Genomic DNA, 57,671 nt, shown 5'->3' on the forward strand with positions numbered 1-57,671 from the left:
AGAAAAATTATTAGAACTTGATTATGTACAGAATGAATTAAATAATTGGCCTGAATAAAGGAAGGTTGATCTTTAATGAAAATATTAGTAACAGGTTCAGAAGGTTTTGTTGGTAAAAACTTAAGAGCTGAATTAAAAAATAGAGGTTATGAAGATATATTCTCTTATGATAGAGAAACAGATGAAAAACTTTTAGATAAATATACTAAAGAATGTGATTTTGTTTATCATCTGGCTGGTGTTAACCGTCCAAGAAATGATGAAGAATTTATGAAAGGTAATTATGGTTTTACTTCTAAAGTTTTAAATTTATTAAAAAAACATAATAATCAGGCTCCAGTATTAATAACTTCTTCCATCCAGGCTGAATTAGATAATCCCTATGGTAGAAGTAAAAAAGCTGGAGAAGAAGTTATTTTTGAATATGGAAGAGAAACAGGGGCAGAAGTATATGTGTATCGGCTTCCCAATCTCTTTGGTAAATGGTCAAGGCCAAACTATAATTCAGTAGTAGCTACTTTTTGTCATAATATAGCTAATGATTTAGAAATTGAAGTCCATGATCCTGAGGTAGAATTAACTTTAGCCTATATTGATGATGTAGTCGAGCAGTTTATTAATGCTTTAGATGATCAAGTAGTTAAAGAAGATAAATACTGCAAAGTACCAGTAACTCATGATGTTAAACTTGGTAAATTAGCAGAATTAATAAAAAGCTTTAAAGAAAGCAGAGAAAATCTTTATTTACCTGATATGGGAGATGAATTCACTAAAAAATTATATAGTATGTATTTAAGTTATCTACCAGAAGATAATTTTTCTTATGATTTAACAATGCATCAGGATGAAAGAGGTTCCTTTACAGAAATGCTGAGAACTGAAGATAGTGGTCAGGTCTCTATTAATGTATCTAAGCCAGGTATAACTAAAGGTAATCACTGGCATCATACTAAAAATGAAAAATTCTTAGTAGTCAGCGGCCAGGGGATAATCAGATTCAGAGATATTTATTCTGAGGAAGTAATCGAATATAAGGTAAGTGGAGAAAAATTAGAAGTAGTAGATATACCAACAGGCTATACCCACAATATAGAAAACACTGGTGATACAAATATGGTAACAGTAATGTGGGCTAATGAATGTTATGATCCAGATAATCCTGATACATACTTTTTGGAGGTTTAATTAAATGGATAAGTTAAAAGTAATGACTATTATAGGTACCAGACCTGAGATTATACGTTTATCTGAAGTTATAAAAGCCTGTGATAGATATTTTAATCATCACTTAGTACATACAGGTCAGAATTATGATTATGAATTAAATGAGGTCTTTTTTGAAGAACTGGGAATAAGAGAACCGGATCATTTTTTAGAAGCTGTAGGAGATCATTTAGGAGATACTATAGGGAATATAATTTCAAAGTCATATAAGCTTTTAACTGAAGAAATGCCGGATGCTCTTTTGATCTTAGGTGATACAAACTCAGCTCTCTGTTCTATAGCAGCTAAAAGATTAAAAATACCTATTTTTCATATGGAAGCTGGTAATAGATGTTTTGATCAGAATGTACCGGAAGAAATAAATAGAAAGATTGTAGATCATATTTCTGATATTAATCTACCTTATACAGAACATAGTCGCAGATATCTTTTATCAGAAGGTATCAGAAAAGAACATATTTTTGTGACCGGTTCTCCAATGACTGAAGTAATAAAAAAACATAAAGAAAAAATAGAAGACAGTAATGTCTTAGAAGAATTAGATCTTGAAAAAGATAATTATTTTCTTGTTTCTGCTCACCGAGAAGAAAATGTAGATAATGAAGAAAACTTTTTATCTTTAATGAATGCCCTAAATGATATTGCAGAAAAATATCAGATGCCGATTGTTTATTCCACTCATCCCAGAAGTAAAAAAAGAATTGAAGAAAGAGGATTTGAATTTCATCCTTTAGTTAAAAAGCTTAAACCTTTTGGCTTCTTTGATTATAATAAGCTGCAGTTAAATTCTTTCTGCACTTTATCTGATAGTGGAACTCTTTCTGAGGAATCAGCTATTTTAGGTTTTCCAGGAGTTTTAATCAGAACTTCTACAGAAAGACCGGAAGTTTTAGATAAAGGTACAGTTGTAATTGGTGGTATAACTGAAAAAGATATAGTTCAGGCTGTGGATTTAAGCAGAAACATGAAAAAGAATGATGAAAAAACTTATTTAGCTGATGATTATCAAGATGATAATGTTTCAGTTAAGGTAGTTAAACTTATTCAGAGTTATGCTAAAATTATTGATGATGTTGTCTGGAGAAAAAACAATCAGTGATTATTACTAATTAGTTACATTAAGGAGAAAATATTTGTTAAATCAAATCAAGACTTTAAGGAATAAAATAATAAATATACCGAGACAAGCAAAAGCAACCATTATTTTTATATTGGCTTCTTTAATAACAAGAGGGTTAAGTATAATATCCACACCAATTTTCACAAGAATAATGAGTACTTTTGAAATAGGAGAAGTTAATATTTTTAATTCTTGGAATAATCTTATTTATTTAATAGTTGGTTTGTCACTAAGTTCAGGATCTTTTAATATAGCCATGAAAGAGTTTGATGATAGAGATGGATATATTTCTTCAATTTTAGGTTTGTCTTCAATTTCTGCTATATTGTTTATAATAATTTATTTTTTGTTTGAAGATACCTTTCTTAATTTTATAGATATTTCAAATTTTCTAGTGTATATTATTTTATTAAATGTTTTATTAAAACCATCCATGAATTTTTGGATGATGAGACAAAGATATGAATATAAATATAAAAAAATGTCAATAATGACTATAATTTCTTCCATATTGAGTGTTGGTCTTGGTGTTTTTTGTGTAATTTATGCATCTAAAAATACTAATCTTTCATTAGCAAATGTTAGAGTTCTTTCAATGAATATAATACCATTAATTATTTCAATTTATTTATTCATAACTTTAATCATTCGAGGGAAAGAAATTATAAATATTAAATATTGGAAATTCGCTTTAAAGTTAAGTATACCATTAATATTTCATTCTATATCAAAACAAATATTAGATGTGTCAGATCGAATTATGATACAGCATTTCGATGGTTTAGATAAAGTTGGTATTTATAGTATAATTTATACATTGAGCTCTGTCTCTCTTTTAGTTTGGTCTGCAATTAATAGATCAATTATCCCTTATTTGTTTGATGTTTTATCAGAAAAAATCAAAAAAAATAAACTGAAAAAAATTGTAAACACTTTAATTTCATTTTATGCTATTACATGCTTTTTATTAATTCTCTTTGCTCCAGAACTGATTAGTATTTTAGCAACAGATGTTTATCTTGATGCTATTTATCTGGTTCCGCCAATAGCAACAGGGATCTTTTTTACAGCTTTGTATAATATATATGCTAATATATTATTGTTTTATAAAAAAACTAAAATGATTATGTTTACTTCAATAAGTGCTGCTTTAATTAATGTGATATTAAATTTTTTGTTTATACCTAAATTTGGGTATATAACTGCAGCTTATACTACTCTTTTTACATTTGTGATTTTGTCCATTATGAATTATTATTTGTCAAAAATCATTCATAATGGAGAAAAAATTTATGATGATAATTTTTTATTCGGCATAAGTATAGTCTTGATTAGTGTATCTATGCCGGTAATACTTTTATATGATTATAATGTTTTAAGATATATCATAATTTTTATTACTTTATTATTAATAATAATTAAAAGAAATGATTTATTGAATATAATAAAGGAATTAATTAGTGATAATTATGATGAAACATTATAATTGTTTTTAATAAGGAGGTATCTTTTTATAAAGATTTTAATTATATCTGGTAATCCTATTAATGATAATTCTTCTACTAACCTATATAAAAAAAGAATATTAAAGGAACTTTCTAAAGAAAATGAGTTAACTGTTATAACATATAGTTATAATAAAAAAGATATTAGATATACAGAAAGTGATATTGAATATATAGAATATGGTTATAAAAACCTCAAAAATCAATTTATTAATTATATTATGAAAAAAATCAAAAATAATCAAAGCAAAAATGAAAAATCTAAAAAAAATATGCAAAAAGGAAAAAAAGAAAACAAGATTAATTTTTTTAAAAGTGATAAAAAGAAAATATATGGGTCTTTAACTTATTGGATTCGTAAAGTAGTTAAATCAATAAATTTAAATGATTATGATTTAATAATGTCCGTGTCTTATCCGCCAGTTAGTCATAAATTAGCTTATGATCTATTTAAGAACTATGATAATAATATAGATTGGATTCAAATATGGTTTGAACCATGGGATTTAAAATTAACAAATGAATTATCTAACAAAATAAAAGCAGAAGAGAATAAGTTTTTTGAATTGGCAGACCATATTTTTTATATGAATCCTCTTTTTTATGAAAAAAAAACAAATGAATTTAAACAATATGCAAATAAAATTCATTTATTAGATTTGCCAATTAATATTGATGAGAAATCAAAGAGAACAAATTTATCTAAAAGAAAATCTGTAGGATATTTTGGGAGTTATTTTACATATAACAGAAATATAATACCACTATATGAAGCTATGAAAGATTTAGTTAAGTTTGATAATTATATTATTGGTAATTCAAATATCGACTTAAAAAATGAGGATAATTTATTAATTAAAGACCGTATTCCTTATGCTGAACTTAAAAGATATGAACAACAGGTTTCAATATTGGTGGTTATATCAAATCACAAAATTTATAGTAACTTAATTCCTGGTAAAATATACGAATATTCCTCTACATATAAAAATATTTTATTTATTTTAGATGGTGAAGAAAAATCTAAAGAAAGAATCAAAAAATATTTTTCTGATTTTAATAGATTTACTTTTTGTGAAAACAATAAAAAGTCAATAAAAAATGAATTAAAAAAAATTGCTAATAATTATTATGATAGAGATATAATTAATAAACCTATAAAGAGGTTTGATGTAAAAAATATTGTTGGTGAAATAACAAAATATTTCTAAGATTTAATAATGTTATTAAATCTTAAACTAAAGCAATAATTTTTCTTGGTAAAAGGAGATGAAGAATTTGAAGTCATTAGTAACTGGTGTAGCTGGATTTATAGGTTCAACTTTAACAGAAAAATTGCTTAAAAAAGGTCATGAAGTAATCGGAGTAGATTGTTTTATAGATTACTATGACCGCTCATTAAAAGAAAATAACATGAGGTCATTTATAGATCATAAAAACTTTACTTTAATTGAAGAAAACATAAATGAACTTGATTTAAAAGAATTGCTTAAAGATTTAGATTATATATTTCATCAAGCAGCTCAGGCAGGAGTGAGATCAAGCTGGGGAGAGAACTTTGAGATTTATACTCATAACAATATAATGGGTACGCAGCGATTATTAGAAGCAGTTAAAGAAATTGATATTAAAAAATTTGTCTATGCTTCTTCATCATCAGTCTATGGTGATACAGATCAATTGCCAATGAAAGAAACAAATAGATTACAGCCAGTTTCTCCTTATGGAGTATCTAAGCTTGCAGGCGAAAACTTGTGCTATTTATATTATAAGAACTTTAATGTGCCAACAGTATCCTTAAGGTATTTTACTGTATTTGGAGAAAGACAGAGACCGGATATGGCTTTTCATATTTTTATAAAAGCAATTTTACAGGATAAAAAGATAACTATTTTTGGTGATGGTAAACAGTCGAGAAACTTTACCCATGTGCAGGATATAGTTAAAGCCAATATTTTAGCAGCAGAAAGTGATGTTGAAGGAGAGATCTTTAATATTGGTGGTGATGGAAAAAGAGTAGTTTTAAATGAGGCAATTGATCTAATTGAAGAGATTATAGGTGAGAAAGCTAATAGAGAGTATCAGAATGTTGTTAAAGGTGATGTAAAACATACCTCTGCGGACACATCTAAAGCTATGGAAATGCTTGGGTATGAACCTGAAGTTGAATTTGAAGATGGTCTAAAAAGAGAGGTTGAATTTTTGAAGGACTTATATGGATCTAAAGTGTTTTTATAATGAAGAAAAATAATGATATTATTGTTTATACAGCTATCGCAAATAATTATGATGATTTAATTGATCCTAAATTTATTTCTAGTAATATAGATTATTACTGTTTTACAGATGATATGAGTATGAAATCAGAAGTGTGGAACTTAATAGAGTTTCCTTTAGATGACTTAAATTCAACATATAAAAATCGTATAGTTAAAATGTTGCCACATAAATATTTTTCTGAATACAAGTATAGTGTCTATATCGATGGGAGTATAGATATTCTTGGTGATATAGAAAAATTAGTAAATGAATATTTAGTTGAAGGAGAATATAAACTTGCTGTTCCCAAACACCCTGAACGAGATTGTCTTTATGAAGAAGCAAAAGCGTGTATAAATCTTAAAAAAGATAATGTAGAAATTATAAAAAAACAAATTAGTAAATATAAAGAAGAAAATTTTCCTAAGGGGTTTGGTCTAACTGAAAATGGTATTATCTTCAGACAACATAATGATCCAGAAGTTATAAATCTTATGCAAGATTGGTGGGATGAATTCAATAAATTTAGTCAGCGAGATCAGTTGAGTTTTCTTTATGTGATTTGGAAGAATAATTTTAATTATTTATCAATGAACATTAATTCTCGAGTCGAAAATAAATATTTTAGAATAAGAGGACATAAAAAAGATGGAATTAGAAGAATTTGGCAATTGATAAAAATCCATAGAGATAAAAACAAATTTAATAAGGCTTTATATAATTTGTTGAAGAATATTAAAAACAAATTAGATAAATACAGAATTGATTGAGGTGGGAAATAATGCCAAAAAAAACTAAGGGAATAATACTTGCTGGTGGATCTGGAACAAGATTATATCCATTAACATTAGTAACAAGCAAACAACTATTGCCGGTATATGATAAACCAATGATATATTATCCATTATCAATTCTTATGTTAGCAGGTATTCAAGAAATTTTAATTATTTCTACTCCAGAAGCTCTTCCTCGTTTTGAAGAATTATTAGGAGATGGAAGCCAGTTTGGTATAGAATTAAGTTATATAGTTCAGCCATCACCAGATGGTTTAGCTCAAGCTTTTGTTATTGGAGAAGAATTTATTGGTGATGATAATGTTGCTATGATTTTAGGAGATAACATTTTTTATGGTAATCATTTAACTTCTTTACTTAAAGAAGCTGTTAATAATGGAGATAGAGCTACTGTTTTTGGCTACTATGTTGATGATCCTGAGCGTTTCGGTATAGTTGATTTTGATGAAGAAGGTCAGGTTACTTCAATAGAAGAAAAACCTGATAATCCAAAGTCTAATTATGCAGTAACAGGTTTATATTTTTATGATAATAGGGTTGTTGAATATGCTAAAAATTTAGAACCAAGTGATCGGGGAGAACTTGAGATAACTGATCTAAATAAAATATATTTAGAAGAAGGAGATCTTGATGTTCAACTCTTAGGTAGAGGTTTTGCCTGGTTAGATACAGGTAAGATGGATACTCTTTTAGAGGCGGCAGAATTTGTGAGAACAATAGAACATCGTCAAGGAATTAAAATATCTGCTTTAGAAGAAATTGCCTATAGGAATAACTGGATAGATAAAGCAACTTTATTAGAATCAGCTGAGAAGTATGGTAATTCTCCTTATGGACAGTTTCTTAAAAAAGTAGCTGAAGGTAAAATAAGATATTAATTAAGAGGTGCAGTATGGAATTAATAAAAACGGAGATTGAGGATTTATACATAATAGAGACTAAAGTTTTTGAAGATAATAGAGGCTGGTTTACAGAAAGTTATTCAGCTAAAAAATTTAAGGATAATGGTTTTGATGTAGAATTTATTCAGGATAATCATTCTTTATCAAAAGAAAAAGAGGTTTTAAGAGGACTTCATTTTCAACTTGAACCTAGAGCACAGACTAAATTAGTTAGATGTACCAGAGGTAGTATTTATGATGTAGCAGTTGACTTAAGAGAAGGTTCATCTACATATAAAAAGTGGTTTGGAGTAGAATTAAGTGCTGAAAACAAAAAGCAGTTCTTAATACCAAAAGGTTTTGCGCATGGGTTTTTAACTTTAAGTGATAATTCTGAAGTGCAGTATAAGGTTGATGAATATTATGCTCCTGAATATGACAGAAGTATAAGATTTGATGATCCTGAAATAAATGTTAATTGGGAAATAGATAATCCTACTTTATCAGAAAAGGATAAGAATGCACCTTTATTAAGGGATAGTGATTGCAACTTTAAATATTAAATTAAGTGAGGTTTAAATAAATGAATATTTTAGTGACTGGTGGAGCTGGTTTTATAGGCAGCAACTTTATATTTTATATGCTTGAGAAACATCCTGAATATAGAATTCTCTGTCTTGACGCTTTAACATATGCTGGTAATTTAAAAACTTTAGAACCGGTAATGGATAATGATAATTTTAGATTTGTTAAAGGTGATATTAGAGATAGAGAATTTATATTTAATTTTTTTGGAAAAGAAGATTTTGATATGGTAGTTAATTTCGCTGCTGAATCTCATGTTGATCGCTCTATTGAAGATCCTGGAGTCTTTTTAGAAACAAATATTATAGGAACTCAGATTTTAATGGATGCCTGCAGAGAATATGGAATTCAAAGATTTCATCAGGTATCAACAGATGAGGTTTATGGTGACCTGCCATTGGATAAGCCCGAGTTAATGTTTACTGAGGATACACCAATTAAAACATCTTCTCCTTATTCAGCTTCTAAAGCTTCAGCTGACTTGTTAGTAGAAGCCTATAATAGAACTTTTGGACTTCCAGTAACTATTTCAAGATGTTCTAATAACTATGGACCCTATCAATTTCCAGAGAAGCTAATACCTTTAATGATTTCTAAAGCTCTTGCTGAAGAAGAACTACCTGTTTATGGTAAGGGGGAAAATGTTCGAGACTGGTTATATGTTGAAGACCACTGCAGAGCTATTGACTTAATCTTACATAAAGGTAAAGATGGCGAAGTGTATAATATTGGTGGACATAATGAAAGAAGTAATTTAGAAGTAGTTAAAACTATTCTAGTTGAACTTGATAAACCAGAATCTTTAATTTCTTTTGTTGAAGATAGAGCCGGTCATGATTTAAGATATGCTATTGATCCTACTAAAATAAGTGAAGAACTTGGCTGGAAACCTACCATTTTATTTGATGAAGGCATCAAAAAAACAGTTAAATGGTATCTTGATAATAAGAAATGGTGGGAAAATATTCTTAGTGGTGACTATCAGGATTATTATCAAAGAATGTATAAAGATGAGCAGGTGAATAGCTAATGAGAGTTTTAGTTACTGGTGCTGATGGTCAGCTTGGTTATGATGTTGTTAAAAAATTAAAAGGATTAGATACGGAGCATATTGGTGTGGATAAAGAAGATTTTGATTTAACAAATGAAACAGAAACTAAAGAATTTATTTTAGATTATCAACCAGATGAAATTATCCACTGTGCAGCTTATACTGATGTTGATCAGGCTGAAGTAGAAAAAGAGTTATGTTATAAGGTTAATGTTGAAGGCACTAGATATGTAGCTGAAGCAGCTAAAGAATTAGATGCAAAAATGCTTTATATAAGTACTGATTATGTCTTTGATGGTCAGGGTGAAGAACCTTTTGAAGTAACTGATGAGCCTAATCCCATTAATTATTATGGTGAAACAAAATATCAGGGAGAGCAAGAAGTACAGAAATCATTAGATAAATACTTTATTGTTAGAACTTCCTGGGTTTTTGGAGAGCATGGAGATAATTTTGTTAAAACAATGCTTAAATTAGGCAAAGAAAGAGATGAAATATCAGTTGTTGCTGACCAATATGGTTCACCCACTTATACTGGTGATTTAGCCGAACTTATTATTGAGATGATAAGAACTGATAAATATGGTATTTACCATGCAACTAATGAAGGCTTTTGTAGTTGGTTTGAATTTGCTAAAGAGATATTTAATGTTGCAGATATTGATGTCAAAGTTAGGCCTGTTAGTAGTTATAAGTTTGAGACTAAAGCAGAGAGACCTAGAAATTCTAAATTATCTAAAGTAGCTTTATTTGATAATGGGTTCAAAAAACTGATTCAATATAAAGAAAGTATAAGAATATATTATAAAGTTTCAAATGATAATATATTATAAATTCATTTTTTAAGTGCGAAAGTAGGTTTTTAAATGAATAAAAAGATTCTATATGTTGGTGGATTTGAATTACCTGATAAAAATGCTGCAGCACATAGAGTAATTGCAAATGGAAAAATATTTAACAAATTGGGTTATGAAGTAGATTTTTTAGGGATTACTCAGAACAATAAAGTTGATGAATTTTGGAAATGCAAAGGAAAATACCAAGGATTTAATTATTGGACTATTCCGTATCCTACAAATAATTCAGATTGGCTAAATTATGTTACTTCTATTAAAAAACTAAAAAAAATTATTAAAAAAAACAATAAAAAATATAGTCACATTATAATATATAATTTTCCTGCAATTGCTTCTATAAAATTAATAAATTATTGCAAAAAAAAAGATATAAAGTTAATTGCTGATTGTACAGAATGGTATGGATTGAATAGATATAATTTGCGTAGGATTTTAAAGTTTTTGGATTCAGAATTGAGAATGAGGTTAATTAATAAAAAAGTGGATGGTGTAATTTGCATCAGTGGTTTTTTAGCTGATTATTATGATAATATAACCAATAAAATAATTTTACCTCCATTAGTAGATACTAATAATAAAAAATGGAATATAAATGTTAATAATAATAATAACAAATTAAGTTTTATATATGCTGGGTCACCAGGAAGTAATAAAGATAGAATTAATTTAGTAATTGAGAGTCTTATCAATGTCTATAATAAAAAGTCAAATATAGAATTTAATTTAGTAGGTTTAGATGAAAATGAATATTTGGAAATTTATCCAGAACATAAAACTGAAATAAAAGACATAAAAAAGTTTACTAATTTTTATGGTCGGATATCTCATGAAAAAGTAATTACATTAACAAAAAAATCAGATTTCACAATATTTTTTAGAGAAAAAAACAAAGCCAATATGGCTGGTTTTCCAACTAAATTTGTAGAATCCTTTACTTGTGGAACTCCAGTTATTACTAATAAAACTAGTGATTTAAAGAAATATTTAAAAGAAGGAAAAAATGGGTTTTGGATAGATGTGAGTAATAAGAAAAAAATTAATAAAAAACTTCTTAAAATCACTAATTTATCCTCAGAAAAAATTGAATTTATGTCAAATTACACTAAGGGAAATAATTATTTTGACTATAAGAACAAAGTGAATTTATTAGAAAAATTTTTGAATCAAATATCAAATTGATTGTTATTTATTTTAAAGAGGATGGTTATATAATGTTCAAAAATAAAACACTATTAATAACAGGTGGTACAGGTTCATTTGGTAATGCAGTTTTAAAAAGATTTTTAGATACAGATATTAAAGAAATAAGAATTTTTTCTCGTGATGAAAAAAAACAGAATGATATGCGTAAAAAATATAGAAATGATAAAATAAAGTTCTTTATTGGTAATGTTAGAGATGAGAACAGCTTAAGAGATGCTATGCATGGAGTAGATTATATTTTTCATGCTGCAGCTTTAAAACAGGTTCCTTCCTGTGAATTCTTTCCAGTCGAAGCTGTTAAAACAAATATCTTAGGGACCAATAATGTGCTTAATGCTGCTGTAGCCAGTGGAGTAGAAAAAGTTATCTGTTTATCTACAGATAAAGCAGCTTATCCAATTAATGCGATGGGAATATCTAAGGCTATGATGGAAAAAGTATTTGTAGCTAAATCACAAAAATTATCTACAGAAGAAACAGTTATCTGTGGAACCCGCTATGGTAATGTAATGGCTTCTCGTGGTTCAGTTATTCCATTGTTTATCAAACAGATAAAAGATGGTGATCCAATTACTGTAACTAATCCAGATATGACAAGATTTTTAATGAAACTGGAGGAAGCAGTTGAATTAGTGCTTTTTGCTTATGAGAATGCTGAGGCAGGAGATATAATGGTTCAAAAAGCTCCGGCCTGTACAATAGGAGATTTAGCACAGGCAATTAAGGAACTATTTAATGTTGAGAATGAAATCAAAATAATCGGTACCAGACATGGAGAAAAGTTATTTGAAACTTTACTTACTAAAGAAGAATATTTAGTAGCAGAAGATCTTGGTGGTTTCTTTAGAGTACCAGCTGATACCAGAGATTTAAATTATGATAAGTATTTTGTAGAAGGAGAAGAAGAACTCTCCGGTAATAAAGAATATAATTCTCACAATACAAAAAGATTAACTGTAGAAGAAATAAAAGATAAATTATTAGAACTTGATTATGTACAGAATGAATTAAATAATTGGCCTGAATAAAGGAAGGTTGATCTTTAATGAAAATATTAGTAACAGGTTCAGAAGGATTCGTAGGTAAAAACTTAAGAGCTGAATTAAAAAATAGAGGTTATGAAGATATATTCTCTTATGATAGAGACTCAGATGAAAAATTATTAGATAAATATACTAAAGAATGTGATTTTGTTTATCATCTGGCCGGTGTTAACCGTCCAGAAAATGATGAAGAATTTATGAAGGGTAATTATGGTTTTACTTCTAAAGTTTTAAATCTATTAAAAGAACATAATAATCAGGCTCCAGTTTTAATAACTTCTTCCATTCAGGCTGAATTAGATAATCCCTATGGTAGAAGTAAAAAAGCTGGTGAAGAAGTTATCTTTGAATATGGCAGAGAAACAGGAGCAGAAGTCTATGTTTATCGCTTGCCTAACCTCTTTGGAAAGTGGTCAAGACCAAACTATAATTCAGTAGTAGCTACTTTCTGTCATAATATAGCTAATGATTTAGAAATTGAAGTTCATGATCCGGAAGTAGAATTAACTCTAGCCTATATTGATGATGTAGTAGAGCAGTTTATTAATTTTTTAGATGATCAAGTAGTTAAAGAAGATAAATACTGTAAAGTACCGGTAACTCATGATGTTAAACTTGGTAAATTAGCAGAATTAATAAAAAGTTTTAAAGAAAGCCGAGAAAATCTTTATCTACCTGATATGGGTGATGAATTCACTAAAAAATTATATAGCATGTATTTAAGTTATCTACCAGAAGATAACTTTTCTTATGATTTAACAATGCATCAGGATGAAAGAGGTTTTTTTACAGAAATGCTGAGAACTGAAGATAGTGGTCAGGTCTCTATTAATGTATCCAAACCAGGTATAACTAAAGGAAACCACTGGCATCATACTAAAAATGAAAAGTTTTTAGTAGTCAGCGGTCAGGGAATAATTAGATTCAGAGATATTTATTCTGAGGAAGTAATAGAATATGAGGTAAGTGAAGATAAATTAGAAGTAGTAGATATCCCAACTGGTTATACCCACAATATAGAAAATACTGGTGATACAAATATGGTAACAGTAATGTGGGCAAATGAATCTTATGATCCAGATAATCCTGATACATACTTTTTGGAGGTTTAATTAAATGGATAAGTTAAAAGTAATGACTATTATCGGTACCAGACCTGAGATAATCCGTTTATCTGAGGTTATAAAAGCCTGTGATAGATATTTTAATCATCACTTAGTACATACAGGTCAGAATTATGATTATGAGCTAAATGAGGTCTTTTTTGAAGAACTAGGAATCAGAGAACCAGATCATTTTTTAGAAGCTGTAGGAGATCATTTAGGAGACACTATAGGAAATATAATCTCAAAATCTTATGAGCTTTTAGCTGAAGAAATGCCAGATGCCTTACTTATCTTGGGTGATACAAACTCTGCTCTCTGCTCTATAGCAGCTAAAAGATTAAAAATACCAATTTTCCATATGGAAGCTGGGAATAGATGTTTTGATCAGAATGTGCCTGAAGAAATTAATAGAAAGATTGTAGATCATATTTCAGATATTAATCTACCATACACAGAACACAGCCGCAGATATTTGTTATCAGAAGGTATCAGAAAAGAACATATTTTTGTAACCGGTTCACCAATGACTGAAGTAATAAAAAAACACAAAACAGAAATAGAGAACAGTAATGTCTTAGAAGAACTAGATCTTGAAAAAGATAATTATTTTTTAGTTTCTGCTCATCGGGAAGAAAATGTAGATAATGAAGAAAACTTTTTATCTTTGATGAATGCCTTAAATGATATTGCAGAAAAATATCAGATGTCAATTGTTTATTCAACTCATCCCAGAAGTAAAAAAAGAATTGAAGAAAGAGGATTTAAATTTCATCCTTTAGTCAAACAGCTTAAACCTTTTGGTTTCTTTGATTATAATAAGTTGCAGTTAAATTCTTTCTGTACTCTATCTGACAGTGGAACTCTTTCTGAAGAATCAGCTATTTTAGGTTTTCCAGGTGTTTTAATTAGAACTTCTACAGAAAGACCGGAGGTTTTAGATAAAGGTACAGTTGTAATTGGTGGTATAACTGAAAAAGATATAGTTCAGGCTGTTGATTTAAGCAGAAACATGAAAAAGAATGATGAACAAACTTATTTAGCTGATGATTATCAGGATGATAATGTATCAGTTAAGGTAGTTAAACTTATTCAAAGTTATGCTAAAATCATTGATGATATTGTTTGGAGGAAATAGTAATGAACAAATTTTTTTTTATCGCTGTAAACTATAATGAAGCAGACCATACTATTAAATATATAGATAGTGTCAATAAAATTTTAACTGAAGAGAATGATTTGATCAGAATAATAATTGTTGATAATAATTCTGATGATTCTGATTTTAGTAAAATCAAAAAATATGCAAGTAGTTTTAAAAATGTAGAATTAGTTAGACTAGATAAAAATCTAGGTTATTTTTCTGGTTTAAATGAGGGAATTAAGTTAGTCAATAAAAAAGATAAAAGCTATTTAGTTATCGGTAATAACGATCTAATATTTGATAAAAAGTTTTTGCATAATTTTAAAATGATTGATTTTAATAATAAAACTTTTGTTATTGCACCAAATATAATTACAAGAGATGGTAAACATCAAAATCCTCATGTTATTAATAAAGTTTCTTTTATTAATAGACTAAAAGCTAAAATTTATTTTTCAAACTATTATATTGGTCAGTTTTTTAAATTTATAAATAGTTTTTTAAAAAAATGGATATTTAACTCAAATAAGAGTGATCAAATTAATAAGAAAATGACAATAAAAAGAGGAATAGGAGCATGTTATTTATTAACTCCATTCTTTTTCGAGCACTATGAATTGCTTGATGATAGAGTTTTTATGTGGGGAGAAGAAGCATTATTGTCTAATCAAGTAGAAAAAGCTGGTGGGCGAACATTATATGTCCCCTCTTTGTTAGTGTATCATCATGAAAATGCGAGTGTAAAAAAAATTAGTTCTAGAAAAAAATATAAAATGGTAAAAGAATCATATAAAATATATAAGAAATATTTATAAAGTGGGTTTTAAATTATGATATATGCATTTTCTATAAGTTTGATAGTATTTAATGTTTTAATATCTTTATTAAAAATCAAAAACAAGAAAATCCAATTATTTTTTAAATCTATAATTTTATTTTTCATGTGGATATTATATTGGGGTAATTATACTTCTGCAGATTATGATAATTATAAATGGTTATATAAAAGTTTAGCAACAAGTTCTGAATGGATAATAGGTAATCAACCAGGGTTTGCAATATTTATGAAGATAGGTTCTATTTTAAATTTAGATTATAACCAATTTTTATTAGTTGTTTCATTTATTAGTTTTTGGTTAATTATTTTTACAGTCGAAAAATATTCTCATGAATCAAATATAGTTTATGTATTTTATTTTATTTCTCCATTTATATTAGATGTAGTTCAAGTAAAACATTTTTTATCAATGTCTATTATTATTTATTCTTTAAAATATTTAGAAAAAAGAAATTTAAAAAATGATATAAAATTCGTAATTATGATATTTTTGGCTATGTCAATTCATTATGTAGCATTGTTTTTTTTGCCATTGGTTTTATTAAATAAAATAAAGCCAGAACAAATAAAGCTAATTGTTTTATCTTTGTTTATAGCATTAAGTATATTTGTTATTACTGGTGTTTTTAAAGATGTAGTATATTTGTTATTTAATCCCCAAAAAATGGATAGATATTTTTTAATCAATCCTAGCTTTGGAGTTTTATTTGTTTATATTGTTCAAAGTTTTATAATTTTTTCAATTATTTTATTGAAAAAATTTTTAAATCAAAAAAAAATCAGTAATAATTTTATTAATTTAGTTTACAAAATTAATATATATTCATTCCTGTTATTTCCGTTATATTTTATTAATGTGGCTTTTATAAGAGGTTTTAGAATATTAATGATTCCTAATTATATATTTATTTCATATTCCCTTAATTTAATGAACAATAGAAATAGAATAATAATAATATTCTTTTCTTTTTTGTTTATATTGTTTTTGCTTTTTTTCTTTAGTTTAGGTTCTTCGTTTAAAAATTCTTTAATACCTATTTTTGAAAATAATTTAATATTTGATTTATTATAATTATAAAATTTGCATATAATTCTCTGACCGAATGTAGAAAATAATTTAAATTCATTATAGATTCTTAAAGGAAGATACTTAGGATAACAGGGTTTTAAAAATATATTAAGGATGTGATTTTTTGTATTTAAAAAAATTAATTAAAAACAAAAAAGAAAAAATATCAATAGTAGGTCTTGGTTATGTAGGTCTACCTATAGCGGTTGCTTTTGCTGAAAAGGCAGATGTTATCGCTTATGATATCAATCAGAAAAAGGTAGATAAATATAAACAGGGAATAGATGTAACCAAAGAAGCAGGAGATCAGGCAGTTAAAGAATCTACTGCTCTTTTTACTGCAGATGAAAGCAAATTAAGAGAAGCTAAATTTCATATAGTAGCAGTGCCAACTCCAATAACTAAGGATAAAAATCCAGACCTTTCAATAGTTAAATCAGCAAGTCGAAGTGTTGGCAGGAATTTAACTAAAGGTTCAATAGTAGTTTATGAATCAACAGTTTATCCAGGAGTAACAGAAGAAATCTGTATTCCAATTTTAGAGAAAGAATCAGGTTTGAAGTGTGGAAAAGATTTTAAAGTAGGATATTCACCAGAAAGAATAAATCCTGGTGATAAAGTACATAGATTAAATACTATTGTTAAAGTGGTTTCTGGTATGGACCAGGAATCTTTAGATCAGATAGCTGCAGTTTATGAAATGGTAATTGATGCAGGGGTACATAAGGCAGAAAGCATTAAAGTAGCTGAAGCTGCTAAAGTAATAGAAAATTCACAGCGGGATATTAATATAGCATTCATGAATGAGTTATCAGTAATTTTTGATAAATTAGATATTGATACAAAATCAGTTCTAGAAGCAGCAGGAACTAAGTGGAACTTTTTAAATTTCACTCCAGGTTTAGTAGGAGGACACTGTATAGGAGTAGACCCTTATTATTTAACTTATAAAGCAGAACAGATAGGTTATCATTCTCAGATCATATTATCTGGTAGAAAAATAAATGATAATATGGGTAAATATACAGCAGAACAGACTGTTAAAAAGATGATCAATGCAAATAAACAGATTAAAGGCTCAAAGGTAGCTATTTTTGGTATCACCTTTAAAGAGAACTGTCCTGATGTTAGAAACACTAAAGTAGTTGATTTAATCAATGAATTAAAAGAATATGGTGTAGAAGTAGAAATAGTTGATCCGGTAGCAGATAAAGAAGATCTTAAAGAAGTATATGATATAGAAACAATTAATAAAAACGAAATCAAAGATGCAGATGCTGTAATATTTGCAGTTGCCCATGATGAATTTGCCGAATTTAATTTAGATAATATTAAAGACTTATACTATCAGGATGCTGAGACAGATAATGATGGTTATGTATTGATGGATGTTAAAGGAATATTTGATAAAGAAAAAGCAGAAGCTGAAAATTATATATACTGGAGGCTTTAATTAATGGGATATCAGGATTTAGAATTTGCGAATGACTCAGTTTTTTTAATCACAGGTGCTGCAGGATTTATAGGATCCAATTTAGTCGAAGCTGTACTTGATTTAGGTTATGAAGTTCGAGGAATAGATAACTTTTCTAACGGCAGAAAAGAAAATATAGAAGAATTTATAAATAATGAAAACTTCAATTTTATTGAAGGAGATATTAGAGATTACAAGACCTGTTTAAAAGCTGCAGAGGGTGTTGATTATATTCTACATCAGGCAGCATTGGGGTCTGTACCTCGCTCAATGCGAGAACCTCTAATCTATGAAGATAATAATATTAAAGGGACTTCTAATATGATGGAAGCCGCCAGACAAAATAATGTTAAAAAATTTGTTTATGCTTCCTCTTCTTCTGTCTATGGTGATTCTAAAGAATTACCAAAAGAAGAAGGCAAGGAAGGACAAGTTTTATCTCCCTATGCTCTAACAAAATCAGTTAAAGAAGAATATGCTAAACTTTATACTAAAAGCTATGATTTAGAATGTATAGGTCTAAGATATTTTAATGTATTTGGCAGAAGACAGGATCCATTTTCTGAATATGCTGCTGTAATACCTAAATTTATCAAAATCTTAAAAGATGGTAACCAGGTTGAAATCTATGGTGATGGTGAACAGTCAAGAGACTTTACCTATATCGAAAATGTAATTGAAGCTAACCTTAAAGCCTGTCTGGCAGATAGTAAAGCAGCTGGAGAAGCATTTAATATTGCTTATGGAGAAAGATTTACAATCAATAAAGTTTATGATCTAATGTGTGAAAAGTTGGAGATTGAAAGAGAACCAATTTATGCTCCAGAACGACCTGGGGATATAAAGCACAGTCTGGCTGATATTTCAAAGGCAGAAGAATTACTTAATTATGATCCGGATTGGGATTTCAAATCAGGTTTTGCTGAAGCTATAAAATGGTATAAAGAGAATATATAGCAAAGAGGTGCATTAATGTTATTAGTCACAGGAATAACAGGTCACAGCGGTCGATATTTCTTAAAAGAATTAATTAAACATAATTATCAGGAAAAAATTAAATGTATTGTTAGAAAAAGTTCAGATACATCTCTTTTAGATAATAGTGGCTTAAATATTGAAAAAATAGTTGGAGACATAAATGATGAAGAAACAATTGCAAAAGCAATGACTGGTGTAGATAAAGTGATGCATATTTATAACATTCACCATTCTCCTGCAGTAGTTAAGTATGCTTTACAAAATGAAGTCAGTAAAGTAGTACTGGTACATACTACCGGAATTTTTTCTAAATATAAAAATGCTTCTCAAGAATATGAAGAAGTTGAAGCAGAAATTAATAGTCTCTTAGAAAAGAATAAAGAAAAAGAGATGAATGTTAATATATTAAGACCAACAATGATCTATGGAGATTTATGTGACAGTAATATGAGTAAATTTATTAAGATGATTGATTATCTAAGGATAATGCCTGTTATCGACAATGGTAAAAGTCTGCTGCAGCCTGTTAATGCAAGAGATTTAGGGAAAGCTTATTATAAAGTCTTAACTACATCTGAAAAAGTAACTAAAAATAAATCATATATTTTATCTGGAGACCGCCCAATAAAAATGCTGGAAGTTTTTAAACTAATATCCGATGGACTTGGGAAGAAAACATATTTTTTAAGTGTCCCATTAAATATTGGAGTATTAATGGCAAAACTGCTTAAACTTATTTCTTTAAATAAAATTGATTATATCGAAAGAGTTCAGAGGATGGGTGAAGATAGACATTATTCTCACGCTCAGGCAGCTGAAGATTTTGGCTATCAGCCGATAAAGTTTGAAGAGGGAATAAAAATGGAAATAGATCAATACAAATAACTTTAGGAGTTTATAAACAATGAAAATACTTGTTCTTTCCAGTCATACAAAATCCTTATTTTGGTTTCGATTAGATATGATGAAATCCTTTATTAAAAATGGTCACGAGGTTGTAGCAGTAGGATCTGAAAGTATGAATGAATGGAAAGATAAATTTAAAGAACATAATATTAAATATTTAAGTATTAATGTAGATCGTAATGGAACTAATCCATTAAAAGATTTAAAAACTTTAATTGAGTTATTTAAAATTATAAAAAACGAGAAGCCAGAAAAGATATTTTCATATCAGGCTAAAACAGTTATTTACGGCAGTATTGCAGCTAGAATATATGGAGTAAAAGATATTTATTCTTTAATTGCTGGACTTGGATCTATTTTTAGAGGTAAGGGATTAAAGAATCGCTTAATTAAAACTATAATGAAATTCGAGTATAAATTGGCTTCTAAGTTCAATAAAAAGCTATTTTTTCAAAATAATGATGATAGAAACTTATTTATTAAAGAAGGAATAGTTGATAAAGAAAATACTGTTATTATTAATGGTTCTGGTGTTAATACAAATGAGTTCAAATCAAAACCTTTTCCTGAAGTAAATGCTTTTTTATTTATAGGTAGGTTAATTAAAGATAAAGGGATAATTGAATATTTAGAGGCTGCCAAGAAAGTGAAAGAATCATATCCTAATACAAGATTTTTATTAGTAGGACCCTTTGATAGTAATCCATCTGCACTGAGGTCTGAAGATTTGGACCCATATATTTCAAATGATATAATAGAGTATTTTGGATATCAGGAAGATGTAAGACCATACATTGAGCAGAGCAGTGTGTTTGTATTGCCCTCTTACCATGAGGGTACTCCTAAAACGGTTTTAGAAGCAATGGCTATGGGAAGACCTATTATTACGACTGATGCTCCAGGTTGCAGGGAAACAGTTGATAATGGAGAAAATGGATTTTTGGTAAAGTTAAAAGATGCAGATGATTTAGCGGAAAAAATGATAACTTTAATAAATGATCCGAAGCTGCAGAAACAAATGGGTAAGAAAAGTCTGCAGATAGTTAAAGAGAAATATGATGTAGAAATTGTTAATAAATCAATTATGGAAGCAATGGAATTATAAAAATTAATTTATCTAATAATACTGAGGTGGCATAAATGATAACAGCATTAATAATGGCTGGAGGAGAAGGAACTAGATTCTGGCCTTTAAGCAGAAAAGACCATCCAAAACAGTTTTTAAAGCTAAATGATGATCAAAAAACAATGCTGCAGGAAACTGTAGAAAGAATAAATGAACTTGTTCCTTTGGAACAGGTTTTTATTGCAACTAATGAAGCCTATCAAAAAGCAATTAAAAAACAATTAGATGGTATACCAGAAGAAAACATAATAGTAGAACCAATGAAAAGAAATACTGCTGCCTGTATAGGTTTATCTTCAGTAGTTATTGAGGATAAATATCCTGGGTCGACAATGATTGTTTTACCAGCCGATCATTTAATTAAAGATCAAAAAAGATTTGTAGATATTTTAAGAAAATCAATTATGACTGCAGCTACCGGCAAAAATTTAGTTACTATTGGTATAGAACCAACTCATCCAGAAACAGGTTATGGTTATATTCACTTTGGTGATCAACTACATACCATAGATGGGGATCAGGTATTTGAAGTTAAAAACTTCACTGAAAAACCTGATTTAAGTACCGCTAAGGAGTTTTTAGAAGAAGGAACATATCTCTGGAACAGCGGGATGTTCATCTGGCAGTTAAGCAGCATTCTGGCGAATATAGAGAAACATTTACCCGAGATGTATGAATCCTTAGAGAGAATAAAAGGTGCTTTAGGAACAGATTTAGCTAAAAAAGTAATTAGAGAAGAATTCGAAAATATGCAGAGTGTTTCTATTGACTATGGAATTATGGAAAAAGCAGAGGATATTTTTGTTATTCCTGGTTCTTTTGGCTGGGATGATCTAGGTAGCTGGCCTGCCTTAGAAAGAATAAAAAAGATGGATGATGATGGTAATATAGTAATCGGTAAACATTACGGTATAGATACTACTAATTCTATTATTCACAGCCCTAATAAAGTTGTAACTACTATTGGGCTTGATGATGTGGTGATAGTTGATACAGAAGATGCTATTTTAATCTGTGATAAAAAGCGAGCTCAGGAAGTTAAGGAGATTAGAAATATTTTAGCAGATGATGGTTTGGAAGATTGTTTATAAAGTGAAATAGGGATTTTCTGTTGACCACCCGAGATATACAGAAATTTGTCGAATTAAATATTAAATGAAGTTATCATTAAACTACTACTCTCACCAGAATTCTTTTAGGTGGGAGTTTTCTATTTATTTGGAGTAGTCAAGAGCTTTCATAAATTTTAACTGCGGGATGCTGCGGCGAGGTTCCGGCAGAGAGGCCGGTCATTTTTCTAGCTGGTGCTAGAAAAAGTGCCAGCAGCAGAAGTTGCTGCTCTGCTAATCGAAAAATGTACCACCCTGCTAATTGAATTGTGTACCAGTTGGTAGTGATAAATAAGATTTTACACTTTTAGCTTATTAAGATTTTACGATTCTTGCTAAATTATGGAATTGATCTTGCTGCAATAATAGGGAATTTTAGTTTGCAACTTTCGGGAATACTACTTTGCAATCATTTAAAACTTTATCATAACAAGAGATATCATTTGCTTCAGTCAAACATATGTATTATAATAGAATCACAAAATGAGCAGAAGGAGGAAGTTATAATGAGAAAAGGTATTAAATTCATTTTATTTTTAAGCTCTTATACTCCACTGTTTATAATACTCATAATTAAGAACATTAATTTTGATAAATCTTCAATTATAAAAAATAACGTTTTTGTAATTTTTTTATTCATTTTAATTATAGTTTCTAATTATGCCCTGAAATCAAGTGTTAATCAAATTAGAGATATGGGCCCTAAATCTATTGAGGTTAAAAATGTTTCTCAAAAAACAGGTGATACTTTAAACTATCTGGTTACATATATCATTCCTTTTATCACTCTTGATTCTAATTCTATTAGAAATATAACTTCTCTTGGAGTTTTACTTTTCTTTATGGGAATTATTTACATGAACTCTAACCTCATCTATACCAATCCAATATTAAATTTATTTGGTTATAAAATTTATGAGGTTACTGATAAAAATGATAATTTAATAATTTGTATATCCAAAAAGAATTATATTAAAATTGATAAACCCTTAAAAATAACTAATTTTTCTGGTAATATTTACTTGGAGGGATAACATGCCAAATTATCGAGATATAATAGAACATATAAATAATAGTGAAACTGTTAATATCTATTTTACAGAAAAGAAATCTAAAGGAGAAAATACTAATTTTGAAGTTTATAAAACAGAAATCTCAAATGATATTGCAACAGCAATAAAAGGGTTTTACATTGACAGCATTAAAAATCTCACCAATTTTATAAACCATGAATATGATTTAGAGTTATCGCCAGAGCAGAAAACTTTATGGCATTTAGAAAAAGATAATATACCTCATTTGTCGGAAATTTTAGCTTCACTTGATAACTCAATTGCTTTAACCCTGGCATCAGAAATATATCAGGATGGTTCTTATAATAGAATATGGTCTTACATAGTTGTTATGGAGACTTTATCGGGAAATAAATTAGTATTTTTCACCAAGTATTCTAAAAGTAAAGTTATTGATCGTTCTACAATGTTTGGTATGAGCTTTAATGGTGGCAGATTTGATATGATTCATAATGATTTATTTACTTTAGCAAAAGATTTTCATTGTTTCTATTGGAGAGATTATCTATATTTTAAAAATAGGCACTGGTTTGAACTGATTTTTGATTATGATACTGAATTAATAAATCAGGCAGTTGTTTTTGCAGAAGATATTGGGAATAATTTCATTTCAAATTGTAATGATTTTAGAGATGATTGTTTGAGAGATAAAAATAAATTGAAAAAGATGAGTAATGTTTTAAATAAAAATTATTATGACCAGATTAATTTTGAGGATATTTTTAATATTAAAGAAAAGTATAATTTAGATATTGAGCTTGATCAAGAGAATGAGAAAATTGTTTATGACGGAGACAAGCAGAAGTTATGGCTGATTTTAAAAGTTTTTGATGATGATTATCTATTGTCTGAGACTACTAAAAATCGCTATGAAGTTCACTCTAAAAAGGAGCAGGGGTAAGCTTAAATTATTTTTATCAAACGAAAAATGTACTACATTATTCTTTGAATTGTGTACCAGTTGCCAGTAATCAAAAATATATTTGTTTTGAGGGAGTTATAATAATGGATATTGACGAACCAGTAGAACAGGCATATAAAAAATTGAAATCTTATATTTACTACGATAACACACTTAATATTTTACGGCATAAAATTTCTGAATTTGAGACAGGAGAAGATTTTGAAAAGAAATTGGGAAAAGTCAGTAAAATACTAAATGATCTAGATTCAGTAGAAGATTTTGCCAAAATCATTGAAGAGTACCAAATAGATAAAACCATTATGCCAAAAGGGATAAGCCTCGAAGATGAATTACATAGTGAAGATGAAGAAAAGTTCATTACTAATGATTTTGAAGCTTCAGGCTATAAAGCTGAGCGGACCAAATATTTAGTTGATGCAGATATAGAAATTCATATTATTGCAGTATTATGGGTTATGAAAGTAGGGTATAAATTAGAAAATAATTTCAGTAATAACTCTTATGGTTATAAACTTGAGTTATCAAAAGAAAATAATAATCAGATTGCAAAGGGGTTAAAATTATTTAAACCATATTTTTATCAATACCAGGACTGGCGAGATAATGCTTTAGATGCAGCTCAGGCATTAACCAAAAGAGGAAAAGATACAGCCATTATAGGATTGGATATAAAAGGTTATTTTAATAATGTTGAACTATCATTTGACAAATTGAGACAGGAAATAAAAAATGAATTTGGTGTAAATGATGATTCTAATGAAATCATGCTTACAAATTTATTAGAAGAAATTTATAAAGAATATGCTAAATCTATTGGGAAAGAAAATTTTGAAGGAAAAGGACTTCCGTTACCTATAGGCTTATTATCTTCTTCAGTACTTGCCAACTGGTATTTAAAAGAATTTGATCAGGCAGTAGTGGAAGAAGTCAATCCCAGTTATTATGGGAGATATGTAGATGATATTTTAATTGTTATTTCTAATCCAATTATAGATCAGAATAAATCATCTCAAAAAACAGCTTTGGAAAAGATTATTGAAAAATATTTGTGTGATAATAATATCTTAAATAAATCAGATAAATTAAAGGAAAATCAAGATGCTGAAAATAAAAGCGATGATGATCAAAATAAGGAAGCTGAATCTGAAAATAAAGAAAAGAAAAGCGAATATCAAATTACTGTTCAAAATGAAGTTGGAGAGCTTGTTTATGACAATCTAGCGATTCAAAATAAAAAAATAAATGTATATTATTTAAAAGCTGATGGCTCTCAGGCTATACTTGAGAATTTCAAAGAAAATATTAGAAGAAATAGTAGTGAGTTTAGATTTCTTCCAGAGAATCATAAAATAGAAAACGAATTTAAATTTGAAGCACACTCTATGTTATATGATGACTCGGTTAATAAATTAAATAGTATTAAAGCTTTTCGTCATAATAAATATAAAGCTTCGGTATATTTAAGCAAAAAAATTTATGCCAGCCGTTTGTGGGATAAAGATAGTAAGGATGCTAAAAATACTGCTGAACAAATAATGAAGTTTTTTAAGGGAAAGATATGCCTGGAGTTTCATATACTATGGGAAAAGATTTTTGCCTATTTTATTTTAAAAGAAATGAAATCAGAATTTGTGGAGTTTTATTCTTATGTGATAAAGCTGATAGATAAACTTTCCTTTGAAGGGGATAATACTCAGGAAAAGAAATTGAAAGAAGATCTGGAAAGGCATTTAGAAATTGCTGCTGCAATTCCTTTATCTTTGAATCCTGAATTTCTTGATAAGGAAGTAAAAAATAATTTGGTAAAGAAATTGAAATCTGTTGAAGCTGATATTTCTGATGAAAACATTAAGCTTTCCGATATTGCTGAAAATATTAGAGAAGCGAATTTAATGCGTCATAATTTAGTTTTTACTCCTCTACTAAATTATACGAATCTTGCTCGTGAATCGGAATCATACATTAATTTAACTGAGAAGAATTTACATAAGTATTATGATAATAATTTTAAAGACGAGAAATCAGAAGATATTGAAGAACAGTTAGAATTTGATCCAAAATTAAACGAATATTCTCCTAGATTTATAAAATTTAATGAATTCAATAATTACTTTATCTTTAAAAACCTGTTTTTTGGAAACAAAACTGAAGGAGAAGATGTTTTAGACAATTATTTAGAAGAATCTTATGGTGAATTTAAAGAAATAAATGATGAACTAGGAATAAGTATTAAAGATCAAGATAAATATTTTGAGTTGAAGATTAACGGAGAAAAAGTAAGTAATGTTAAGAATAAAGCGAAGAAAGTTAAAGCAAAAAAAGCACCTTCTTCTACCAAAAAGTTTAAAATTAAAGAATTAAAAGTATCAGATGATGAGAGTAGAGAGAAGTTGAATATTGGGGTTGCAAATATTAAATTATCTGAAAATGATTTCAAGAAAAGTTACCGTAAGAATTATAATTTGAGTGCTGCTAGAAAAGAAAAATTATTCAGGATTCTTAATTTAAGTTATACAGAAAAAGTTAATGGTAATGAGTTAGATATTATTATTTTGCCTGAAGTATCTGTACCTCCTGCCTGGTTATCTTTACTAGCTGATTATTCAAGAAGACACCAAAAAGCAATAGTCTGTGGTTTAGAACATTTTATTAGTAATAATGATACTGCTTATAATTTAATTGTGACTATTCTGCCATTTATGGTTGATGATTATAAATATTCACTAGTTAAAGCACGAATAAAAAATCATTATTCTCCCGCAGAGAAAGAACAACTAACAGGTAATCATTTAGAGCTGCCCGAACAAAACTTCTGGCATTATGATAAGTTTATCTGGCGAGATGTTCATTTTGCCTGTTATAATTGTTACGAGTTAACGGATATTGTTCATCGATCTATTTTTAAATCTGAGGTTGATTTACTAATTGCCTCTGTTTATAACAGAGATGTAAATTATTTTTCAAATATAGTTGAGTCAGTTTCTCGTGATGTACACTGTTACTTTATTCAGGTAAACAGTTCGAACTATGGAGATACCAGGGTGACCCAACCAAGTAAAACAGAAGTTAAAGATATAATGCGCTTTAAGGGTGGAGAAAATCCAGCCATATTGGCTACTTCAATTGATATTATAAAATTGAGAAACTTTCAGTTTGTAAAATATAATTTACAAAAAGCAAGTGAAAATAATTTAAAAAATACTCCGCCTGATTTTAACAAAGAAAAAGTTAAGGAGAGAATGAGAGACTTTAGATATGATTGAGTTATACGAAAATTTTTTTTACAATAAAACTTAATTCAAGGAGAGAATCAGATCACTTTTATAGTTGTAGTTAATTTTATAAGAAAACCCGCAGCACTAATAACTAAGATCTTAAATAATAAAAGTACTTATGGAGAAATCTATAATGTTTCTGAAGGAGATTATAAATACTCTGAGATACTGGATACAATGACGGAAGTATTTGAACAGAAAGTTATAAAAATTAAAGCTCCAGAGATATTAATTAATCTTTATAAAAAGCTGCCTTTTGCTCTGCCGGTATTGAATAAGCTGGAAACTCTTTCAACAACTACTACAATTGATAATAGTAAAGTGCTGAAAGAATTAGATTTTAAACCTGAATATAGCTGTAAAGAAGGTCTGGAAGATGCAAAAGAATATTATAGACAGTAATTTTTCACCCTATGGATATAAAATCTATAGGGTCATATTTTTATCTTTAAATTAATTTGAGAAAACTTTCACTAAAATTCGGGGAAATTATACTGACCAAGAAATATAACTTATCAAAATAAAAGAAGGAGAACTTAATTTCTGGTTGGATTTTATTAAAACTCAAAGTGAGGAAAAAAGAGAGCTTTCTGATAAAATTTTAAATATTGAATCAGCAATTGTAACAATGAGTTTAAAAACTAAGAGTTTTATGGAATTTAAACTCAGGCAGAGCTATTTTCAAAATGAGGCTTTTGCTCTCGAAGACAGGCTGGCAGATACAAAAAGAAAAATGGATAGTCTGCGGGATAGACTCTATCAAATAAATAATTTTAATGATGATATCTTTGATATTTTAGAAAAATCACTTTCCTACCTCAAAGAAACTGGTGATCCTTATCTGAGAGAAGTTGACTGTCCTGTCTGTGGTGATTCTCATGAGAGAAAGGCTCTGCTGGGGAAAATAGAAAGGAAGCTAACTCAGGGCAGTAAAAGGGTAAAAGAATTAAAAAAGAAACTCTTTCTGGAGAACCAGAAGGAAGAGAAAATAAAAGCCGAGCTGCAGGAGTTGAGTGATCAATTCGCTGAAGAAGTAGATAAAATGATTTCTGAACTGGAGGCTGAAAAAGAAAGCTTTACTATAAAAATGACAGTGACTAAGGACAGAATTTTAAAAGTAGAAAATGAGATTAAGGTGCTGCAGAGTAAGTTAAATGAGCTGGATTATTTAAATCAGAATGCTGTTAGAATTATTGACCACTATCAGATTGAGGAGCGGGGATTAAAAGATAATTTATCGAGAAGAATTAACAGGCTGAAAAATTTAATGATCAATAATTCATTCCTGGAGATCAAAAATACTGAGGAGTTAAAAAAAGAGATATCTGAGCTTTTGGAAAGAAAAGATAGCCTGGCAGCTGAGTTTAATAAATATAATCTGAAGGCTGATTCCTGTTATCCGGAAATTCTGCAGCGAGAAAAAGAAAGTAAAAATATGCTGGCAGATTGTAAACGGGCTCAATCAAGGATCAGGAATCTGGAATCAGAACTGGAAAAACAGCAGGAATTGCTGCAGCAAAACAAAGTGAGAAAACAGTTAAAAGAGGTAGAGAATGAATTTTAAAAAGCTGCAGCTGAAAGAGAAAAAATCAAAAGAGGACTGGAGAAAGCGGAAAAACTTAAACTGGCTGTGCGGGATGTGGTTGCAGATCTAAATGATCAGATTCTTAAGGAACAGGAGGAATTTATAAATAAGATTTTTAAGCGCATTTATCTTCATCCCTTTTTCAGGCAGATCAATTTAAAGACTACTGTCAGCCGTCAGGGAAGTAATTCTCTTTTGATTGAATGTAAAAACAAAAGTGGAAAAACAATTGTTAATCCAGCTTTTACTTTCAGTAAGGCTCAGGTTAATATAGTTGCAATTAGTATTTTTCTTTCTATGGCTTTAAGACAGCAGTGCACAAAATTAGATACTATTCTGCTTGATGATCCAATGCAGAGTATGGATGACTTAAATATTATTTCTTTTATTGATGTGCTGCGGAGCTGTTCGATGGAGGGGGGAGACTTAAATAAGCAGCTGGTGCTTTCGACTCATGATGATAAGTTTTATCGGCTGCTTTTGAAGAAGTTTCGTTTTCTTTCTGCTGTGGGCTATTATTTTGAGACTTATAATGAGGATGGGCCCGGGGTGAGGAGCTGGGGGATGGATTGATTATTTCTATGAATGTAAAAATTTGCATTTAACAAACACTTGTATTATAATTTAATTAGATTTGAGAATTATCTAAAAATTAAGTTATTTCAATTAGTAACTTTGTTCTCAGGAATTGGTTAATCCAAATGGTCATCTTACAATCAGACTCAATAATCTAATGAGGGAGTGTTAAATTATGGATATAGAGTTTCACTATTATGTTACTTACTTAACGGCTACAAGGGCAGGTTTTAAACCTAAAGATGCAAATGTTTTAGCTTATTCTTCTCAATATGTTGACAACAATGACATACTTTTTGAAATCAACAAAGGTTCAGATGAACTATATTATGAGAATTATATAAGCCAGACCTTAGATATTACAAAACCACAAAAAGATTTGCTGCGTATATATCCTTTCTTTCACTTTATTCCAGGAGAAGATAGTAATTATTCTGAGAAAATTAACGAAGATGAAATACCACCTTTAAACACTATTCCCGATAATGTAAATGCTAATAAAATGATAGATAAGGCTCTGACAGATAATAATTTATATGAAATAGGTATTGCCTGCCATGCATATTTAGATACCTGGTCCCATCAAAATTTTGTTGGAATGGAAAATGATTATAATGGATTGGACCATATTTTGCCTAATATAGGCCATGCTGATGCAGGTCATGATCCAGATATTCCTGATAAAGTCTGGGATGATACTCGTTTAAAAAATGCAACTGTCAATAATAAAGATCGTTTTCTAGTAGCAATAGGTCGACTATTCGAGAAGCTATTTAAACATAAAAATAGTGATGACAAATTATCTAAACTGTCTTCAGAAAAGCAAGAACTGATAGCTGATATAGATGAGGTAATTGAGGAAGGATCTGATAAGGAAGAAAGAATAGGTCTATATAAAGAACTTGCTTTAAAAGATGAATATGGTGGCCAAAAAATTGAAGATTATAATGAATATTACTGGTTCAATGAGGCAATTAAAGAAGACTATCCAGAAAAGTATGATTTTGAATACAAAGTGAAAGTTAATTTAAATCACTTATTTTTTAAAGATTATACATGGGATGATCCTGATAATTACCATGATACCCACTGGTTTAAGTTTCAGGAAGCTGTAAAATTTCATCAGGACAGAATGGAAGGAATATTAAGTTCAAATCTTGAGTTTGTAAGTACAGAAAAGTGGTAATTAGTCGATAATCTTAATTTTTTAATTAATGAAAGCTTCTGGGGCTTTCTAAGCCTCAGGGGTATTTCATATAATATAGTAATTTAATCAGATTAGAAAATTTGATAAAGATTTAAAAGCAAAATTAGTGATTTTTTAACCTTCAATTAGCAAAGGATGAAATAAATGCAGCAGTATAGATCACAAATTAATCTTTTTATAATTTCAATTATAGTTTCTATTTTATTATTTTTTCTACTACCGCTAAATATTTGGCTTTATTCAGGCATGTTTTTATTAATCTGGTTTGCTTTAATTTTAAATTTTAAACTTTATAAAAATATTGAACTTTTTTGTTCCAGCCTAATAATTAGTTTTGGAAATCTTATTGTACTAACGACTTATTTGATTTCTCAACAGCAATTAACTTATACTAATAAGTTTTTATTGTTTTTTGATTTTCTTCTTTTATTTTTTATCTTCTCTATTCTTTATTTTAGGTTTGAAAAAGTAAATTTTAATGCTCAGACTTTGAAAAGAGAGGTATTATATCCCCAGAGAAAAGAAGACTTAAAACGTCTAATTTACTATTTAGAGAAATTTAATATTATAGGTATTAATGCTCCGTGGGGAGAAGGAAAAAGCTTTCTTTTTGATAAATTAAAAGAAAAGCACGAGAATAAGTATGAAATAATTGAGGTTGATATTTTAGCTTGTAATTTTGATGAACTTAGAATCACTTTGATTAAAGAGCTAGAAAATTTAATGTATAAAAACAAAGTTATCTCAAAGTATTCGAGCCGACTTAAAAAGTTAATGAGTAGTTCGAGTAATAATTTAATTCAATTCTTAAAGGCTCTCCTGTTTTCAGATGTGGATTCATTTGCTTCTACTATTCATGGATTGAAGAAAGATCTTAAAAAACTAGATAAAAATATAATTATAAATTTTGAGGATATTGATAGAATTAATAACCGAGAAACAATAATAAAAATTTTTTCACTTTCAGAAAAACTTGCTGCTGATAATATCAAAATCATTTTTCAAGTTAATGAAAAAGTATTAATTGAGGAAAAAGAATTTAAAGCAATCTATTTAGAAAAATACCTGCAGCATAAAATCAATCTGACTAAAATCAATTTTTTTGATATTATCGATAATCTTTATGAAAGTGGTAATTATAATAAAGAATTAGTTTTTAAGGAAGATTTTAAATTTTTAAGAACTAGAATGAAAAATATTAGTTTTATTGATTTTTTTGATGATTTTAGTTTGAATGGTGAATTATCAATTGAATTTAATAATTTAAATATAAGAAAGATGAAGATATTTTTAAATGAGATCTTTGCAGCAGTAGAAGATGAGACTCTTGAAGTAGATAAAAGAACGACTATTGCTTTTTTCTTTTTAAAACATTTTTATAGTAATAAATTTCGAGAACTTAATTTTAAAGATAATTTAAATAATACATTTACTTTTAAAGTGAATAATGAAGATTTTACTCTTGGGGAATTAATTGTTAAAAGACAGATGGAAGAAATAACTCAAGATAATTTTGAAAAGATATTCCAAAAAGAAAACAATAGGGTTAACCTCATTATCTTTAAGCTTTTTGATTATGACTTTGGACATATAAATGTAAAAGTCAATGAAATGATTTCCAATATGGATGCTTCACAAAAAGAAATAAAGAATTTCGATTTTGAACATAAAAATCTCAAAAAAAATAGAATGATTAATAAACTATATGCTAATGGTAGATCCCAGTTTACAAATTATGAGAAAGCTGTGGAAATATTTATAGATGAAGTATTAAGTAAAAGAGATAATAAAGAACAGGAAAAAGGTAAAAAAATGTTTAATAATATTTTATTTCAAAATAATTTGATTGATAATAGAAGTATTTTCAAACTTGGTACAAATGATCAAGCAGAATTATTTAAAGCTTTTAATGTGGCAGAAAATGTTGCTGAAAATGAAAAAGTAAAGTTGATTGACTTTTATTTTTCTCAAAAGCCGGATAATATTATAAGTGAGTATTTAATTAGCACTCTTAATTATGTTCAACTCCGGTCAAGAAAAGAATATTTAGCTATTTTAAAACATTTTAATGACTTAAAAATAGAAGGTAATTTAAATAGGATTGATTCATTTAGTACATTTTTCAGAAAATATCTATCAGCAATAAGTGAACTGGGATTTTTAGAAACATCTGATTATTTTATGCTGCATACTAATAAAAGTTTAACTAAACAATTTAACATGAAAAAGCCTGTGAAACAAGAACTTAATAAAATAAAAAATAATTTGATTAATATGAAGAATAATTTAAAAAATAGTCAGGATTTTGATGTAGTTGTTAATGACTACAAAATTATTATTAATTTTGTTAATAAATTAGTAGAATTAATTAGCTGCAATGAAATTTACAAAGAAAAAAAATATGATAATCCGAAAAAACCTGAATATCTTGAGCAAAATGAGTTTTATAGATTAAAGAAAATTGACTCTAGAGAAAAGCGGGCAGAAGAGTCAAAAAATAGTTATAAAAAAGGGAAGATTACTGCAATGGAGTTGAATAAACTAATGTAAGCATGGGATTATAAATTTAGTTGACTAAATTATAAAAAGTTTTATAAAAGCGATAAAACAAAACTTGATTTTTACATTTTTTTACAGTATAATAAATTTAACCAATATTGGAGGTGTTTAAATGTCCTATCATATTTTGCGTTATGGTACCAATGCTGATAAAAAGTTTATAGATCAAAATAATAAGTATTATGATTTGTTAGCTATTAATGGTAATATGCTTGCTTATACACCGGGAGCACTGGCAGGTTTTATCAGAAAAAATTTATTAAATGAATCAGGCAAAGGTTTTTTTATTGATCCTATTACACATAGTTTTCAACACAGCCTGGATAAAATAAAATCCTACAGTAAAAAAGAAAAGAAACAAACACTAAAAAAATCTATTGAAAATTTAATTGATTATTATGGTGAACCCTTAATAACACATATAAAAACTCCAGAAAATTCAGAAAAAGAAGATGAAAAAGGCAGACCTGTACGAGCAAAAGATTTTAATGATCATAAAGAAAGCTTTTGTGAAAATGTCATTGATTTTCAGTTAACTGAAATAAAGAAGAAAAATAAGGAAAAAGGATTTTTAAAGTACCTCGATGCAGATGATCAGAGATTAAATGATTTTGAACCTGATTTTATAACCCCTCCTTATTTTTATTTAAATGAAATGAGTTATGAAGAATGGCTGGAATTAAACATCGAATTTGCTGAAATAGCTGTGGAAAAATATCCGAAGAGAGATATTTTCGTTCAACTTGTAGTTTCTGATGATATATTTATATCCCAGAAAATGCGCGATGAGATTATTGAAAAATATTCTACTCTTGATGTGAAAGGGGTTTTACTCTGGATAGACGATTTTAATGAGCACCAGGCTTCTAAAAGTAAATTAGAAGTTTATTTCAATTTTATAAAAGAATTGAGCCAAAATAATCTTGAAATAATTAATTTATATGGCAGCTTTTTCTCAATAATGCTAACCGCGTTTGAAGATGAATTAAGTTTTTCTTTAGCGGGTGTTGGACACGGTATGGAATATGGGGAACATAGAGCAGTAGTTCCTGTTGGTGGTGGTATTCCTTCTTCTAGATATTATTTTTATCCACTGCATAGACGTTTAAGGTTTCAAACCGCTTCAGAATACATTAAAAGTCACATTATAGATAAAGCTCAAAGTCCTAAGAAGGAAGATATTGCAGATTTATATTTTACTGAGATCTGTGATTGTTCTAAATGTAAGCAGATAATAGGGAAGGATATTGATAACTTCTTTGAATTTGAAAGTACTGAAGTTTATGAATATGAAGTTAAAGGGGTTAAAAGACAGCGCAGTTATGCTGATCAGGAAACAAAAGAAAATTGTTTAATTCATTATCTTGAATCTAAAGTAGAAGAATTTAAAGAAGTTGAGGAACTGGATCTAAAAAATTTATTAACTATAATTGATAATAATTATGAAACTTTTTTAGAATATGGACATCAGGATCAGGAAGAACTAAATTATTTAATTAAATGGAAAACAGTGTTAGAAAGTGGAATGAATTTAGATGACTAAAAAAATATTTATTTTAGGGGCTGGAGCATCCAGGCCAGCAGGTATTCCGATTCAATCAAATATGATTAATGAGATATTTTCATTAAATGAAGATCAACTTCAAGAAAAGAATAAAGAAGATTTAAGTTTTATTGATTCTAAAAATGATCTTTTCTCCCAATTTGCATTGTTTAATAAAAGCAGAAAAATCTTTGCCCGATTTTTAATTAAAAATTTTGGTGATATGGATCTTAAAGAAAAAATATTAAAGATAAATGAAAATAGTGAGCAGGAAAACAGTAATTTAGAAAAAATATGGAATCAAATATTTGATCAACTGATAGAAATTAATATTTCATTAGAGAATATATTTACTATTATTGATAAGGCAATTGGAGAAAACAGTTTTTTTCAAAATTACAGCATCAATGATCTCAAAAAAGTACAGCTTGCTCTTGATAAATGTCTGATCTATATTTTATCTTATTATACCCCATCTGAGAATCATTTGTATGAACAAATTTCTGAATATTTTGCAAGTGAAGCCGATTCCGGAAATCAGCCTGTAATAATTTCTTTAAACTGGGATACAATTATAGATAATTTCTTATTTAATAAGACTTTTTCCGATGATATTATTGTAGATTACTGTACAGACTGTTATAATATTGATACAGGAAAAGTAATAAATAGAAAAAGTGAAAATAAGATTAAATTGTTAAAATTACACGGGTCAATTAACTGGTTAATTTGTAGGAACTGTTTTAAATTATACGCTCAACATGATCAGATTCTAGCTTTATCAACTTTAATGGATAAAACTGATCAGAATAACTGCCATTTTTGCAGTGAATTGGAGCGCGCAAATGAACTTGAGAGTTCTATAATAACACCAACTTATATTAAAAATTTTGAAAACTTACATTATAGGAGAATCTGGCGAGATGCATTTAATGAGTTAGCAAAAGCTGATGAAGTAATTTTTATTGGTTATTCTTTTCCCGAAGCGGATTATGAATTGAGATATTTATTAAAAAAAGCTATAAAAAAGCAAACAAAGATAAAAGTGATTTTATATAAGACTGATAATCCTGAGTATTATAGTGATAAGATTAATAATCAAGATCTAGAATTTGTAAGGGGTAGACTTCAACTTCCAGAAAAAAGATACAGCTCTTTTTTTAATAAAAATAATTTGAGGTTTAACTATAAGGGCATAAAAGATTTTTTCCAAAAGGGGGAAGCGAAAAATGACTGAAAAATTAACTGGTAAAGATATTTTGCTCCTTTTGTTATATTTACCTGGTAAAACAGATAAGAAAAATGAGCCGATAATTGGTAGAACTAGATTAACTAAAATGATCTATATTTTTAATAAAGAACTGAAAAACAACTTTGATCATCTTGACGAATCTACTCTTCCTGATTTTTTTGCCTATGATTATGGACCATTTTCTAAAGATTTATTAGATGACATACACTTTTTTGTTAATATTGATTTTGTAATTGAAAAAGTAGAGAAACTTCAGCAAACTACTGCTGATTATGAGGAGTCTAAGTATGACTACAATGAAGAAATGGGCTTTGGCAGTGTGGAATCTATGGAAAATGATCCTCCCAACTTATATTCTTATAGACTTGCAGAAAAGGGTATTAAATATGTTGAAGAAAATATTTTAGCAAATATAACAGAGCAGCAGAAAAAATATTTAATAAAGTTTAAAAGGAAAATTAATACACTATCTCTGGATTCTATTTTAAGTTATGTATATAATAAATATCCTAATGCAGCAGAAAACTCGCTGATTAGATCTGATTATATAGCAGAAGCAGGTGCTAAAAATGACTGAATATGAAATTGTAGAAGATTGTTATACTAAATTATTGAATATGGATAATATTAAGGAAGTACATTTAGAAATACCTTATATGTCAAAGGTTATTGATATGGTAATAATTGAAAATAACAGTAGGATAATAACTATAGAGTTTAAGCTTCAAAACTGGAGAAAGGCTTTAAATCAGGCTAAAGTTCACAAATATGGAGCAGATGAGGCTTATATCTGTATGCCGGAGCCGAAACAGGGATTTAAAGAAGAATTTATAGAGTTGTTAAAAAAGAAGGGGATTGGACTTTTTAAATATGATTCAAAACAACAAATTCCTTTTGAAAAAATTGTAGATGCCAGAGAAGAAGCTAATAGATGGCAGCCGCGGATTGATCTGCTTAAAGAAATGATTGCGAAAGTTAAACTGGCTGCTCAGGAAAATGAAATGGCAGCTGTATGAAATTAAGGAGAGGATTAATTATGCGTACTTTTAAAGAAAGAATTAAAGATATAGAAGAACACTTTGATAATTTAACTATAGAGGAATTTGAAAAGAATATGTATAATGCCGGAGCTTATAAAATTAAAGCTGCTGAAGAATCTGGCTTTAGACTTTCTTCATCTGAGGAAATTACTCTGGAAACAGATTTGGATTCTTTCAAAATTGAAGATAAAAATTATGATGCTTCTAATACTCCGGATATATCTTCGCTTATTATTCCACCTTTAAATATTAATAAATTATTAGATGAAAACAAAAATGAATAACATTAATTATGATATCTGGGTAAGAAAAGGGAGGGTTGATGATGGATAGTTTAAAAGAATTAAAGCAAAATGAAAATTTGGTTATTAATTCAAACAATTTAGAAGAGGAAATTGATGCATATTTTGATAATGTATCTAAAGAAGAATTAATAAAGGATTTGAGTGAAGCTGGGATTGAAATGCAGGTTGGACCTGTTCAAATGCCACCAATGAATATAAATCACTTTTTTGATGAGGAAAAAGAGGACAATTAAATATTATTTAGATTGTTACTTCTACTGGAAATTATAACTCTGGTGGGAGTTTTTTTATATGCAAAAATAAAAATGTATTAATTAATACATTTAATTGACAGTAATGTATTATTAGTGTATCATTAAAGTATAATAATTGATCATAAGAAAGGATGATCATATGTCAGATTATCAACCGCAGAAAACTTTTTGTCCTGAGTGCCGAAAGGAAGTTGAGTATCAAATTGAAGATTCAGTAGAAAAAAAAGAAGTACGCGGTCTGGAGTTTGAATATACCGCTGAAAGAGCTTATTGTAATGAGTGTGGAGCTGAAATTTTTATTCCTGAACTTCATGACCAGAATCTGCAGAAGATAGATAATGCTTATAGAGAAAAAGCAGGTATTATTAAAGTTCCTGAAATTAAAGAGATAGTAGAACAGTATAATACAGGTAAAAGACCATTATCATTACTTTTAGGTTGGGGAGAGACTACATTAACCCGATATTTGGATGGGGATATACCTTCCAAAAGTTATTCTGAGACTTTAAAAAAAGTAAAAGATGATTATGGTTATATGAGACAGTTAGCAGAAGAAAATAAAGATAAGGTTTCAGATAAAGCTTTTAAGGGTCTAATAGAAGCTATAAAAGATTTGCAGAATAATGAGCTGAAGACAGAAAAAAAGATCGATAGTGTAATTAAATATCTACTTAAAGAATTAGGTGAAGTAACACCTTTAGCACTGCAGAAGTTACTTTATTATAGTCAGGGGTTTTATAAAACATTTTATGATGAGTTTTTATTTGATAATGATTGTGAAGCCTGGGTACATGGCCCGGTTTATAAAGAAATTTATTTTAAATATAGAGATTATGGCTATAACCCTATAGAAGATAAAAGCATTAAATTTGAAAATATTAATCTAACAGAAGCAGAAGAAGAACTTTTAGATAGTGTTATTGATAATTTTGGCTGTTATAGTGCTAAAACACTTGAAAAAATGACCCACTCTGAAAGACCATGGAGATTAACCAGAAAGAATTTAAAGCCGGAAGAAAAAAGTAATGAGATAATAAGAAAAAATCTTATAGAAGATTATTTTAGGGATGTTAATAATAAGTATCAGATGTTGAATGTGGAAGACATAAATGATTATAGTGAAGAATTATTTGTTAAAATAAAATAGTCAGGATAATTAATTTATTTTGAGAAATTTTAAAAAGGGTGTGAGCTAAAGTGCAGAAGGATTTTCATTACGCGGCAATTTATGTTTTATCTCGTTTGGCTGGTATGAAGAGTGAATATGCAGAAAAAGTAGCTTATTCTTCTCAACAGGTTGATGACGCTGTCTATGATCATGCTTTAAAGTTTGAGGATGGGGATATTTTTCATCAAACTCAAACTGCTCATAAGGAACTGAGTTTTATTAAAAGTTCAGATGTTAATGAATCTTTTAATGTTTGGATCCCTTTTCACTTTCTTCCGGCAGCTGAAAGTGATGATGTTCGATTAATGACAAAGCCGGAATCTACAACTGTTAATCTTTTGAAAGAGGATATTATGAAATCAGGTAATAAAAATAATATTTTATATAGATTAGGAATTTTTCTCCATCTTTACGCTGACACTTACAGTCATCAGGACTTTAAAGGTTTTTATGATAGATATAATTTGGTAGAATTATTAGATGGGGTTGAACATCTTTCAATAAAAGATAAATTTAAAAAATTAGCAACAGAAATAATTCCTGGTGTTTTACCTATAGGTCATGCCCTTTCAATAAAAAATCCTGATATTCCCTATGCCAGTTGGAAATATAGCAGAAACTCGCAGATGGTGGAAGTTAATAACCTGGAAAAGCGTTTTCTTCCTGCTGCTAAAAATATTTTTATTTTCTTAAGAAAATTCTTATTGGAAAATGATGAATTTGGTTCGGTAGTTGAGGATGAAAATTTAGAGTTTCGTTTATCAGAGATTAAAGAAACTTTAAAATTTAGAGGAACATTGGAAGAAAGATATAAGAACTGGTTAAGTAAAATTCATAATAATTATTTTAAATTTGAGGATTTTGATAGTATCGATGAAAATTTGAATTATAATGACCGTGAGTGGTTTAAAGAGGCTGTAGAAGTAAAAAAATGTCCAAAAATATCTATAGAAGGATTAAAGCAAAGAGCGTATAATTATAATAAATTTTATAAAAAAGATAATTTTGATAATGCTGACTGGACTTTATACATGAAAGCAGCTGCAGAGCATAAGTATAAAGTGATACATGAGATTTTACCGCAGGCTGGGTTAAATGTAGGATAACCTCTGCTGTAACTAGATTATTGTAATAGTCAAATAGTATTTTATATGTTAGCAATTACTCTCGCTGGATTTTAAGTTTCTGGCGGGAGTTTATGTATAGAGTAATTTGATATTTAGACTCCATTAGAATATAATATTTAACTTTATTTCCAAATTATTCTATGATATACTTTAAGTAGAATAAAAATTATAAGGAGATGGGGTTATGTATAAAGATGATTATAAAAAATTAAAGGCTTTTATTAATCAACTTAAGGTTAAATATAACTTTAAAGGCTTATATCATTTTACTGATTTCAAAAATTTAAATAGCATTATTGAAACAGGTTGTTTAAAAAGTAGGGCTGAATGTCAAAATAGTGAGATTGATTTTTTAGATGCAGCCAATGAGGATGTTATTGAACATACTAAAAGAGATATAAAAAAATGTGTAAGGTTTTATTATAAAGAAAAAACCCCAACTTTATATAAAAATGAAGGAATTAAAGTGGATAATGTGAAACCGCATATTCCCCTGCCAGTCTATTTATTATTTGATTATGAGTTAATATTATTAGAAAACACAGTATTTGCGAGTTGTAATGCAGCATCCGCTTATGTCAATTTTGGAAAAAATTTTGAGTTTTTTAAGACAATGGACTGGGATAAAATTTTTCATCGAGGATCATTGCATATCGAAGATACCCCATTAAAAAGAGAAATTATTAGTAAACGGCATGCTGAATTATTAGGACTACAGGATATTTCACTAAATTATTTAAATAAAATATTTTTTAGAAGCAAGGCAGATTACAAAAGAGCAATTAACTTATTTGGGGAAAATGATAAATTAGAGGTTGACGCCAGCTTATTTAACTGCAATAATAACTATATAGAAGATTATAAATTAGAAATTTATAACAGACTCAGAAAACAATTGATATTAACTTAGAATTTAACAGAAGAAATTATAAAGATTATACTCATAGAATTATAATTAAAGATTTAGAACCTGGCAACATAGTTTATGATAAAAAGATTAATTTTACGAATGGAACTGATTTAAAACGTCATGGTAAAATCAAAAATTTACCTAATGAACAATTAAGATTTGAATATTATATGAATGACATATTAAGTGTAGAGGAGACTATTTAGGATGGTGAGATTATGATAAATTACTATGAAGGAACAGTGTTTAATACTCCTGCTAAAACTATAGTTAATACAGTAAATTGTGTTGGAGTAATGGGTGCAGGTATAGCCCTGGAATTTAAACTTAGATTTCCTGAAATGTATAAAGACTATAAAGATAAATGCAATAAGAATTTAGTTCGAATAGGTAGACCCTATATTTACAGTCATAGTGATGATTTGTGGATACTAAATTTTCCAACAAAGAAACACTGGAGAAATAAGTCAGAAATAGAATGGATTGAAGCAGGTCTTAAATATTTTAGTAAAAACCATTCTAAAGTAGAAATGAAATCAGTTGCTTTTCCAAAATTGGGTACAAATAATGGAGGCTTAGACTGGGAAGCAGTTAAGGATCTAATGGAAAAATATTTATCTAATCTGGATCTTGATATTTATATATGTTTAAATGAGAAAAATGAAGCAGAGGGTACAGAAAAGAAAATGCTTGATCTTGTTAATAAAGCTGACCGTGAACATTTAATTAAAGAGGTTGGTATTAATGCAAAACAGGCGAAAATAATAGTGGATAAGCAACCTGTTCAGAGGTTTTGGCAGATAAATAATTTTAATGGGATAGGAAAAAAATCTTACGAAAAGTTATTTAGATACTATTATCAATTAGTTAAAGGCCAAAAAAGAGAATTAGTTCAAATGGCTTTAGAAATGTAATTTTAATTTTTTTATAATATAATGTATGTTAGGTCACGCGTCGTGACCATAGAGACTAAGTAATGCTTAGATTCGTGTTGGAGGGCTTATTAGTCCTCCGTTTTTTGTTTAGATTAATTTGATAAAAATTTATTATATAGAGTGAAACTGAGGAGATGAAATTTATGCCTACTAGTTCTTTTGAAAAAGATAGGTTTATAGTGACAGATCAAGATATGATAAGAAAAATAAATAAAGAGCTTTCTCGCGAAAAAAGTTGGGAAGAATTAAATAAAAAAAGAGATGATTTTGATAAAACTATGGAGGAATTGAAAAGAGGTAAAGAATTATTAAAACAACTATAATTCATTTAAATAATTTATAGAAGGCAAAAGCAACCAACCAAGCTAATTAAAAAATGAAATAAGATTAACCAATTACTCTCACCTGAATAATATGATTCTGGTGGGATTTTTTTGTAATAATTAAAATTATATTCTGTAATATTTATAACATCAATAAATTGGTTTTTTTGTCGATTGTTTGAAAGCCCTGCAATTATAAAGTATAATTAAGTTGATAAATATTTTCAGGATAATAACTATCTATTATGGCAGGAGGACTATCATTGTTTTTTAAAAGATTACTTGATATTATATTTTCATTAATTTTAACAGTTTTATTAGCACCAATTTTACTTTTAATTGCTTTACTGATCAGACTGGAGTCCAAAGGAAGTCCCATATTTGCTCAAAAACGGGTCGGGCAGCACAGCAAACCCTTTACTATCTATAAGTTTAGAACAATGCGAATTGACACCCCAGATGTGCCTACAAACGAATTTAACGACAGGGATAAGTATATAACTAGGATGGGGAAGTTTCTTCGGGTGACCAGTCTTGATGAACTACCACAGCTTTTTAATATTCTAAAAGGTGATATGAGCTTTGTCGGCCCAAGGCCACCACTTTTTTCTCAGGAGGAGCTGGTAGCTAATCGTAAAGAGCATGGAGTCGATAAATTTAAACCAGGAATTACCGGCTGGGCTCAGATTAATGGTCGGGATGATATAGATGACAAGCAGAAATTTGAATATGATCTCTATTATAAGCGAAATCATTCACTGCTGCTGGACTTTAAAATAGTGCTGATAACCTTTTTGCAGGTAATTAAACAGGAAGGATTAATTGAGAATGGTGATTAGAATATTTAAGTGTGCAGAGGAGCAGGGAGAGAAAAAGGGAGAAAGAAAATTATTTAAGACATTGGTTAAAGGTAATTTTGAAGGTTTTGATGATAAAATCATGGAATTAATTGATCAGGCAGAAACAAATAAAATAGAAGAGTTAAGTGAAAAAATTTTTAAGATTAAAGATTTAAAGGAATTAGAAGAAGAATTAAAACAGTAAATAGTTGAATATAAAAGAGTTCTGTATAATTTTACTCCTGGAGTTATTTGAATAGCTGCCAGGAGTATTTTTATTTACTTGTCCTTTTCTTTTCATAAACAAGAATATCTCCTACCTGACAGTCAAAAAATTCACATAGAACTTCCAGTGTCTCAGCAGAAAATCTTGTTACTTTTTGATTATAGCAATTAGATATAGTATTTTTGTCTAAACCTGTTTTGTTGCTGAGTTAGATCATTGTCCTGATATCATTTTCAGCCATCATAAGGGCAAGTTTATTTTTTCCGTTACTTCTCTGATTCAATAAATTTAATTAATCTTCTATAAAAACTAATATTATTTGAATCCATTTTTTTCATTTCATTAAAAAAAGTTTTAAGTTCTTGATTATTTAAAATTTCTTTAGAAATTTTAGTTTCGCTAATTATGTAGTTATCATAATCATGAGCAAGTAAAGAGTCAATACTGCAGTCTAAAGCATCGGAAATTTTCTTTAACACCTTATAAGAAGGTTCCTGATCTTTACTTTCATACCCCGCAATAGTTGAACGTTTAATTCCCACAATTTCCGCCAATTCTTTTTGCGTGAAGCCTTTGTTTTTCCGAGCTTTTTTTAAATTTTTACCAAAAGTCATAGAGAAATACCTCCATATTTGTCGAATAAACATAATTAATAAAAAATCATAAAAAATACTTGACAATGACTTGATACACCACTATAATTAAATAGAAATGTGATATAAAGAAACAATATACTAGAATAAAAATAGACAGAACTATCCCTGGGTTCTTCTAAAAAGAAAAGGAGGGATTGAATTAATTAAATCAGGGTAACAGACTTCAGTGGGCACTGATCTGTTAAAATAATTACTTAATAATTATACCACAATGGAAGTATCATGTAAATTTGTGGAATTGATTTTTAACTTCAAAAGACAGAATATTGTTAACAGTTTATTTAGTCTTTATGCTTCCAGATGAAATTTCTTGTGAATTAAAATTCAAAAAATATCATAAGCTTCATCTGGGGCCGTGGGCCGGGAACTTTAGTTTTCCCGACCCTATTTTTTTATCTTAAAAGCATAAAATAAGCATTAATTTTGATTAAAATAATACTGATTCTATATTTAAGAATGTAAATGAAGGAGAAAACAATTGTTTTTAACAGACAATAGAGGAGGTTAATAATGGAATTTAAAAGAGGGGCTTTGATTTTTATCTTTTTAATTTTTTCGGCAGTTTTCTTTACGGGAATTGTTGGAGCAGAATCATGGGCAGATGGTGGTTATTATGGCCCAGATATTTCTGGAAAAACAGTAACAGTTTTGACTTTGGATGGTGAATTGTCAGATGGTGTGAAAGCCCAAATCCCCGAATTTGAAGCTCGTACTGGTGCAGTTGTTGAGTTAGTACCGACTCCTGCTGCGACATTTAATCAAGAATTATTTACAAATTTGGCAGCTGGTTCAGCGGCGTATGATGTAATAATTTTTCATGCTGATTTTTCAACTACTCTAATGAGATCTGGTTGGTTAGAACCATTAAATAAATATATTAATGATCCTGATATTGCTGATCCAAATCTTAATATTGATGACTTTTTAGAACCTCCTTTCAATATTTATAAAGATGATGAAGGAGATATATATGCTTTACCTTATAAAGGGGATGCATATATTTATTTTTATCGTAAGGATTTAATTAATGATCCAGATGAGAAAGAAAAGTTCAAAGAAGAATATGGTTATGAACTACAACCTGCGGAGACATGGCAGCAATATATGGATATAGCAGAGTTTTTTCAGCGACCTGAAGAAAACTTATATGGATCAGTTTATACAGCTGAAAAAGGTTCATTCTTAGTATTTTATTTAGCTATGAGAATGTATGCCCAAGATACTAAGTTTTTTGATGAAAATATGCAGCCTCAATTGACCACTCCTGAAGCAGTTAAAGCAGCTGAGGCACTTAAATGGGAAATGGAAAACTCTACACCTCCAAATATTACAGATGTTACATTTGATCAAATGAATTCAATGTTTGCAGAAGGTGAAATAGCACAAATAATTCAATGGCCAGGAGTAGCAAAGGTTATAAATAATGAAGAAACCTCTAACGTTATTGATAAAGTTGGAACAGCAAATCTTCCATCATGGACTGAAGATGGTCCTAGTGGAGACATCATGGGAGGATGGTTTGCTCATGTATCAAATCATTCCCAAAATAAAGTGGCCGCTTATAAATTCATAGAATGGGCAACTAGTGGTACTGGGGAAAAAATTAAGATTCCAGCCGGTAATGACCCAGTTAGAAAATCTACTTTAAATGAACTAAGAAATGAAAGACCTATGTATGATGCCTTGAAAAATGTCCTTCTGAATGCTAATACGTTACCTAAATTTCCAGAATGGAATGAATTTCAACAGGTTCTAATTAATCAATTACATTCATATATTACTGGCTCTAAAACTGTTAATGAAGCTTTAGAGTCTACTCAAAATCAATGGGAAACAAAGCTTGAAGATTATGGTTATATAGAATAATGAATATTAATAGTATCCTATAAGATGGATCCATCTTATAGGATACTAAATAACTTCTATCTGTAGGAAGTGATTTTATTGTTAGAAAAAATAAAAAAATCAAAGATGATTTATATTATTCCAGCCTTTTTATTACTTGGATTAGTTTTAGTTTTTCCAATTATTTATAGTATTAATATTAGTTTCAAGAATTATGTTATGACTCTCCCGTTCCGCGAAGTAGTGTATGTTGGTCTAGATAATTATATTGATGTACTTACTGATCCCAGATTTTATAACTCACTAAAAGTAACTCTTATAATAACTTTTGGTTCATTAACTTTACAGCTTATTTTCGGACTATCATTAGCAATTGCATTAAATAATAAATTAATGGAAGAAAACAAACTTTTGAAATCTCAAACAATAAGAGGGGTTTTATTTATACCAAGTATGTTAATGGGAGTTATTATTGGTCTAATGTGGCAGCTAGGTTTAAATCCAACTTATGGTATATTTAACGAGTGGCTTTCTTATTTATTTGGAACCCAGAGCTACTTTAGTAGTTCAACTCTTGCTATCCCAACAATTGTATTTATAGAATTTTGGCGTGGTACCCCGATGGTTATGTTAATTCTTGCTGCCGGTTTAAAAGGAATACCGATGACTCCATATGAAGCTGCAGATGTAGATGGAGCAACTAGTTGGCAAAAATTTGTTTATATTACTTTACCACTATTAAAACCTGTTTTAGTAATTACAATTATTTTAAGGACTATGGATGTTTTAAGAATCTTTGATTTTATTTTTATTACCACCAGTGGAGGTCCTGGTAATTTAACTGAAGTTTTAAGTATTTATGCTTATAATACATCTTTTGTAAGCATGAGAATTAGCCAGGGAGCTGCTATATCATGGGTAATAACTTTAATTATTTTAATTTTCAGCTTTATTTATTTTAAATATCTTTATAAAAGAGAATAGGAAAAAGTAAAAAAAGGAGTTTTTTTATTTAGATAATTTTAAGGAGGAGGTATATTTGAAGAAAAAAAGGTTTGATAAAGATGTTTTTAGATATATTTTTATAGTCATTGCTATAGCCTTATTTACGGGGCCTATTTTATGGATTTTACTGTCTTCATTTAAGTCTCCAAATGAAATATTGAATTCAGATCCAAGTTTTTTTCCAAGAAACATTTCTTTTGAGAATTATTCAGCTTTATTTGAAGATCATTCTTTTATAAGATTTTTTATTAACAGTATAATTGTTACAGTCATATCTACTTTTTTGGGAGTTTTATTTGGAACTTTAGCAGCTTATAGCTTTGCAAGGACTAATACTACCATGAGCAATTTGTTATTTGTTACAGTAATGTCTTTTAGAATGCTCCCGGCTATAGTATTAGTTATTCCTTTGTTTTTATTAATGAAAAATTTAGGTTTGCTCAATACTTACCTTGGTTTAATACTGGCCTATACAACTTTTACTTTACCTTTTGCAATTTTTTTAATGACAGGATTTATCCAGCAAATACCAAGAGAATTAGAAGAGTCAGCTTTAATTGATGGTTGTTCTAGATTACAGGCTATTTTAAAAGTGGTTTTTCCCTTAGCGGCTCCAGGTATTGCAACAACAACTATATTTTCATTTTTAGTAGCCTGGAATGATTATTTATTTGCTGTTACCCTTACAAGTACTACAAAGGTTAGAACTTTAGCAGTTGGGATAGCAGGATTTAATACGGCAAGAAATGTTAGTATTGGCCCAATGTTTGCTGCTTTAGTATTAGGGGTAATTCCACTTTTGATAGTGACATTGTTTGCTCAAAAACATTTGATTAAAGGTTTAACTTTAGGTGCTCTTAAAGGATAAAAAAATATATCAGGAGGTCAGAAAATGATAAAAATTAAATTAGACATTGATAATCAAATTGGTAAAGTTGATAAGAATATTTTTGGTAGTTTTTTAGAACACATAAGAGATGCTGTATATGGTGGGGTCTATAATACAGATAGCAATAAAACTGATGCTGATAATTTTAGAACTGATGTAATTGAAGCGGTTAATGATTTATCGATCTCCAATGTTAGATGGCCCGGTGGGAATTTTGTTTCTGGTTATCACTGGTACGATGGAATTGGACCAAAAGAGAACAGACCCCAAAAGAAAGAATTAGCCTGGAATGATATTGAAAGTAATCAATTTGGTACAGATGAATTTATGAAGTGGTGTGAGAAAGCAGATGTAGAACCTCATATTTGTGTTAATATGGGGAATGGAACTATGGAAGAGGCACAAAATTGGGTAGAATATTGTAATAGTAATGATGATAGCTATTATGCTGCTTTAAGAAATAAATATGGTAGAAATGAACCCTATAATGTAAAGTATTGGGGATTAGGTAATGAGATTTGGGGTGAATGGCAGATCGGTCATAAAAGCGCTGAAGATTATACTAAGGAAGCTGTAGAATATGCTAAAGTTATGAAAAGAGTGGATCCTAGTATAGAACTTATTGCCTGTGGTGCAGGATTTGACTGGAATATAACTGTTTTAGATAAGTTGATTAAAGATGTTGATTACTTATCGATTCATATGTATGTTGGTAATGAAAAGTATGCAATTGGTGATCATCAGGGAGTTATAAAAAATGAAGTAAATGATTATTATAATTATATGAGTACGGGAGAATTAATCGAAAAAAATATTCAAGCAGCAAAATCTCAAATAAAGGCTGTCGGTAATAAGTACAGATTATCCCAGGATGAATTACCTAAGCTATGTATAGACGAATGGGCTGCTCTGCATTGGTGGGGAGACGAAGAAGGATATCAAAACTATGAAGATGCTTTAGTTACTGCCATGTTTTTCAATTCATTTATAAATAATGCAGACTTTGTTAAAATGGCAAATAATCTCTCATTATTTATAAATGTTCAGACAATATTTACTAAAGAAAACGATATCTTATTACAGACTGTATATTATCCAATGCAGCTTTATGCAAATTATAGAGGAAATAAAGCAGTTCAATTAAATATTGTAGATGTAGATAATTATAAACATGACGGCAGAGAAATTCCATATTTAAATTGTTCTGCAACAGTAGATGAAGAAGAGAAGAAAATTTATTTGAATGTAGTAAACTTAAATTTAGAAAAGAGTTATTCAGTTCAAATAATAAATCAGAATCTAGAAATAAATAAGGAAGTAATTGTAAGAGAAATTTTAGCTGATGATGTTAAAGCTGAAAATACATTTGATAATAAAAACAGAGTAACTCTAGAACAAAGAGTAATGACAATAAGTAGCAATAATTTTGAATTTAATTTTGCCCCACATTCAATTACCAGTTTAGAAATTAAATATTAAGTTTGAATTCTGATTCCCGATATTTAATAAAAATGTCGGGAATTTTTCTTTATTAGAACAAAATTATTTAACTGAGTTAATCTTGAAATTTATTTAAGTAACTAAAACTACTTTCACCGGGGGTTTTATAATTCTGGTGGGAGTTTTTTATGCTTTATAGTTTGAAACTGTAATTTGTCACACAATTTATCAGCCCTTAATTAGAAAGATTACTGATTAAGTGAAAAAGATAATTTTATATAAAACCATAAATACACAATATTACATAAAAAAACTTATAATAATATGTTTTTTTCATAATAATACAAAAAATACTTGACAATAAAAAATAATATTATATAATACATGTATGGCAGGCAATATTCTGATTATTATAAAAAGAGAAAATATTAACGCTAATATAATTTTGTCTGCTAAATACAATTATAATCATTTGGAGGTTGAAGTTATGTTAAGTATTAAAAAAGGGATGGTTGTTTTAGTTGTTCTGGCTGTTTTGTTTAGTATGTCGGGAACAGGTTTTGCTCAAGATGTATCTTTAGAATTTCAGCAGTGGTGGGGAGTAGAGTTACCTGAGGGAGAACTTAGAGATATAGTCGATGGATATACTGAAGAGACAGGTATTGAAATTGAATTATTAAGTAATCCTTATGCAGATACCAAAGATCAAATTTCGGCAGGTGCAGCAACTGGAACAATGGCAGATGTTGTTGGTCTTGATGGTTCCTGGGTTTATGATTTTGCTGTCCAGGGTTCAATTGCAAACCTAAGTAAACTAATGGAAGCAGATGGTTATGATGACAGTCAACTTTCAGATCAAATTAGAGTGAATGGTAGTACTTATATGATTCCGGTTGCAAACTTTGCCTATCCAATGTTTGTTAACATGGATCTTTTGAAAGAAGCAGGAGTTACAGAGTTACCTAAAACTAGATCCGAATTTATTGAAGCTGCGGAGGCTGTAACTGAAAACACTGATGCTTATGGATGGATCATTCCTTTATCAACTTCTACTCCAAGTGGAATTCAGAATAACTTTATGGGTTGGTTATGGGCTTCTGGTGGAAGCATGTTAGAAAATGGAAGACCAAATCTTGTTGGTAATGAAAAATTAATTAAAACAGTTGAATTTCAGAAGACTTTATTTGATAAAGAGCTTGTTTCTCCAGGTGTTTATGCTATGACAGAATCAGATATGGTTGAAGAATTTGCTAATGGCCGAGTAGCATTTATGATTGACTCTTTAGCACATTTAACAACATTAAGAAGAGGAGATACAGATTTAAATATGGCCATGATGAAAGTGCCAACAATGGATAATTATAATGGAAAAAGTGGTATAGGTGTAGCTAACTGGGGTATAGGTGTTGCTTCAAACACAGAATATAAAGCTGAATCCATGGATTTTATTGAATATCTGATGAGTCCAGAAGTAAATGCTAGAATTGCAGTAGCTGCTAATGCTTTTCCTGGAAACGTTAATGCAGAACCAGAATATGAAGGTGCAGATCCATTGTTCTTAGATGCTTTCGAAATTTATAAAGATAGTTATGCTATTAATGAGTTTACCGGACTTCCAACATCTGAACAGTTGATGAGAGTTTTTGCTGAAAATCTCCAGTTATATCTTGAAGGAGATTATGATTCTGCAGATGAAATGTTAGCTGTTATTGAGGATGAATGGGAAAAAGCATTTGAATAATAATGTGATTGGATAATTAAAAGTTAATAATTGGGCTATATGAGGATTTAAACTCATATAGCTCAATAATTTATTGAGCTATGAAAGGAGAGTTAGGATTGAAGAAAATATTTAATTCTTTTAATAAAAATGGTCATAAAATAGAAAAAACTCCCTATCTTTATCTTTCTCCCACTTTGATTTTAATGGCTGTACTGCTTGTAATACCAATTTTTATGGTTCTCCGGTATTCTTTCTTTGATAATGTTATTATCAATAATAATCCTGTTTTTGTTGGATTTCAAAATTACATAAATGTCTTAACAGATGATAGGTTCCTTATTGCAGTAAAGAATACTTTATTTTTTGTTTCAGTTAGTGTTATAGCCCATTTAGTTATTGGTCTCTATTTTGCAATGCTGCTTAATACAGACTATCTAGGTGAAAAAACAAAGGGAATTTTTAGGGTTATATATGCTTTACCCTGGATGTTTACAGCTTCAGTTATAGCAATTTTATGGAAGATGATGTATAACCCCCATGGAATTATTAACTATTTATTACAGATTTCAAATCTTAGTTCTGCAAATATTGCCTGGCTGGGTTCCAGAAGCTATGCTTTAATGGCAGTTACACTTATTAATATTTGGGCTAGATATCCATTTTATATGATCAGTATTTTAGCTGGTTTACAGGGTATTTCTGGTGATTTATATGAAGCAGCAGCCATTGACGGCGCTACACCGGTAAAACGTTTTTTCTATATTACTCTGCCTCAACTTAAACCTATTTTAATAAGTTTATTAACTCTTGATTTTGTCTGGACAATTCAACAATTTGCATTAATCTGGCTTACAACTGGTGGGGGTCCAATTAGTGCCACAGAAACTTTAAGTACTTATATTTATAAACAGGCATTTAGTAAGTATCAATATTCTCAGGCTTCAGCAAGTGCAGGTATAGTACTACTTATCTGTACAATACTGGCAATATTTTATGCTAAACAGCAGAAAGCGAGGACATAATCATGTATGGAAAGAAAAAATGGTATATTAAAATATTAATTATTATTGCTCTTTTATTAGGTGCGTTATTTCCTGCTTTTCCAATATTGTGGATGGTTTTAAATTCATTCAAGCCTAATCCAGAAATATTTGCCTGGCCGCCAACCTGGATATCTAAAGCCTTCAGTTTTGAACCATATATAGAGATATTTCAGAGTCCAGAAAAATTAAGGTTCTTTTTTAATAGTTATTTAATCAGTTTTTTTGTTGTTCTTCTCACTCTTATTATAAGTATTTTGGCTGCCTATGCTTTTAGCAGATTTGAATTTCCTGGCAAGGGAATTCTTAATGCAATGATTATCAGTGTACAGGCTGTACCACCAATTACTCTATTAATACCATATTTAGGATTAGTAGTAACTTTGCATTTATATAATACATATGGAGCTTTAATTTTAACCTATTTATTATTTACACTTCCATATGCAATACTGATGATGACAGCTTATATGAATACACTGCCGCAGGAGCTCGATGAGGCAGTAATGATTGATGGAGGCTCACGTTTAAAAGCACTCTGGTATGTGCTGGTGCCAACTTCTGTTCCAGGGCTGGTTTCGGTAGGTATGTATACTTTTATGAGAGCCTGGAACGAATATTTATTTGCCCTAACTTTAACAAAGACTAATGATATGCGGACAGTTCCAGTTGGTATCAGTTTATTAATGGGGCAGCATGCTTATGAGTGGAATCAAATGCTAGCCATGAGTGTCATGGGATCTCTTCCTGTACTTATCTTATTTCTTTTCTTCCAGAAGTATTTTATTGCTGGGATGACAGCAGGTTCTGTCAAACACTAGTAATTTAAATAGATCTTATTGAATCAAATAAATAAAAATGAAGTTACTAATTTAGGAGGTAATATTAATGTTAATGAATATGAAAGATTTACTTAGGGTGGCAAATGAACATAATTTCGCAGTTCCAGCATTCAATATCAGTGATTATGCGATGCTTAATGGTATTTTTGAGGCAGTTGAAGAAAAACAGGCTCCCGTTATAATTGCTATCCATCCGGATGAGCTGAGCCATACTAAGCCAGAAATAATTAAAGCAATAACCGAAAAAGCTTACAAAACCGAGGTGCCTGTCTGTATACATCTGGACCATGGTTCCTCTCTTGCTCAAATTATGCTTGCTATAAAAAGTGGTTTTACTTCAGTTATGATTGACGGTTCAAGTTTACCATTAGAAGAAAATATCGCTCTCTGTCAGGAAATTGTTAAAGTAGCCCATTCAGTTGATATATCTGTAGAGGGAGAATTGGGAACAATTGGTTCAACTGATGCAGAAGCTGAGGCTGGCGAGAATGAGATTATTTATACAGATCCAGATGTTGCAAAACGATTTGTTAAAGAAACTGGAGTTGACACACTGGCAGTTGCTATTGGTACATCTCATGGTATTTATCCTGAAGGGATGGAGCCAGAATTGCAGCTTGATTTATTAAAAGAAATAAAAACTAAAGTAGACATACCACTTGTTTTACATGGAGGTTCCAGTAATCCTGATCAAGAGATTGGCCGGTCCGTAGAGTTAGGAATTAACAAGATAAATATTTCTAGTGATATTAAGGCAGCTTATTATAATAAAATGCGAGAAGTTCTAAAAGATGGTTCACTTAGAGAACCAAATACTATTCAACCACCATGTATCAAAGCAATGAAAGAAGTTGCTTTTCACAAAATTGAGTTATTTAATACCGATAATAAAGCAAAACTATATTAAGTTTAAATTAACTTCAATAAATATAGCCAGCCCTGAATAAAGGGGCTGTCTATATTTATTCATTTTCTATAGGAACTATATCTACTTTACATCCGTGAGAATTTAAGCGGCTGATAAACATTCCATCAGACTTATTATCCGTGATTACGATATCGTAATCAGCAATGTCAGAAACTTTTACAACACCCTGTCTGGGTAATTTAGAATTATCGACCAGTAAAGATGTTTCTTCACAGTTATTAACTATGTACTCTTTAATCTCAACATCATCCACTCTTGTTTCTGTAACATATAGATCACTGTCAATACCATGACAGGATATAAAAGCTTTATTTGGTTTGAAATGTTTTAAATTATTAATTGTTAAATAACGGTAGGTAGAAAAAGTTTCGTAATTTAAAGTTCCCCCCAGGTTTATTACATTCCATTTTGGATTATTAATATTAGCAAGCTGATTTAATAATCTAACTGAGTGAACAATGAAAGTAATATTATAATTTTTTGGTATGTAGTTTGTGATATGCATTACGGTGGTGCTGTTATCCAGGAATATTGTATCAAACTCGGAGACTGATTTTGCAGCATGTTTACAGATAGCTTTCTTTTCAGCAAGATTTGTTTTTTCTCTTTCCTGTAAGGGTACAAATTCCCAGGTGTTTTTTTGAGCTGCTACTGCTCCTCCATAAGTTTTGGTCAGGAGATTTTTTTCTTCCAGGGCTGTCAGGTCTCTTCTGACTGTTTCACGTGAAGTATCAAGGATATCTACTAATTCATTAGATTTAACACTGCCATTTTCTGCTAGCAACTCTAAGATCTTATTTCTTCTATCAACAATTTTAGACATAAAGCACACACTCCCATTTAATTAGTTTATATAAGTAGTTTATCATTAAAAATTACCCTGTGTAAAATAAATTTAAGAGGTGAAAAAATGGAGATTAATAAAAAGTATATTTCAGCATTTGATAAAATAGAAAAAACAGTAGAGAAAAAAAGGAAATCTAACCAATATCCTGCGATGGGATATACCAGCAATCTTGATTTAATAAGTAATTTTAATGTTGAAAAATTTAATCAACTTATAAATGATGAATTACCTGGACTGTCTGTACAGGATCTAAAAATCGCTGACAAAATAGATTCTGTTGAAAAGTTAATAAAAACAATCGCCTATTTTTGTGTTAAGGGGATAGGTGGGGAAGTAGATATAGAAGATGAAAAACTTTTAACAAAATATTTTGATTGGGAATATGGAATTGGAGGGACTGCTGTTCAGGCAGCTATGGCTCTTGCAGCTATAAAATGTCCTTCAATAGTTCATTTAACAGAGAAGTCTAGAGAAATGTGTGATCTTTTAGCAGATCCCAATTTATATACTGTTTTAGAGAATGGGCAGTTAGCTAACACAGATCAGATTAAATCGCTGACAGAACACGAAATTCATTTTATCATTCAATTTAAAAAAGGTGACATTATTAAATTAAGTAATCAAGAAATTAAAATACCTGATTCAAATCGGCTGATAATCACCCAAACTACAATTAATAAAAAATTGCCCTTATCAACTGCTTATTTTAAGTATATTGAAGATAATGCTGAGAAAATAAGTAGTAATGTCTTATCAAGTTTTAATGTAATCGAGGATAAAGATTTGTTATTAGATAGGTTAAATTATATAAAAAACCATTTAAAGAAATTTAGAGCTAAAAACAATTCAGGAATAATATTTTTTGAAGATGCCCACTATCATAAATTGGAGATAAAAAAATTATGTATGCATAATATTTATCCAGAACTTGATATCTTAAGTCTAAATGAAGAAGAACTGGAGTATACATTAAATATATATGATTTCCCGGTGGAAATTGACAATATCAGCAGCTGTGTTGAGGGAACAAAATATTTAAGAGAAAAATTTGGGATAAAAAAGGGGGTTATTGTGCATACTAAAGACTACTCAATGTATGTAGGCCAGGATCTAAAAATAAATATAGAAGCAGGGCTGATTTATGGTAATTTACTGGCGACTGCTAAAGCTAAGTATGGACATTATGGGAATATAAAAGAAATTTCTGAGTTATTTGAGCTTGAACTTAGTCCCAGAGGGGTAAGTGCTAGAGAGACAATTGATAATAATCTGGATTCAGATAAAGTAATCATTGTTCCAACCAAATATATAGATAAACCTGAATATACTATCGGTCTGGGTGATACTTTTGTTGCAGGTGTTCAATTATGTTTTTAGTTTTTATTTAAACTATAAATTAAAGCTGTTATAATATAAATAGGTGGTGAATTATGGAAAATAACAATGATAAATCTGTTTTAGCTACAATTAAAGATAAATATGAAGATGTCTTTCCTGCAGAACAGAAAATTGCGAGTTTTATTTTAGATAATCCAGAAAAAGCAGTTAATGCAAATGTTTCTGAACTGGCTAATTTTAGTGATGTAAGTGATGCGACAGTAATTAGATTTTGTAAACACCTGGGCTATGAAGGTTATTATCAGCTGAGAATTAATTTATCAAGAGATCTTGGCAGAAAACAGATAGATGATAATCCATCAGAATCAGATTCGGTTAATAGTATTTTTAATCAATTCTCCTCAAAAATCAAAGAAATTGGAGAGATTATTTCTGAAGAGAAAATGAGAAAAGCTGTTAAACTCATAACTTCTGCTAATTTTGTTCATCTGGCTGCAGTCGGTAATACCAGTCCTCTTGTTATGTATATGGGTTTCAGATTAGAAAGACTGGGTATTCGCTGTACTTATAATAGTTTGCCCGAATATTTTTTAAATCATATTAATTTAGCCAAAAAAGATGACTTGCTTTTTGTGATTTCTCAATCAGGGACTTCAAAACATATAGTTCAAGCTATGGAACTGGCTAAAAAGAAAGAGCTTAAGACAGTCGCAGTAACAGGACATAAATATTCACCTGTCTCCAGACTGGCCGACTGTTTGCTTTTATCCAGTGATGAAGATCAACCTTTTGATTATTATAAAACCTATTCTCATCTGGGTGAAATGTCTGTGGTTGATGCTCTTTTAAATTTAGTTACTAATAAAGATAAGATTTTGGAGACTGATGCTGATAAACCAGAAATTATATTATCAGAGTCAAAATTATAAAGTCAGGGAGGATAAACAATATGCTAAATTCTGAAAAATTGACTGAACTTAGAAAAAAGACCATTAATTATTTTGACAAAGCCCATATTGTATTAACTGAACAGGAAAAGAAAAATATTGAAATTGCTGATTTTGGGCTTAATGATCTAAAAAGAACGGGTCTGCAGCTGGTTACTTATGTTAATAATGATCGATATTGTGCTAAAGAGATGGTTTTGTTCCCAGATCAATGCTGTCCTGAACATAAACACCCGGCAAGAGAAGACGGTGAGCCAGGAAAGCGGGAAACATTTAGGTGTAGATATGGAAAGGTTTATTTATATGTTGATGGTGAAAGCTCAGGTGATTTAAGCACTAATCCACCTGCTGGAGAAGAGGAATATTTTACTGTATCAAAAGAAATTGTTTTAAATCCAGGAGAACAATATACAATAGATCCGAATACTCTGCACTGGTTTAAGGCAGGAGAAGTGGGAGCTGTGGTTTCGGAATTTTCTTCTAATAGTGAAGATGAATCAGATATATTTACTGATCCCAGAATAAAAAGAATTCCTGATTATGAAGAATGATTTAAAAATCATCTTTAATTATCCGCAAAGAAAGGAATTATGATGAATCTATTTAATAGAGATTATTCTATAGAAGACTTACGTAAATATTTTGGAAGTTTAGAACAGTTAGCTGGCTTAAGAAAATATAGTTTCAGTCAGGGAAAAGCGAAGAACGTTGAAGTAGTAGAATTTAGAACAGGAAGTGGTTTGAGATTTGAAGTTTTAGTGGATAGGGGTTTGGATATTG

The 57,671-nt window shown here is 29.3% G+C and carries 56 protein-coding genes and 1 pseudogene (1 of these 57 running past the window's edge); 54 read left to right on the forward strand and 3 right to left on the reverse strand.

From position 1 onward, the window contains the following. Positions 1-75: 75 nt before the first annotated feature. The 42 genes from DFR79_RS03890 to DFR79_RS04095 all read left to right on the forward strand — a co-directional run bounded on the left by DFR79_RS03890 (position 76) and on the right by DFR79_RS04095 (position 43,370). On the forward strand, positions 76-1,185 hold the full coding sequence (locus DFR79_RS03890) for a capsular polysaccharide biosynthesis protein CapF (protein WP_133514198.1): 1,110 nt from the start codon (positions 76-78) through the stop codon (positions 1,183-1,185). 4 nt (positions 1,186-1,189) lie between these two features. Beyond that, on the forward strand, positions 1,190-2,323 hold the full coding sequence (wecB, locus tag DFR79_RS03895; RefSeq protein ID WP_133514199.1) for a non-hydrolyzing UDP-N-acetylglucosamine 2-epimerase: 1,134 nt from the start codon (positions 1,190-1,192) through the stop codon (positions 2,321-2,323). A gap of 34 nt (positions 2,324-2,357) precedes the next feature. Continuing rightward, positions 2,358-3,830, forward strand: coding sequence for a lipopolysaccharide biosynthesis protein (locus DFR79_RS03900; RefSeq protein WP_133514200.1), 1,473 nt, complete (start codon positions 2,358-2,360; stop codon positions 3,828-3,830). After that, positions 3,831-5,060 (forward strand): hypothetical protein, encoded by a 1,230-nt coding sequence (locus tag DFR79_RS03905; protein ID WP_133514201.1) that lies wholly within the window; start codon positions 3,831-3,833, stop codon positions 5,058-5,060. A gap of 67 nt (positions 5,061-5,127) precedes the next feature. Further along, on the forward strand, positions 5,128-6,087 hold the full coding sequence (locus DFR79_RS03910) for an NAD-dependent epimerase/dehydratase family protein (protein ID WP_133514202.1): 960 nt from the start codon (positions 5,128-5,130) through the stop codon (positions 6,085-6,087). Then, a complete protein-coding gene (locus DFR79_RS03915; RefSeq protein ID WP_133514203.1) occupies positions 6,087-6,878 on the forward strand; it encodes a glycosyltransferase domain-containing protein in 792 nt (263 codons plus the stop codon). The genes DFR79_RS03910 and DFR79_RS03915 overlap by 1 nt, the downstream gene beginning before the upstream one ends. An 11-nt stretch (positions 6,879-6,889) precedes the next feature. After that, a complete protein-coding gene (gene rfbA, locus DFR79_RS03920) occupies positions 6,890-7,780 on the forward strand; it encodes a glucose-1-phosphate thymidylyltransferase RfbA (RefSeq protein ID WP_133514204.1) in 891 nt (296 codons plus the stop codon). 14 nt (positions 7,781-7,794) lie between these two features. Beyond that, positions 7,795-8,346 (forward strand): dTDP-4-dehydrorhamnose 3,5-epimerase, encoded by a 552-nt coding sequence (gene rfbC / locus DFR79_RS03925; protein WP_133514205.1) that lies wholly within the window; start codon positions 7,795-7,797, stop codon positions 8,344-8,346. Between the two features lie 20 nt (positions 8,347-8,366). After that, entirely contained in the window at positions 8,367-9,398 is a 1,032-nt protein-coding gene (gene rfbB, locus DFR79_RS03930; RefSeq protein WP_133514206.1) for a dTDP-glucose 4,6-dehydratase, read from the forward strand. Then, positions 9,398-10,252, forward strand: coding sequence for a dTDP-4-dehydrorhamnose reductase (rfbD, locus tag DFR79_RS03935; RefSeq protein WP_133514207.1), 855 nt, complete (start codon positions 9,398-9,400; stop codon positions 10,250-10,252). Before rfbB ends, rfbD begins: the two co-directional genes overlap by 1 nt. Before the next feature lie 33 nt (positions 10,253-10,285). Then, complete coding sequence (locus DFR79_RS03940; RefSeq protein ID WP_133514208.1) at positions 10,286-11,455, forward strand: glycosyltransferase; 1,170 nt, start codon at positions 10,286-10,288, stop codon at positions 11,453-11,455. Positions 11,456-11,487: 32 nt separating this feature from the next. Continuing rightward, a complete protein-coding gene (locus DFR79_RS03945; RefSeq protein ID WP_133514209.1) occupies positions 11,488-12,507 on the forward strand; it encodes a polysaccharide biosynthesis protein in 1,020 nt (339 codons plus the stop codon). Between the two features lie 17 nt (positions 12,508-12,524). Further along, positions 12,525-13,634, forward strand: coding sequence for a capsular polysaccharide biosynthesis protein CapF (locus tag DFR79_RS03950; protein WP_133514210.1), 1,110 nt, complete (start codon positions 12,525-12,527; stop codon positions 13,632-13,634). 4 nt (positions 13,635-13,638) lie between these two features. Further along, complete coding sequence (wecB, locus tag DFR79_RS03955) at positions 13,639-14,763, forward strand: non-hydrolyzing UDP-N-acetylglucosamine 2-epimerase (protein WP_133514211.1); 1,125 nt, start codon at positions 13,639-13,641, stop codon at positions 14,761-14,763. Positions 14,764-14,765: 2 nt separating this feature from the next. Then, positions 14,766-15,584, forward strand: coding sequence for a glycosyltransferase family 2 protein (locus DFR79_RS03960; protein WP_133514212.1), 819 nt, complete (start codon positions 14,766-14,768; stop codon positions 15,582-15,584). Positions 15,585-15,599: 15 nt separating this feature from the next. Further along, positions 15,600-16,679, forward strand: coding sequence for an EpsG family protein (locus tag DFR79_RS03965; RefSeq protein WP_133514213.1), 1,080 nt, complete (start codon positions 15,600-15,602; stop codon positions 16,677-16,679). A gap of 121 nt (positions 16,680-16,800) precedes the next feature. Further along, positions 16,801-18,129 carry a nucleotide sugar dehydrogenase gene (locus DFR79_RS03970; RefSeq protein ID WP_133514214.1) on the forward strand — a complete coding sequence of 443 codons (1,329 nt, stop codon included), beginning with the start codon at positions 16,801-16,803 and terminating at the stop codon, positions 18,127-18,129. Positions 18,130-18,132: 3 nt separating this feature from the next. Further along, a complete protein-coding gene (locus DFR79_RS03975) occupies positions 18,133-19,107 on the forward strand; it encodes an SDR family oxidoreductase (protein ID WP_133514215.1) in 975 nt (324 codons plus the stop codon). A 15-nt stretch (positions 19,108-19,122) separates the two neighbouring features. After that, on the forward strand, positions 19,123-20,013 hold the full coding sequence (locus DFR79_RS03980) for an NAD-dependent epimerase/dehydratase family protein (RefSeq protein WP_133514216.1): 891 nt from the start codon (positions 19,123-19,125) through the stop codon (positions 20,011-20,013). Between the two features lie 19 nt (positions 20,014-20,032). Next, entirely contained in the window at positions 20,033-21,139 is a 1,107-nt protein-coding gene (locus DFR79_RS03985; protein WP_133514217.1) for a glycosyltransferase family 4 protein, read from the forward strand. A gap of 35 nt (positions 21,140-21,174) precedes the next feature. Beyond that, entirely contained in the window at positions 21,175-22,251 is a 1,077-nt protein-coding gene (locus tag DFR79_RS03990; protein WP_133514218.1) for a mannose-1-phosphate guanylyltransferase, read from the forward strand. A gap of 524 nt (positions 22,252-22,775) precedes the next feature. Continuing rightward, complete coding sequence (gene kwaA, locus DFR79_RS03995; protein ID WP_133514219.1) at positions 22,776-23,303, forward strand: anti-phage protein KwaA; 528 nt, start codon at positions 22,776-22,778, stop codon at positions 23,301-23,303. Between the two features lies 1 nt (position 23,304). Beyond that, positions 23,305-24,243: a Kiwa anti-phage protein KwaB-like domain-containing protein gene (locus DFR79_RS04000; protein ID WP_133514220.1), complete on the forward strand. Its 939-nt coding sequence runs from the start codon at positions 23,305-23,307 to the stop codon at positions 24,241-24,243. Positions 24,244-24,347: 104 nt separating this feature from the next. Beyond that, positions 24,348-27,530 (forward strand): RNA-directed DNA polymerase, encoded by a 3,183-nt coding sequence (locus tag DFR79_RS04005; protein WP_133514221.1) that lies wholly within the window; start codon positions 24,348-24,350, stop codon positions 27,528-27,530. A gap of 189 nt (positions 27,531-27,719) precedes the next feature. Continuing rightward, positions 27,720-27,944: an NAD(P)-dependent oxidoreductase gene (locus DFR79_RS04010; protein ID WP_133514222.1), complete on the forward strand. Its 225-nt coding sequence runs from the start codon at positions 27,720-27,722 to the stop codon at positions 27,942-27,944. A 145-nt stretch (positions 27,945-28,089) separates the two neighbouring features. Continuing rightward, on the forward strand, positions 28,090-29,106 hold the full coding sequence (locus tag DFR79_RS04015) for a hypothetical protein (protein WP_133514223.1): 1,017 nt from the start codon (positions 28,090-28,092) through the stop codon (positions 29,104-29,106). Between the two features lie 75 nt (positions 29,107-29,181). Further along, positions 29,182-29,700, forward strand: a complete 519-nt coding sequence (locus DFR79_RS04020; protein ID WP_166637963.1) for a hypothetical protein — start codon at positions 29,182-29,184, stop codon at positions 29,698-29,700. Between the two features lie 178 nt (positions 29,701-29,878). Then, positions 29,879-30,889 (forward strand): DUF6765 family protein, encoded by a 1,011-nt coding sequence (locus DFR79_RS04025; RefSeq protein WP_133514225.1) that lies wholly within the window; start codon positions 29,879-29,881, stop codon positions 30,887-30,889. 510 nt (positions 30,890-31,399) lie between these two features. Continuing rightward, positions 31,400-33,460 carry a hypothetical protein gene (locus DFR79_RS04030; protein WP_133514226.1) on the forward strand — a complete coding sequence of 687 codons (2,061 nt, stop codon included), beginning with the start codon at positions 31,400-31,402 and terminating at the stop codon, positions 33,458-33,460. 121 nt (positions 33,461-33,581) lie between these two features. Then, positions 33,582-35,012, forward strand: a complete 1,431-nt coding sequence (locus DFR79_RS04035; protein ID WP_133514227.1) for a hypothetical protein — start codon at positions 33,582-33,584, stop codon at positions 35,010-35,012. Continuing rightward, positions 35,005-36,249 (forward strand): SIR2 family protein, encoded by a 1,245-nt coding sequence (locus tag DFR79_RS04040; protein WP_133514228.1) that lies wholly within the window; start codon positions 35,005-35,007, stop codon positions 36,247-36,249. The genes DFR79_RS04035 and DFR79_RS04040 overlap by 8 nt, the downstream gene beginning before the upstream one ends. Then, positions 36,242-36,841, forward strand: coding sequence for a hypothetical protein (locus tag DFR79_RS04045; protein WP_133514229.1), 600 nt, complete (start codon positions 36,242-36,244; stop codon positions 36,839-36,841). The genes DFR79_RS04040 and DFR79_RS04045 overlap by 8 nt, the downstream gene beginning before the upstream one ends. Next, positions 36,834-37,280, forward strand: a complete 447-nt coding sequence (locus tag DFR79_RS04050) for a hypothetical protein (protein WP_133514230.1) — start codon at positions 36,834-36,836, stop codon at positions 37,278-37,280. Before DFR79_RS04045 ends, DFR79_RS04050 begins: the two co-directional genes overlap by 8 nt. Before the next feature lie 20 nt (positions 37,281-37,300). Continuing rightward, positions 37,301-37,588: a hypothetical protein gene (locus DFR79_RS04055; RefSeq protein WP_133514231.1), complete on the forward strand. Its 288-nt coding sequence runs from the start codon at positions 37,301-37,303 to the stop codon at positions 37,586-37,588. Between the two features lie 41 nt (positions 37,589-37,629). Beyond that, positions 37,630-37,842, forward strand: coding sequence for a hypothetical protein (locus DFR79_RS04060; protein WP_133514232.1), 213 nt, complete (start codon positions 37,630-37,632; stop codon positions 37,840-37,842). Positions 37,843-38,002: 160 nt separating this feature from the next. Continuing rightward, on the forward strand, positions 38,003-39,010 hold the full coding sequence (locus tag DFR79_RS04065; protein ID WP_133514233.1) for a type II TA system antitoxin MqsA family protein: 1,008 nt from the start codon (positions 38,003-38,005) through the stop codon (positions 39,008-39,010). 50 nt (positions 39,011-39,060) lie between these two features. Continuing rightward, on the forward strand, positions 39,061-40,137 hold the full coding sequence (locus tag DFR79_RS04070; RefSeq protein WP_133514234.1) for a DUF6765 family protein: 1,077 nt from the start codon (positions 39,061-39,063) through the stop codon (positions 40,135-40,137). A gap of 205 nt (positions 40,138-40,342) precedes the next feature. Next, complete coding sequence (locus DFR79_RS04075; protein WP_133514235.1) at positions 40,343-41,068, forward strand: DarT ssDNA thymidine ADP-ribosyltransferase family protein; 726 nt, start codon at positions 40,343-40,345, stop codon at positions 41,066-41,068. 218 nt (positions 41,069-41,286) lie between these two features. Further along, positions 41,287-41,982 (forward strand): macro domain-containing protein, encoded by a 696-nt coding sequence (locus DFR79_RS04080; protein ID WP_133514236.1) that lies wholly within the window; start codon positions 41,287-41,289, stop codon positions 41,980-41,982. A 164-nt stretch (positions 41,983-42,146) separates the two neighbouring features. Then, a complete protein-coding gene (locus tag DFR79_RS04085; protein ID WP_133514237.1) occupies positions 42,147-42,326 on the forward strand; it encodes a hypothetical protein in 180 nt (59 codons plus the stop codon). A 263-nt stretch (positions 42,327-42,589) separates the two neighbouring features. Continuing rightward, the gene (locus DFR79_RS04090) at positions 42,590-43,165 is read left to right on the forward strand and encodes a sugar transferase (RefSeq protein WP_279512861.1); all 576 of its coding nucleotides are present in this window, start codon (positions 42,590-42,592) and stop codon (positions 43,163-43,165) included. Beyond that, on the forward strand, positions 43,155-43,370 hold the full coding sequence (locus tag DFR79_RS04095; protein WP_133514239.1) for a hypothetical protein: 216 nt from the start codon (positions 43,155-43,157) through the stop codon (positions 43,368-43,370). The genes DFR79_RS04090 and DFR79_RS04095 overlap by 11 nt, the downstream gene beginning before the upstream one ends. 70 nt (positions 43,371-43,440) lie before the next feature. Here DFR79_RS04095 and DFR79_RS16470 read toward each other — a convergent pair. Both DFR79_RS16470 and DFR79_RS04105 read right to left on the reverse strand, forming a co-directional pair. After that, positions 43,441-43,587, reverse strand: a pseudogene (locus DFR79_RS16470) (helix-turn-helix domain-containing protein); the annotation flags it as partial. Positions 43,588-43,657: 70 nt separating this feature from the next. Beyond that, the gene (locus DFR79_RS04105) at positions 43,658-44,005 is read right to left on the reverse strand and encodes a helix-turn-helix domain-containing protein (protein ID WP_166637964.1); all 348 of its coding nucleotides are present in this window, start codon (positions 44,003-44,005) and stop codon (positions 43,658-43,660) included. 552 nt (positions 44,006-44,557) lie between these two features. On the opposite strand from DFR79_RS04105, the gene DFR79_RS04110 reads away from it, so the two are divergent. From DFR79_RS04110 to DFR79_RS04145, 8 genes are all read left to right on the forward strand, one after another. Continuing rightward, a complete protein-coding gene (locus DFR79_RS04110) occupies positions 44,558-45,913 on the forward strand; it encodes an ABC transporter substrate-binding protein (RefSeq protein ID WP_133514241.1) in 1,356 nt (451 codons plus the stop codon). A 78-nt stretch (positions 45,914-45,991) separates the two neighbouring features. Beyond that, entirely contained in the window at positions 45,992-46,876 is an 885-nt protein-coding gene (locus DFR79_RS04115) for a carbohydrate ABC transporter permease (RefSeq protein WP_133514242.1), read from the forward strand. 55 nt (positions 46,877-46,931) lie between these two features. After that, positions 46,932-47,765: a carbohydrate ABC transporter permease gene (locus DFR79_RS04120; RefSeq protein ID WP_133514243.1), complete on the forward strand. Its 834-nt coding sequence runs from the start codon at positions 46,932-46,934 to the stop codon at positions 47,763-47,765. A 24-nt stretch (positions 47,766-47,789) separates the two neighbouring features. Beyond that, positions 47,790-49,265: an alpha-N-arabinofuranosidase gene (locus DFR79_RS04125; protein WP_133514244.1), complete on the forward strand. Its 1,476-nt coding sequence runs from the start codon at positions 47,790-47,792 to the stop codon at positions 49,263-49,265. A gap of 448 nt (positions 49,266-49,713) precedes the next feature. Continuing rightward, positions 49,714-50,967: an ABC transporter substrate-binding protein gene (locus DFR79_RS04130; protein WP_133514245.1), complete on the forward strand. Its 1,254-nt coding sequence runs from the start codon at positions 49,714-49,716 to the stop codon at positions 50,965-50,967. Between the two features lie 185 nt (positions 50,968-51,152). Then, positions 51,153-51,971, forward strand: coding sequence for a carbohydrate ABC transporter permease (locus DFR79_RS04135; RefSeq protein WP_347814024.1), 819 nt, complete (start codon positions 51,153-51,155; stop codon positions 51,969-51,971). A gap of 2 nt (positions 51,972-51,973) precedes the next feature. Beyond that, the gene (locus DFR79_RS04140; RefSeq protein WP_133514247.1) at positions 51,974-52,810 is read left to right on the forward strand and encodes a carbohydrate ABC transporter permease; all 837 of its coding nucleotides are present in this window, start codon (positions 51,974-51,976) and stop codon (positions 52,808-52,810) included. Positions 52,811-52,877: 67 nt separating this feature from the next. Then, the gene (locus DFR79_RS04145; protein ID WP_133514248.1) at positions 52,878-53,738 is read left to right on the forward strand and encodes a ketose-bisphosphate aldolase; all 861 of its coding nucleotides are present in this window, start codon (positions 52,878-52,880) and stop codon (positions 53,736-53,738) included. A 55-nt stretch (positions 53,739-53,793) separates the two neighbouring features. Here the strand turns inward: DFR79_RS04145 and DFR79_RS04150 are convergent, their stop codons facing one another. Continuing rightward, the gene (locus DFR79_RS04150; protein WP_133514249.1) at positions 53,794-54,582 is read right to left on the reverse strand and encodes a DeoR/GlpR family DNA-binding transcription regulator; all 789 of its coding nucleotides are present in this window, start codon (positions 54,580-54,582) and stop codon (positions 53,794-53,796) included. Between the two features lie 87 nt (positions 54,583-54,669). On the opposite strand from DFR79_RS04150, the gene DFR79_RS04155 reads away from it, so the two are divergent. The 4 genes in view from DFR79_RS04155 to DFR79_RS04170 are tightly spaced (at most 53 nt apart) and all read left to right on the forward strand, a layout consistent with a single transcriptional unit that may run on beyond the window. Further along, entirely contained in the window at positions 54,670-55,983 is a 1,314-nt protein-coding gene (locus tag DFR79_RS04155; protein WP_133514250.1) for an ADP-dependent glucokinase/phosphofructokinase, read from the forward strand. A 53-nt stretch (positions 55,984-56,036) separates the two neighbouring features. Further along, positions 56,037-56,873, forward strand: coding sequence for a MurR/RpiR family transcriptional regulator (locus DFR79_RS04160; protein WP_133514251.1), 837 nt, complete (start codon positions 56,037-56,039; stop codon positions 56,871-56,873). Positions 56,874-56,893: 20 nt separating this feature from the next. Continuing rightward, a complete protein-coding gene (locus DFR79_RS04165; protein ID WP_133514252.1) occupies positions 56,894-57,442 on the forward strand; it encodes a D-lyxose/D-mannose family sugar isomerase in 549 nt (182 codons plus the stop codon). A gap of 42 nt (positions 57,443-57,484) precedes the next feature. Further along, positions 57,485-57,671, forward strand: partial view of an aldose 1-epimerase family protein gene (locus DFR79_RS04170; protein ID WP_166637965.1) — the start only. Its footprint extends 839 nt past the window's final position; only the first 187 of its 1,026 coding nucleotides appear in the window; its start codon is at positions 57,485-57,487; its stop codon lies off the right edge, out of view.

Origin of the sequence: Halanaerobium saccharolyticum (genome assembly GCF_004362045.1) — a bacterium.
GTDB classification, from domain to species: domain Bacteria; phylum Bacillota; class Halanaerobiia; order Halanaerobiales; family Halanaerobiaceae; genus Halanaerobium; species Halanaerobium saccharolyticum_C.

Coding starts and splice junctions, on each gene's coding strand:
- DFR79_RS03890 (WP_133514198.1), top strand. CDS start 76: ATGAAAATATTAGTAACAGGTTCAGAAGGTTTTGTTGGTAAAAACTTA.
- wecB (WP_133514199.1), top strand. CDS start 1,190: ATGGATAAGTTAAAAGTAATGACTATTATAGGTACCAGACCTGAGATT.
- DFR79_RS03915 (WP_133514203.1), top strand. CDS start 6,087: ATGAAGAAAAATAATGATATTATTGTTTATACAGCTATCGCAAATAAT.
- rfbA (WP_133514204.1), top strand. CDS start 6,890: ATGCCAAAAAAAACTAAGGGAATAATACTTGCTGGTGGATCTGGAACA.
- rfbC (WP_133514205.1), top strand. CDS start 7,795: ATGGAATTAATAAAAACGGAGATTGAGGATTTATACATAATAGAGACT.
- rfbB (WP_133514206.1), top strand. CDS start 8,367: ATGAATATTTTAGTGACTGGTGGAGCTGGTTTTATAGGCAGCAACTTT.
- rfbD (WP_133514207.1), top strand. CDS start 9,398: ATGAGAGTTTTAGTTACTGGTGCTGATGGTCAGCTTGGTTATGATGTT.
- DFR79_RS03940 (WP_133514208.1), top strand. CDS start 10,286: ATGAATAAAAAGATTCTATATGTTGGTGGATTTGAATTACCTGATAAA.
- DFR79_RS03945 (WP_133514209.1), top strand. CDS start 11,488: ATGTTCAAAAATAAAACACTATTAATAACAGGTGGTACAGGTTCATTT.
- DFR79_RS03950 (WP_133514210.1), top strand. CDS start 12,525: ATGAAAATATTAGTAACAGGTTCAGAAGGATTCGTAGGTAAAAACTTA.
- wecB (WP_133514211.1), top strand. CDS start 13,639: ATGGATAAGTTAAAAGTAATGACTATTATCGGTACCAGACCTGAGATA.
- DFR79_RS03960 (WP_133514212.1), top strand. CDS start 14,766: ATGAACAAATTTTTTTTTATCGCTGTAAACTATAATGAAGCAGACCAT.
- DFR79_RS03965 (WP_133514213.1), top strand. CDS start 15,600: ATGATATATGCATTTTCTATAAGTTTGATAGTATTTAATGTTTTAATA.
- DFR79_RS03975 (WP_133514215.1), top strand. CDS start 18,133: ATGGGATATCAGGATTTAGAATTTGCGAATGACTCAGTTTTTTTAATC.
- DFR79_RS03980 (WP_133514216.1), top strand. CDS start 19,123: ATGTTATTAGTCACAGGAATAACAGGTCACAGCGGTCGATATTTCTTA.
- DFR79_RS03985 (WP_133514217.1), top strand. CDS start 20,033: ATGAAAATACTTGTTCTTTCCAGTCATACAAAATCCTTATTTTGGTTT.
- DFR79_RS03990 (WP_133514218.1), top strand. CDS start 21,175: ATGATAACAGCATTAATAATGGCTGGAGGAGAAGGAACTAGATTCTGG.
- kwaA (WP_133514219.1), top strand. CDS start 22,776: ATGAGAAAAGGTATTAAATTCATTTTATTTTTAAGCTCTTATACTCCA.
- DFR79_RS04000 (WP_133514220.1), top strand. CDS start 23,305: ATGCCAAATTATCGAGATATAATAGAACATATAAATAATAGTGAAACT.
- DFR79_RS04005 (WP_133514221.1), top strand. CDS start 24,348: ATGGATATTGACGAACCAGTAGAACAGGCATATAAAAAATTGAAATCT.
- DFR79_RS04010 (WP_133514222.1), top strand. CDS start 27,720: ATGACGGAAGTATTTGAACAGAAAGTTATAAAAATTAAAGCTCCAGAG.
- DFR79_RS04025 (WP_133514225.1), top strand. CDS start 29,879: ATGGATATAGAGTTTCACTATTATGTTACTTACTTAACGGCTACAAGG.
- DFR79_RS04035 (WP_133514227.1), top strand. CDS start 33,582: ATGTCCTATCATATTTTGCGTTATGGTACCAATGCTGATAAAAAGTTT.
- DFR79_RS04040 (WP_133514228.1), top strand. CDS start 35,005: ATGACTAAAAAAATATTTATTTTAGGGGCTGGAGCATCCAGGCCAGCA.
- DFR79_RS04045 (WP_133514229.1), top strand. CDS start 36,242: ATGACTGAAAAATTAACTGGTAAAGATATTTTGCTCCTTTTGTTATAT.
- DFR79_RS04050 (WP_133514230.1), top strand. CDS start 36,834: ATGACTGAATATGAAATTGTAGAAGATTGTTATACTAAATTATTGAAT.
- DFR79_RS04055 (WP_133514231.1), top strand. CDS start 37,301: ATGCGTACTTTTAAAGAAAGAATTAAAGATATAGAAGAACACTTTGAT.
- DFR79_RS04060 (WP_133514232.1), top strand. CDS start 37,630: ATGGATAGTTTAAAAGAATTAAAGCAAAATGAAAATTTGGTTATTAAT.
- DFR79_RS04065 (WP_133514233.1), top strand. CDS start 38,003: ATGTCAGATTATCAACCGCAGAAAACTTTTTGTCCTGAGTGCCGAAAG.
- DFR79_RS04075 (WP_133514235.1), top strand. CDS start 40,343: ATGTATAAAGATGATTATAAAAAATTAAAGGCTTTTATTAATCAACTT.
- DFR79_RS04080 (WP_133514236.1), top strand. CDS start 41,287: ATGATAAATTACTATGAAGGAACAGTGTTTAATACTCCTGCTAAAACT.
- DFR79_RS04085 (WP_133514237.1), top strand. CDS start 42,147: ATGCCTACTAGTTCTTTTGAAAAAGATAGGTTTATAGTGACAGATCAA.
- DFR79_RS04095 (WP_133514239.1), top strand. CDS start 43,155: ATGGTGATTAGAATATTTAAGTGTGCAGAGGAGCAGGGAGAGAAAAAG.
- DFR79_RS04105 (WP_166637964.1), bottom strand. CDS start 44,005: ATGACTTTTGGTAAAAATTTAAAAAAAGCTCGGAAAAACAAAGGCTTC.
- DFR79_RS04110 (WP_133514241.1), top strand. CDS start 44,558: ATGGAATTTAAAAGAGGGGCTTTGATTTTTATCTTTTTAATTTTTTCG.
- DFR79_RS04125 (WP_133514244.1), top strand. CDS start 47,790: ATGATAAAAATTAAATTAGACATTGATAATCAAATTGGTAAAGTTGAT.
- DFR79_RS04130 (WP_133514245.1), top strand. CDS start 49,714: ATGTTAAGTATTAAAAAAGGGATGGTTGTTTTAGTTGTTCTGGCTGTT.
- DFR79_RS04135 (WP_347814024.1), top strand. CDS start 51,153: ATGGCTGTACTGCTTGTAATACCAATTTTTATGGTTCTCCGGTATTCT.
- DFR79_RS04140 (WP_133514247.1), top strand. CDS start 51,974: ATGTATGGAAAGAAAAAATGGTATATTAAAATATTAATTATTATTGCT.
- DFR79_RS04145 (WP_133514248.1), top strand. CDS start 52,878: ATGTTAATGAATATGAAAGATTTACTTAGGGTGGCAAATGAACATAAT.
- DFR79_RS04150 (WP_133514249.1), bottom strand. CDS start 54,582: ATGTCTAAAATTGTTGATAGAAGAAATAAGATCTTAGAGTTGCTAGCA.
- DFR79_RS04155 (WP_133514250.1), top strand. CDS start 54,670: ATGGAGATTAATAAAAAGTATATTTCAGCATTTGATAAAATAGAAAAA.
- DFR79_RS04160 (WP_133514251.1), top strand. CDS start 56,037: ATGGAAAATAACAATGATAAATCTGTTTTAGCTACAATTAAAGATAAA.
- DFR79_RS04165 (WP_133514252.1), top strand. CDS start 56,894: ATGCTAAATTCTGAAAAATTGACTGAACTTAGAAAAAAGACCATTAAT.